33 protein-coding genes (1 of these 33 only partly in view) are annotated in these 50,666 nt (G+C 48.9%); 18 read left to right on the forward strand and 15 right to left on the reverse strand.

Annotated features, from left to right (window positions below; translation table 11 throughout):
* Window positions 1–535, reverse strand: partial view of a murein biosynthesis integral membrane protein MurJ gene (gene murJ, locus B9Y58_RS12440; RefSeq protein WP_073057431.1) — the beginning only. 1,058 nt of this gene lie to the left of the window's left edge; the window shows 535 of its 1,593 coding nt (coding positions 1–535); it begins with the start codon at window positions 533–535; the stop codon falls past the left edge of the window.
* Between the two features lie 138 nt (window positions 536–673).
* Here murJ and B9Y58_RS12445 point away from each other — a divergent pair, with 138 nt between their 5' ends.
* From B9Y58_RS12445 to B9Y58_RS12455, 3 genes are all read left to right on the forward strand, one after another.
* Window positions 674–1,672 (forward strand): hypothetical protein, encoded by a 999-nt coding sequence (locus B9Y58_RS12445; protein ID WP_073057434.1) that lies wholly within the window; start codon window positions 674–676, stop codon window positions 1,670–1,672.
* A 328-nt stretch (window positions 1,673–2,000) separates the two neighbouring features.
* Window positions 2,001–3,101, forward strand: a complete 1,101-nt coding sequence (locus B9Y58_RS12450) for a sialate O-acetylesterase (RefSeq protein ID WP_073057437.1) — start codon at window positions 2,001–2,003, stop codon at window positions 3,099–3,101.
* Window positions 3,102–3,231: 130 nt separating this feature from the next.
* Window positions 3,232–3,717, forward strand: a complete 486-nt coding sequence (locus B9Y58_RS12455; RefSeq protein WP_109639799.1) for a hypothetical protein — start codon at window positions 3,232–3,234, stop codon at window positions 3,715–3,717.
* Between the two features lie 127 nt (window positions 3,718–3,844).
* On the opposite strand, the gene B9Y58_RS12460 is transcribed toward B9Y58_RS12455, so the two are convergent.
* Window positions 3,845–5,161 (reverse strand): hypothetical protein, encoded by a 1,317-nt coding sequence (locus tag B9Y58_RS12460; protein WP_073057443.1) that lies wholly within the window; start codon window positions 5,159–5,161, stop codon window positions 3,845–3,847.
* Between the two features lie 84 nt (window positions 5,162–5,245).
* Between B9Y58_RS12460 and B9Y58_RS12465 the strand changes: the two genes are divergently transcribed.
* From B9Y58_RS12465 to B9Y58_RS12495, 7 genes are all read left to right on the forward strand, one after another.
* On the forward strand, window positions 5,246–8,497 hold the full coding sequence (locus B9Y58_RS12465) for a helicase-related protein (RefSeq protein ID WP_073057446.1): 3,252 nt from the start codon (window positions 5,246–5,248) through the stop codon (window positions 8,495–8,497).
* The gene (locus B9Y58_RS12470; protein ID WP_073057450.1) at window positions 8,497–9,111 is read left to right on the forward strand and encodes a DUF4391 domain-containing protein; all 615 of its coding nucleotides are present in this window, start codon (window positions 8,497–8,499) and stop codon (window positions 9,109–9,111) included. The genes B9Y58_RS12465 and B9Y58_RS12470 overlap by 1 nt, the downstream gene beginning before the upstream one ends.
* A gap of 80 nt (window positions 9,112–9,191) precedes the next feature.
* Window positions 9,192–10,532, forward strand: a complete 1,341-nt coding sequence (locus tag B9Y58_RS12475; protein WP_073057453.1) for an AAA family ATPase — start codon at window positions 9,192–9,194, stop codon at window positions 10,530–10,532.
* Window positions 10,533–10,544: 12 nt separating this feature from the next.
* The gene (locus tag B9Y58_RS12480; RefSeq protein ID WP_073057456.1) at window positions 10,545–11,126 is read left to right on the forward strand and encodes a hypothetical protein; all 582 of its coding nucleotides are present in this window, start codon (window positions 10,545–10,547) and stop codon (window positions 11,124–11,126) included.
* A 22-nt stretch (window positions 11,127–11,148) separates the two neighbouring features.
* Window positions 11,149–13,080, forward strand: coding sequence for a site-specific DNA-methyltransferase (locus B9Y58_RS12485; RefSeq protein WP_199220978.1), 1,932 nt, complete (start codon window positions 11,149–11,151; stop codon window positions 13,078–13,080).
* Window positions 13,080–13,823 (forward strand): hypothetical protein, encoded by a 744-nt coding sequence (locus B9Y58_RS12490; protein ID WP_073057459.1) that lies wholly within the window; start codon window positions 13,080–13,082, stop codon window positions 13,821–13,823. The genes B9Y58_RS12485 and B9Y58_RS12490 overlap by 1 nt, the downstream gene beginning before the upstream one ends.
* 52 nt (window positions 13,824–13,875) lie before the next feature.
* The gene (locus tag B9Y58_RS12495) at window positions 13,876–16,914 is read left to right on the forward strand and encodes a type III restriction-modification system endonuclease (protein ID WP_073057463.1); all 3,039 of its coding nucleotides are present in this window, start codon (window positions 13,876–13,878) and stop codon (window positions 16,912–16,914) included.
* 607 nt (window positions 16,915–17,521) lie between these two features.
* On the opposite strand, the gene ahcY is transcribed toward B9Y58_RS12495, so the two are convergent.
* The 3 genes from ahcY to B9Y58_RS12510 all read right to left on the reverse strand — a co-directional run bounded on the left by ahcY (window position 17,522) and on the right by B9Y58_RS12510 (window position 21,903).
* Complete coding sequence (gene ahcY, locus B9Y58_RS12500) at window positions 17,522–18,982, reverse strand: adenosylhomocysteinase (protein ID WP_073057466.1); 1,461 nt, start codon at window positions 18,980–18,982, stop codon at window positions 17,522–17,524.
* Window positions 18,983–19,123: 141 nt separating this feature from the next.
* The gene (locus tag B9Y58_RS12505) at window positions 19,124–19,420 is read right to left on the reverse strand and encodes an STAS domain-containing protein (protein WP_073057469.1); all 297 of its coding nucleotides are present in this window, start codon (window positions 19,418–19,420) and stop codon (window positions 19,124–19,126) included.
* A gap of 29 nt (window positions 19,421–19,449) precedes the next feature.
* Window positions 19,450–21,903 (reverse strand): SpoIIE family protein phosphatase, encoded by a 2,454-nt coding sequence (locus B9Y58_RS12510; protein ID WP_073057472.1) that lies wholly within the window; start codon window positions 21,901–21,903, stop codon window positions 19,450–19,452.
* 256 nt (window positions 21,904–22,159) lie between these two features.
* Between B9Y58_RS12510 and B9Y58_RS12515 the strand changes: the two genes are divergently transcribed.
* The gene (locus B9Y58_RS12515; protein WP_073057475.1) at window positions 22,160–23,695 is read left to right on the forward strand and encodes an Rne/Rng family ribonuclease; all 1,536 of its coding nucleotides are present in this window, start codon (window positions 22,160–22,162) and stop codon (window positions 23,693–23,695) included.
* Between the two features lie 93 nt (window positions 23,696–23,788).
* The gene (locus B9Y58_RS12520; RefSeq protein ID WP_073057529.1) at window positions 23,789–26,356 is read left to right on the forward strand and encodes a hypothetical protein; all 2,568 of its coding nucleotides are present in this window, start codon (window positions 23,789–23,791) and stop codon (window positions 26,354–26,356) included.
* 174 nt (window positions 26,357–26,530) lie between these two features.
* Here the strand turns inward: B9Y58_RS12520 and pta are convergent, their stop codons facing one another.
* Window positions 26,531–27,919, reverse strand: a complete 1,389-nt coding sequence (gene pta / locus B9Y58_RS12525) for a phosphate acetyltransferase (RefSeq protein WP_073057478.1) — start codon at window positions 27,917–27,919, stop codon at window positions 26,531–26,533.
* Window positions 27,920–28,187: 268 nt separating this feature from the next.
* On the opposite strand from pta, the gene B9Y58_RS12530 reads away from it, so the two are divergent.
* Window positions 28,188–32,057 (forward strand): fibro-slime domain-containing protein, encoded by a 3,870-nt coding sequence (locus tag B9Y58_RS12530; protein ID WP_159450070.1) that lies wholly within the window; start codon window positions 28,188–28,190, stop codon window positions 32,055–32,057.
* 190 nt (window positions 32,058–32,247) lie between these two features.
* Complete coding sequence (locus tag B9Y58_RS12535; RefSeq protein WP_073057485.1) at window positions 32,248–36,018, forward strand: fibro-slime domain-containing protein; 3,771 nt, start codon at window positions 32,248–32,250, stop codon at window positions 36,016–36,018.
* Between the two features lie 99 nt (window positions 36,019–36,117).
* On the opposite strand, the gene B9Y58_RS12540 is transcribed toward B9Y58_RS12535, so the two are convergent.
* The 7 genes from B9Y58_RS12540 to B9Y58_RS12570 all read right to left on the reverse strand — a co-directional run bounded on the left by B9Y58_RS12540 (window position 36,118) and on the right by B9Y58_RS12570 (window position 44,143).
* Window positions 36,118–36,876: a hypothetical protein gene (locus B9Y58_RS12540; protein ID WP_073057488.1), complete on the reverse strand. Its 759-nt coding sequence runs from the start codon at window positions 36,874–36,876 to the stop codon at window positions 36,118–36,120.
* A 244-nt stretch (window positions 36,877–37,120) separates the two neighbouring features.
* The gene (locus B9Y58_RS12545) at window positions 37,121–38,455 is read right to left on the reverse strand and encodes an ATP-dependent 6-phosphofructokinase (protein WP_073057491.1); all 1,335 of its coding nucleotides are present in this window, start codon (window positions 38,453–38,455) and stop codon (window positions 37,121–37,123) included.
* A gap of 172 nt (window positions 38,456–38,627) precedes the next feature.
* Window positions 38,628–40,499: a sensor histidine kinase gene (locus tag B9Y58_RS12550; RefSeq protein WP_073057494.1), complete on the reverse strand. Its 1,872-nt coding sequence runs from the start codon at window positions 40,497–40,499 to the stop codon at window positions 38,628–38,630.
* On the reverse strand, window positions 40,487–41,212 hold the full coding sequence (locus tag B9Y58_RS12555) for a response regulator transcription factor (RefSeq protein ID WP_072801161.1): 726 nt from the start codon (window positions 41,210–41,212) through the stop codon (window positions 40,487–40,489). The genes B9Y58_RS12550 and B9Y58_RS12555 overlap by 13 nt, the downstream gene beginning before the upstream one ends.
* Before the next feature lie 21 nt (window positions 41,213–41,233).
* Window positions 41,234–42,031, reverse strand: coding sequence for a hypothetical protein (locus tag B9Y58_RS12560; RefSeq protein ID WP_073057497.1), 798 nt, complete (start codon window positions 42,029–42,031; stop codon window positions 41,234–41,236).
* A 79-nt stretch (window positions 42,032–42,110) separates the two neighbouring features.
* A complete protein-coding gene (locus B9Y58_RS12565) occupies window positions 42,111–43,508 on the reverse strand; it encodes a COG3014 family protein (protein ID WP_073057500.1) in 1,398 nt (465 codons plus the stop codon).
* 101 nt (window positions 43,509–43,609) lie between these two features.
* Window positions 43,610–44,143 carry a PEGA domain-containing protein gene (locus B9Y58_RS12570; RefSeq protein WP_073057503.1) on the reverse strand — a complete coding sequence of 178 codons (534 nt, stop codon included), beginning with the start codon at window positions 44,141–44,143 and terminating at the stop codon, window positions 43,610–43,612.
* A 120-nt stretch (window positions 44,144–44,263) separates the two neighbouring features.
* Between B9Y58_RS12570 and B9Y58_RS12575 the strand changes: the two genes are divergently transcribed.
* Window positions 44,264–45,949, forward strand: a complete 1,686-nt coding sequence (locus B9Y58_RS12575) for an ABC-ATPase domain-containing protein (RefSeq protein ID WP_073057506.1) — start codon at window positions 44,264–44,266, stop codon at window positions 45,947–45,949.
* A 17-nt stretch (window positions 45,950–45,966) separates the two neighbouring features.
* On the opposite strand, the gene B9Y58_RS12580 is transcribed toward B9Y58_RS12575, so the two are convergent.
* Window positions 45,967–47,208, reverse strand: a complete 1,242-nt coding sequence (locus B9Y58_RS12580; protein ID WP_073057509.1) for a hypothetical protein — start codon at window positions 47,206–47,208, stop codon at window positions 45,967–45,969.
* Window positions 47,201–48,034, reverse strand: a complete 834-nt coding sequence (locus B9Y58_RS12585; RefSeq protein WP_073057513.1) for a TIGR02147 family protein — start codon at window positions 48,032–48,034, stop codon at window positions 47,201–47,203. Before B9Y58_RS12585 ends, B9Y58_RS12580 begins: the two co-directional genes overlap by 8 nt.
* A 203-nt stretch (window positions 48,035–48,237) precedes the next feature.
* Between B9Y58_RS12585 and B9Y58_RS12590 the strand changes: the two genes are divergently transcribed.
* From B9Y58_RS12590 to B9Y58_RS12600, 3 genes are read left to right on the forward strand one after another with little or no spacing between them, the layout of a single operon-like run.
* Window positions 48,238–48,795: a flavin reductase family protein gene (locus B9Y58_RS12590; protein WP_073057516.1), complete on the forward strand. Its 558-nt coding sequence runs from the start codon at window positions 48,238–48,240 to the stop codon at window positions 48,793–48,795.
* A 27-nt stretch (window positions 48,796–48,822) separates the two neighbouring features.
* Window positions 48,823–49,458 (forward strand): hypothetical protein, encoded by a 636-nt coding sequence (locus B9Y58_RS12595; RefSeq protein ID WP_233247961.1) that lies wholly within the window; start codon window positions 48,823–48,825, stop codon window positions 49,456–49,458.
* A 15-nt stretch (window positions 49,459–49,473) separates the two neighbouring features.
* Window positions 49,474–50,313, forward strand: a complete 840-nt coding sequence (locus B9Y58_RS12600) for an MBL fold metallo-hydrolase (protein WP_073057518.1) — start codon at window positions 49,474–49,476, stop codon at window positions 50,311–50,313.
* The last annotated feature ends 353 nt before the right edge of the window (window positions 50,314–50,666 follow it).

Here is a 50,666-nt window from a genome sequence, read left to right on the forward strand (position 1 = left end):
CGAGCGCAAGCCCTAAAGCGCCACCGCCCACAATCGCCACGTTGTAAATCAGGCCCGTCAGCGACGGAATCAAGAACTGCTTGCGGGTGTGCTGCACCGCGACCAAAATGCTCCCGACAAAAATGAAAACCTGTCCCGGCAAAATGATGCGGCCATAGTAAGCGGCGCGCTCGATCAGTTCCGGCGTGGCTCCCTCGACCGTCAAGAGTTGCAAAAGTTCCTTCATCCAAATGAACGCGGGCACCACCAAAATCAAGAGCGCAATCCCGAAAGTATTCAACACGTTGCTAAAGAACTTCCAACTGCCCTTCTCGTCGCCGGCCACCTTGTAGCCCGTAAAAATCGGGATAAAGATAATCGACAAAAATCCGGTGCTCACCACGTGATTCAAAATGTCCGGAATCATGAACGCAAGGTCAAGAGCGTTCTTTTCAAGCGACACGCCCGCGGCATGCGCCAAAAGCATTTCGCGGAAAATTCCGAGCACGCGGCTCAAAAGCATCGAAACGGCAACGATAATAGCGGCTTTATTCATAAACTAGTACGAAGTAGACAGTAGGAAGTTGGAAGTGGCCTGTGGAATGGAATTTCTCATTCCTCATCGCTAAAAGGTAGTAATAAGCAATGGGGGCGCTTTTTCTTTCGTCTATTTTATTTATCTATATTTAGGGATATGAAGAAGATTATTACGGCCCTTTTCTCTCTGGCAGCAATCTCGTTTGCCGCAAACGTTCAAGTCCTTGCCCCCGAAGGTGCGGAATTTGCGCCCGATGCCCCGAGCATGGTGCAATCTATTGTGCGCGCCTCCGTGAGCCAGACGGGCAATACCCCGGTTGACGGCAGCGCCGAAATCCAGCTGCGCACCAACGTCATGACTATGGGTTCCTCCTTCGTGGTGGTCTGCGAACAGGTCAAGGACGGTTCCGTGGTCGGTAGCGGCAAACAGAAGGCCGGCTCCGTAGACGACCTCGACGTGGCCATTGAAGGTGCCGTAAAGTCCGCCCTTGCCAATGTGGCTGACGATAACAGTGCAAGCGATGATACGTACGCCTCTACGACAAGCCGCTCGGAACCCGATGTCGTCGTGCTCGTGCCCGCCGACCGTAACGACGGCGACCCGAACGACAACTTTGCCCACAAGCGCCCCACCCGCAACTACGTGAGCTACGGTCTGGGTGCTGCGATTTGGCACAACTACAAATTCAAGGATCCCGGCTGCGACAAGTCTCGTAATCCCGATGCATGCCATGAACTTTATGACACCGACCGTGCTTGGGAGCAGGCCTTTGTGTTCCATTACGCTCGTATTTTCGAAGTGATTCCGAAGGCTGCCATTACCATCGTGAACAACATGAACATGTCTTTTGGCGATGCATGGCAGTGGCACGAATCCTTCTTGCTGGGCGGCCGTTTCTTCCCCAGCACCGGGACAATCACCCCGTTTTTAGGAGCAGGCTTTGGTCTTGGCATTCAGGTGGACGACCATTACAGCGAAGACTCAGAAGGTTTTGCCTTGGGTCTTGCCGGTGGTGCAGAACTGGGTGTCATCTTCTTCCGCAATTCGGCAACGCAACTTGAAATTGGTCTTGCATGGGATGCATTGTGGGATGGCTTTGAAAGCTTTGACCGTCGCTTTGGTGCCGGCAGCTTCTATATTGCAATCAACTACTAATTGCTAGTTGGCTGCTCTATAATTTTGGCCATTAGAGGATCTCTAATGGCCGTTTTTTTGTGAAAAGGATTGACGAACTAGCCGTAAATAAAGCCCAGCATCACCGCTGCGACGACTAGCAGGACAATCTGTTTGACAATTTGCATTTCGTTCGAGTTCATACCCATAAAATACAATTATCGGGGGTGCAAAAAAAGCCATGTAAGCAATGTTTAATGTTACATATGTAAACAGTGTGACGAAGATTACAGGACTTTTTCCTTTGAAAAGGGGGTTGGGGATGTTTTTGCGGGTTAAATTAGAGTATATTTCTTGTTGAGAGGGAGCGATGAAGATAAGAAGGACTTTAATTGCTCAAGTGCTAAGTATCGTACTGTGGCTGTCGGTCACAGTGTGTTTTGCGCAAAATCCGAATCTTCATATCTATTTGGCCTTCGGTCAATCTAACATGTCCGGAGTCGCTCCTATTACAAAAGAGGACTTCATTCACAATCCTCGTTTCCTTGTCTTGCGGTCTGTAAACCTTTCTTCTCAAAAGATGGGTAAGTTTTATATGGCGACACCGCCCTTGGGAAATTCCGGAGCCGGAATAGGACCTCTTGATTTCTTCGGACGTGCGATGGCTGAATCTTTGCCGGACAGCATTAGGGTGGCTGTGGTCAATGTTTCTATTGGTGGGCAAAGCATAGACTTGTTTGACAAGGACCGTTATCAGGAATACCTCAAGAGGTCTCTTAAGGAAGGCGACTCTTGGTGGGAACCGTACTTGAAGGAATATGGCGGAAACCTGTATCAGCGATTGGTGGATTTGGGAAAGATTGCAAAGCGTCAAGGCGTCATCAAGGGAATCCTTTTTCACCAAGGTGAAGCCGACGCCCTTAGGGAAGACTGGCCGACCCGAGTCCGGAAGGTGTACCGCGATCTTATGGCGGACCTGAAACTCGATTCGACAAAGGTGCCTTTTCTCATGGGTGAATTCGTGACATCAGAAATGGGCGGTCAAATGGGTTGGCGAAACCCGACGGTGGAACGTACGGTAGAAATGATTCCGAATGCGCACTTGATTTCGGCTAAAGGTTGCCCCGGCCTGAACGAAAACGGAATCTATCTGCACTTTACGCGCGAAGGTTACGAAATGTTGGGAAGGCGTTATGCAGACACGATGCTCAAGCTGCTAGGCGAGTATAGCGAACCCCGCAAAGGTTTGTCCTTCAACGAGTATATATCCATGCAACAGACCGGTAGGCATTTCTCCATTTTTGGTGCACCTGCCAATGCTCGAATCAAGCTATTCGATCTGCAAGGAAACGTACTTGGCGTACTAGTCGGCAAAGGCGGGGAACTCCCGCCCAACGCCTGTGGCCGCACCATAGCCGTGGTGGAATCTCGCAGGCGTATATTAGCTCGCTTTGTCTTTGACGTGGATTAAGCCTGGATTTTTTTGTATATTTGAGATAGCTGGTTAAGTACTAGCCCGTGTTTTTAGATCGTTAATTCGCATTATGTGCGAAAGCGGTCTTTTTTTTTATGCGGTAAAAACAAACCGAACAGGAGTACAGATGAAGGAATTTGAAATTGTCGGAATGAAGACGATGGGCAATATGGAACTGTTGCAGAAACCCCGAGCCCGTATAGGTGTTTATGCATCGCGGCAGCTGGATGGTGCTGAAGGCATTATTAGGGAACAATGGGCCATAGCGAAGGGGCGGCAGCGCAAGTGCATTGTCGGCACGTTTCATTCGCGCTCGGAATGCGAAATTCTTTATTACGTATTGAAGTACGGCGGTTCTGCCGTGTGGTTCATGGGCTGCAAGCTGCCGGATACCCTGCCCGATTTCTGCAAGAAGGCCGTGAAGAGCGGGCGCCTGCTGATGGTGTCGTGCTTCAACCGCGAAAGGCACAACCTCGCGACTGCCAGGTACTGCATGCACATGGTCGATCTCGCGTCGAGCTACCTCGTGTTTTGGGCGCTGGAAGGCAGCCGTATGCTCGGCCCCATTCACGCCCGCGCCGTCGCCCGCGGCAAGTGGGTGGAATGCTTTTGAGTAAAATATAAAACTTGACTTTTGTAATGCGAAACCAAAATAGTTCACTTCGACGAAATACAGTGAACCATATCTTCATTTTCCCAAAATACATTATGAATCTGAGATTCAGAAGAACTTTGTTTAGCTACAGCTTTCCTGCTACTTTTTCGGCAAATTCATCTAGGGGCTCAAAGTAGGCATTTTCGCGGATAGTGCGATAGTTGTTGTATAGATCCGTCAAGTCTATGCGCAAAGAATCATCCGTGTATTGTTCTTCATAGGCGCTACGTTTTGCCATGGTCCATAATTTCACGACAACCTGGTTCAAATAGGGTTGACGTTGGACCATAGCGTAATTTTCCATACGCTGGATTGCGGAAAGTAGAGCCGCATTGGGTGCTGGACTAAAAATAGCCTCGGTCACATGCGCCGAAAACTCGGCGTCCAAATTCAGGGTCAACTCCGGGTGTTCAATTTGGTCAACAATGTGTTTTGTCTCGTGGATGGCGGTGTTCAATTCTTCGACCCGTTTGATGTAGGCGAAAATTTTCCCGCCGAGGTCTTTTTTCAAAAGGCGATTGTAGATTTCGCTCGCCTTCTGCAAACTCAAATCTAGGCCCAAGTAACGCCAAAAATGTTCAAAGCGTTTATCGCCATATTTCCTGTAGAATTCCCCCTGCTCCAGTTCCAGCGAATCGGATTCTGCGCGGGCCGCAATCATGTCGTCAAGGACGACGACATAATTCATCCCTATGGTATAGTAGCCCGCTTTCGAGGGCATCAATCCAGGAATAAAACGTTTAAGGTTTATTGCCGCCAAGGAATCACCCTTGTACGCCGTCATTGGCAAAAGCGTATCTTGGACTTTTAGGATACTTGCCATACTCTGCAGTTCAAAATCCAGGAACAATCCGTATTTTAGCAGGTTCCTGTTGACCGTATTTTTGAGATCTACATTGAAAGATTCTCCGCTAAAGTAAACCTTTGCCGCATTCATAAATGCAAATAATGATTGGGCGGCTCCATCATCCGGGAAAAACTTTCCATAGAGGTTGCTTACAATGCGTTCAAAAGATTCATTGTCCGGTCCAGACATGTAAATCTCATTACGGCTCAAGGCATCCAGATACGGGGCAAGGACATTGACCACAAAATCCTTTCGTGCAGACTCTCCGTTCTGTTGCTCAAGCTTGACTGCCTTTTCATAAATGGCTTTCTCATAATCGGACTTCATTTTATCGGTCGTCTTTTTTGACAGGATATGCTTTTGGACGGCAATAATCGCGCCCTCGTTCATTCCAAATGACTTTGCCAACATCGCCACATATTCCTTATTCGAGCTACCAAGTTCAATCGGATTCTGCGAATAGATGTGCTGAGCCAAAATATCCGGTTCCATATCCGGATACTCGGAACAAGCCGCGAAGAATAGCGCAAGAAGCAGGAAAAGGAACTTCATCATATGGCAAATATAATCATTCGAATAAGTTGGATGGTTCAAGTGAGAAAAACTGTTTCATTTAAATTATTACTACATTAAAACCAAATGCCGACCTTTATTGACAATGTAACCGTCACCCTCAATGACGAACTGAAGTCGACCCTGAGGACCGGGGGCCGCTTATCTATCGCTGCAGCAAGTTTTTCCATTTACGCCTATGAAGCCCTGAAAAAAGAACTGGAAAACATCGAAGAACTCCATTTCTTATTTACCAAGCCGACTTTTACTAAAACGGATGCTGCCAAGAATAGCAAGGAACAACGCGAATTCTACATACCCAAGTTGAACCGCGAACGTTCTTTATACGGCACGGAATTCGAAATAAAGTTACGCAACCAGCTTTCGCAAAAAGCAATCGCCAAGGAATGCGCCGATTGGATTCGTCGCAAGGTCAAGTTCAAGACGAATGTTTCAGACCAGGTGGTCCACGCAGGTTCCATAGTCGTGTCTGACCCTGCCGGTGAAAAAACGGCATTCACACCGATTAACGATTTTAGCAAGACGGAACTCGGCCTTGAAAAAGGCAACTATATGGGTTTTGGCATAAATAAAATCGAAGCGCCCATATCGAACAATTTTCTCGCGTCATTCAACAGAATTTGGAACGACGACGAAAAGTTGCAAGACATCACCGATACGATTCTTGAAAGCATTGAGAATGTCTATCGCGAAAATTCACCGGACTACATTTACTTCGTTACGCTCTATAACATTTTCCACGAGTTCCTCGATAACATTTCCGAAGATGATTTGGCAAACGAGGCGACAGGTTTCAAGAACAGCGCCATCTGGAATAAACTTTACGATTTCCAAAAAGAGGCAAGCCTTGCTATTATCAACAAGCTGGAAAAATTCAACGGTTGCATTCTTGCCGATAGCGTCGGTCTAGGTAAAACATTTACGGCCCTTTCGGTCATCAAGTACTACGAGAACAAGAACCGCAACGTGCTTGTGCTTTGCCCCAAAAAGTTGCGCGACAACTGGCTCACTTATCGCGAAAACTACAAGAACAATCCTGTTGCAAGCGATCGTTTTGCTTACAGGGTCATGAACCACTCCGACCTTTCCCGCACTTCGGGCTATTCGGGCGACATTGATATCGCACGATTCAACTGGAGCAATTACGAACTTATCGTCATCGACGAAAGCCATAATTTCCGCAACGGTGGCAAGACCACCGACATGGGCAACGATGAAGACCCGAAAGAAAATCGCTACTTGCAGTTGATGAACAAAGTCATTCGTCAAGGCGTTCGCACTAAGGTTCTGATGCTGTCGGCAACCCCGGTAAACAACCGCTTTAACGATCTCAAGAACCAGCTGGAACTTGCCTATGAAGGCGACTCAAGCCAATTGGAACAGGCAATCGGAACTGGAGACAGAACCATCGCCGATATTTTCAAGCAGGCACAATCTGCTTATAGCAAGTGGTCAGAGTTGGAAGAAAGCGAACGCACTACCCAGCGACTGCTCGGAATGCTCAGTTTTGACTTTTTCAAGATTCTTGATTCTGTTACCATCGCACGCAGCCGTAAGCACATCGAGAAATTCTACGACACGAGCAAAATCGGAGCGTTCCCTGAACGTCTCAAGCCCATTGCCCGCCGCCCGGGCATTACCGACATTGACTCTTCTGTAACTTTCCGTGCAATAATAAGCCTGTTGCAAAAGCTGAAACTTGTCGTGTATTCACCTTCGGCGTACATTCTACCGAGCAGACTCTATAAGTACGAGGACGACGCCCCGACAAAAACAGGCGGCAAAGGACTTTCTCTAATTGACCGAGAACGTGGTATCCGCGTTCTCATGCAAGTGCAACTTTTGAAGCGGCTTGAAAGTTCTATCTATTCTTTCAATACATCGCTTGGTCACATAAAGACCTTGATGGGGGACACCCTTGTCAAGCTTCGCAACCATGTTGCTGATTTGGAAATCAACGATATCGATGGGCTCGGTCTTGACGAAGACGAAATCACCGTCGGTCGCGAAAACAACCGCATCCACCTAGACGATTTGGACTACAAGTCCTGGGAACGTGATCTCAATGCCGATTGCGAAACCATTACGAAACTTATCGAGATGATTTCCGTCGTGACGCCGGAACATGATTCCAAATTGCAGCAGCTGCTTGCCGATATCGACAACAAAATCGAGCATCCGTTCAACAACGACAACCGTAAAGTTATCGTGTTCTCAGCTTTCAGCGATACAGCCGAATACCTTTACAACAATGTTGCAGAACACGTCCTCAAGAAATATGGCTTGCATTCAGCACTGGTCACAGGAGATGTAAACGGCCGCACGACGCTCAAGACCAAGAGAAAAATGGATTTCAACATGGCCTTGACCCTGTTTTCTCCCATCTCCAAAGAAAAACAGGCTATTTATCCGGAAATCAAGGAAAACATCGACATCCTGATTGCGACGGACTGCATTTCTGAAGGCCAGAACTTGCAGGATTGCGATTACCTCGTAAATTACGATATTCACTGGAACCCCGTTCGCATTATCCAGCGTTTCGGCCGTATTGACCGCATTGGTTCCAAAAACAAGAGCATCCAGCTGGTGAATTTCTGGCCGGATATTGAACTGGATGAATACATCAACTTGAAAGGCCGTGTAGAATCAAAGATGAAGGCCGTCGTGATGACCTCTACTGGCGACGACAACCCGATTGCTCCCGAAGAACCCGGCGACCTTGACTACCGACGTGACCAGCTGAAACGATTGCACGACGAAGTTGTTGACCTTGAAGAGATGAACAAGGGTGTATCCATCATGGATTTGGGTTTGAATGAATTCCGTCAAGACCTGATTGAATACATGAAGGACAATCCCGATATCGACCACACTCCGCATGGCCTCCACGCTGTCGTAGCAAAGACCGCCAACCTCCCCGAAGGCGTCATTTTCGTGCTCAAGAACAAGACTGGCGAAATTAACATCGGCAAGAGAAACCGTCTGCATCCGTTCTACATGGTTTATTTGGACAACGATGGCAACGTGATTACAAACCACCTTGCACCAAAGGATTTGCTAGATAACGTACGCGCACTGAGTAAAGGCAAAGTGGAACCTTTGAAAGACCTGTGCAAAGCGTTCAACAAAGAGACCGCCGACGGCAAGCGAATGGACCGCTACTCCAAGCTGCTTGACAAGGCCGTAGAATCTATCGTAGATGTCCGCAAGGAAAGCGCTATAGACAGTTTCCTCGGCGGCGACCAGGGTGAACTTTTTGACAAGGTCCCCGCCGGCCTTGACGACTTTGAACTCATCAGCTTCTTCGTGGTGAAATAATGTACGGCCTGCCTGCAAATACGGAACTTTCGCGGCAACTCTCCAAAGAGCGAGTGTTTACCCAGTTCAAGGTGAACCGCTCCGCGCAAGACGCGTTCAATGCGGACATCTCGACGATGTTCATCTCGAACCATATTTCAGAAGCGACCGTGCCCGGATTAAAACCCGGGAAAAAAGTTCTGGGCATCTACGTGCTGACGCTGAACCTCAAGCACCCCAGCTGCGGCAAGAAAAATCTGGAACTGCTCGCCAAGGCAATACCGCAAAACATGGTATTTGCGCTGGTCCTTGACGGAACGGTGCAATTTGCAGTATATTACGAGAACCTGTATGCAACAAAGCCAGTAAAAGCAGAAAACGCAAAACTGGAATTGCAGGGGACGGATCTTGACGAAGTCTGGGAAGGACTAATCAAGAGTATCGGGAACATTGTCGTCGAAGGCGAAAACACCCTTGTAGAGCAGATTGCGGCAGATGACGCCCGCGAAGCCCTGCAAAAGAAAATCGAGGACCTGAAGGCAAAAGCCTACAAGGAAAAACAGCCCCGACGCAAAATGGAGCTCATAAACCAAGTCAAGGAATTGGAATTACAATTGGAAAATGATGTAAAATAAACAAAAAAACTGTTCATCTTGTTGCTTTTTGCCGCATTTTTTTTAAATTGAGTAAAAATAACCCATAAAAAAGGCTTTTTATGTTCATTTCCATGAAAATAAGGAATTTCCGATCCATCATTGAAACCATGGTTTCAATGACATATGAGGAAGGAAAAGCCCCAAATGGCTATAAGGATTTGCCAAGATGGGCATTCTTGGAAGACAAGGCGGAACGTCTGGTGCCATGTCTTGCCATCTACGGAGCGAATGCCGGTGGAAAAAGTAACATTATAAAGGCATTTTTTGCATTCGACCATCTATTAAAGTTTGGTACTGGCGATGCGTTTGAACCATTTTTGAAGAATGGTGCAGTTCCTGTATTTGATCCGAACTTATTGATTTCTGATAACGAAACCACGTATTTCGAATCAAAAATTGTTCTGAACGGTTCGATCTTTACATATGGTGTCGAATATTCCGAAAAAAAGATTGTTCATGAATTTTTAAATGAAGGTCGGGATGACGACAATCGGCCTATATTTGAAATAAAGGATTCCGAACTGGTTCATTTTTCCAAAGTTTCTTCGGCAACTTACAAAGAAAAGGACCTGAAAGAATTCTTGAGAGTGGAATGTTCCGACAAGGATGGATTGCAGAACAGAACGTTCCTTTATTTGATGGGAACGAAGTACCCTGCTTTGAATAAGAACATTGCAGATGTATTGGAATTTTTCCTTAAATCGGTTTTTATTTCATTAAACAACCAGATTCCGGCCGGTCTTGGAATGAAAATGCTTGAAGACGCACTCAAGAACCAAGGGCAAAAGGAAACCGCTTTCGATAAATTGCAGAAAATAACGACAAAGCTGGATTTTGGTATCGAACGATTGGAAATAGACCGAACCAAACTAGAACAAGACGCTGCAGGCGAGTACCAATTACAAATAAATCCTTTGGAAGGAGGCCCCATAGGGGTGCGACGGGAAGGGCCGGAAGCATTTGCAGAATACCTGTATTCGTATCATAAGAATGACGAGCAAAAAGAGGTCAGATTCAACTTTAATCGAGAATCCATGGGAACGCAAATTGCTTTCGGTGTTCTAGGAAGCATTTTAGCAGCCTTAGAAAAAGGCGGACTCGTGCTCATCGATGAATTGGATCGTTCTTTGCATTCGCTTGTATTTCAGCAAATTGTCCAGATGTTTACGAATAAACGATACAACACCCAAAATGCCCAACTAATCTTTACGGCACATAATACGGATTTGCTGGATGCGGATATCTTAAGAATTTCAGAAATTGATTTCGTAAACAAGACAAAGAAAAAAGGTACGACAATACAGCGGCTTGTAGAATTCTCGGATGTCCGAAACGTCACGAATTTTAGAAAGCGCTATCTCTCCGGTGAATTCGATGGCATTCCGTTTCCTTATTTGTAACAGGTCCCTGGCATGGCGAATAATGAAATGATAATTCTATTGTGCGAGGGGCCATCTGAATACGCCTACATTCAGGAACTCAATCGATATTTACGGGAAAACGAATATAATTTTAAATTCATTCCCAAGCCTGTAGGTACGGGTTTTTACTCTGAGGTTCAAAAAAAGCGCAAGGAAGTACGCAAGGACAATCCAAGAACGCCTATAAAAATAATTTTGGACGACGATATCTACGTCCGCAACGAAGGTAGTCGCGAGCAAGATAACAGTACAAAGTTTGCGGGATCAGGTTTCAAAGATGAATTCTTGTTTAACGTCCATAACTTCGAAGATTTTTTGATGCTTCATTATGATGACGAAACGTTGAACCAGTGGTTAGCAAAGTGTTCTGAGACAAACCATGAGAACGTTCCAATGCATTCAGAGCAATATATGCCACTGGTTAAAGGGATGTTCCCTGATTACGAAAAGGGGGAACTCCTTTTTAGCCCAATTAATCATGAAAAACTTGATAATTTATTTAGGCACAACGAAGACAATTCCATTTTTATAAAGAGCGATTTTGCTACATATTTGAAAAGCCGGCTAACATAATTTTTATACGACTGGAGCGTACATGACCGAGAAATTGAAGATGAAGACTGTGGATATGGCAAGCGAGAACTTTGAGAAGCTCAAGGCGCTGTTCCCGAACTGCGTCACGGAATCGCTCGACAAGGACGGAAACCCGGTCCGTGCCATCGACAAGGACCTGCTCATGCAGGAAATCAACAGCGAAGTGGTCGAAGGGCAGAAGGAACGCTACCAGTTCAACTGGCCCGGCAAACGCGACGCCATCCGCAAGGCGAATGCACCCACCACGATGACGCTCCGCCCCTGCAAGGATGAATCCGTCGATTTTGACAACACGCAGAACCTCTACATCGAGGGCGACAACCTCGAAGTACTCAAGTTGCTCCAGAACAACTACCTGGGCAAAGTCAAGATGATTTACATCGACCCGCCCTACAACACGGGCAGTGACTTTGTCTATAACGACAACTTCAAGCAGGATTCCGAAACCTTCCTCGAAACGAGCGGTATGTTCGATGAAGACGGAAATATGACATTGCAGAACTTCGAGAAGAATACCGAAAGCAATGGACGTTTCCATACCGACTGGCTCAACATGATGTACCCGCGCCTGAAAGTCGCCAGAAATTTGCTTAGCGATGACGGCGTGATATTTATTTCTATTGATGATAATGAACAGGAAAACTTAAAAAAATTATGTAGCGAGATTTTTGGGGAAAATAATTTTGTCGGACAATGGAATTGGTTTAAATCAGCAACACCACCAGCACTGTCAAAAAAAATAAAGAAAAACATTGAATACATCTTTGCATATCAAAAAGGAAAAAATGAAGATGTTTTCCGTGGTGTAAAAAAAGAAAGCCCTAGTAATGATCCAATAACAAAACCACAAAACTCTTATAAGGAGTTAACGTTCAAATCAGGAACTGTTCATGCGAAATTTCCTGATGGTACTTATAAAAAAGGCATTTACGGAACAGATAAATTTCCTAATGAATTGCTAAATGATCTAATTGTAGAAAACGGCGTAAATAAAAACGATGTAACATTTAAAAACAGATTTATTTGGGTTCAAGAAACACTCAATGAACAAATCAAATCTGGAACAAAAATCGAACTTTCAAAACAGCTCGTTATTTCTTACAAAAAAGCAGAATATAATAGAGAGGTGCCTCCGAATTTAATTGATTCTCAAGTAGGTGTTGATACAACAGAAAATGCAGGAAGATCAATATCTCAAATTTTTGATGGAAAGAAAATTTTTGATTATCCCAAACCTACATCTCTATTAACATATTTAATCAATTTCTTTATACAAAATAATGAAAATGCCCTTATTCTTGATTTCTTCTCTGGCTCTGCAACAACAGCCCACGCTGTAATGCAACTTAACGCAGAAGATAATGGCAATCGTAAATTCATCTGCGTTCAGTTACCTGAAGTGACTGCAGAGGACTCCGAAGCTTACAAGGCTGGCTACAAGACCATCTGTGAAATCGGCAAGGAACGTATCCGCCGTGCCGGCAAGAAAATCAAGGAAGAAACGGGTCTTACCGCCCAAAATCTTGACATCGGCTTCCGCGTATTGAAACTTGCCGAAAGCAACATGAACGACGTGTATTACAAACCCGCCGACATCGACCAGGGTTTCCTCGATAAACTCGACACCAACATCAAACGCGACCGCACCCCGATGGATTTGCTGTTCCAGGTCATGCTAGAATGTGACCTTGAACTCTCTAGCAAAATCGAAGAACGCGAAATCAACGGCAAGAAAGTATTCTTCGTAAACGACAAGGAACTCGTCGCCTGCTTCGACGAAAAAATTGACGAAGCCACCATCACCGAAATCGCAAAACTCAAGCCTTACTACTTCGTCATGCGCGACAGCTCCCTCGCCACCGACAACGTCGCCGACAACTTCGAACAACTCTGGAACGCCTACAGCAAAGACACCATCCGGAAGGTACTGTAATGGAAGATGTATATATGAGTATTGAATTAGGACAATTAAAAAGTATTCTTGAAACAGCTAAAAAACTTCAAAATGGCGAAATAAAAACTCCTACGACATTAAAGGGACTGATTGATAATTATAATTTAATTTCTTATAATAATGGTAACCCTACGGATTTGCCTACAATTTTACCATTTGATGAAAAAAATGATATTAGTTGGGACTATATAAGTCTTGCCGGAAATGGCCCATCCAAGCTAGCAAATCTCATTGTATATACAGAAGGCTATATAAATGCTCATACGCCTATTCCTCCAACAATAAAAAAAGTTGAAGGTTGGAGTAAAGGACATGTTATAACCATTGTTGGAATTATCATTGCTCCAGTAATAGGTTTAAGTTACAATCAAGGGGCGAACTCAAAAGAAAAAGAACTATATGATGAACGCGAGTCCTTAAAGACAGAAAAAAATGAATTACAAAAAAACAACTCGGACCTAAATGACAGTATAATATCTTTAAATAGATCTCTAGACGCTTTGCAAAATGTAAAACAGTTAAAAGAAACATTAAACGATTCAATCCTTTCACTGTCAAAAAAGAATGAATTATATGTTGATAGTATAAAACGACAAAATCAAAAATTAGATTCATTACAGCATAAGTTAAGCGAGAAGACGACACAATCAGATGGATTATACATGATATATAAACAAGCAAGTGATTCTTTAGCAAAAGGATTAAAACGTCGAAAAAAATGAGGTTCTCTTAAATTCAATTTAAAGTGGAATTTAAGAGAACTCGGGGTAAAACATGAAGTTTAAGTTCAAGATTCAACAGTACCAGACCGACGCGGTGGAATGCATTGCCCGCGTGTTCGATGGCGAACCCTGTATTGACAAAACCTTGTACCGTCGCGATATCGGCAAGGTCAATTCACCCATGCTCAGGCTCGAAAACGAGGAAGGCTACAGTAACCACGAACTGGTGCAATCCGAAGGCAATCTTCTTGAAAATATCCGCCAACTCCAGCTCGAAAACGACATCAAAAAGTCTGAAAAGCTGAACAAGAATCTTGGACTTGTGAATCTTGACATTGAAATGGAGACTGGCACCGGCAAGACGTATGTCTATATCAAGTCGATGTTCGAGCTGAACAAGCGATATGGTTGGAGCAAGTTCGTCGTGGTGGTGCCGAGTATCGCCATCCGCGAAGGTGTCGCAAAAAGTTTCGAAATGCTGGAGACGCATTTCTTTGAACACTACGGCAAAAAGGCCAAGTGGTTCGTCTATGACAGTTCTAACCTGCAAAAGATTGATTCCTATTCGAGCGATGCCGGAATCAACGTGATGATTATTAACACGCAAGCGTTCGCCAGTTCCATGAAAGAGGGCGCGAACAATAAAGAAAGCAAGATTATCTATTCCGAGCGCGATGAATTTGCAAGCCGTAAACCTATTGATGTGCTAGCCGCGAACCGCCCGATTATCATTATGGACGAACCGCAAAAGATGGAAGGCGCTGCTACGCAAGCAGGCCTCAAGCGATTCAATCCGCTGTTCACCCTATATTTCTCGGCAACTCACAAGACCGACCATAACCTGATTTACGCCTTGGACGCACTGGATGCATACAACAAGAAACTTGTCAAGAAAATCCAGGTCAAGGGTTTTGAAATCAGCAATATCCCGGGCATCAAGGATTACATGTATCTTGATGACATCGTCAAAAGCAAGAACAAGGCTCCCATCGCAAAGATAGAAGTCAATGTCAAGTTGAAAAGCGGAGTCATCACCCGCAAAATTTTGAGTTTCGTGGCGGGCGACAAGCTTGAAACAGCGACAGGCCTCCAGGTCTATAAGGGGCTCGAAGTCCTGAATATCGACCCTGAACGTAGTTCAGTTACTTTTGTCAATGATGTTGTTCTAAGCAAGGGACAAGTTGTCGGCGATATTTCCGAAGACGCCATGAAGCGCGCCCAAATTCGCGAAACCATCAAGTCACACTTCGAAAAAGAAAAGTTTAATTTTGAACGCGGCATCAAGACGCTTTCGCTGTTCTTCATTGACGAAGTTTCCAAATACAAGTCTTACGATGACGAAGGCAACGAAGTCAAAGGCGAATACCAGAAAATTTTCGAAGAAGAATACGATTACTACCGTAACGAAAACAGCAACCTGTTCAACGGGAAATATCAGGAGTATCTGGACCGCTTTGATGCCGCACAAGTCCATAACGGATATTTTTCCATCGACAAGAAGGGTCATGCCATCAATAGCGCCCTTAAACGTGGTTCCGACATCGCGGACGATATTTCTGCATACGACTTGATTCTCAAAAACAAGGAACAGTTGCTCAGTTTTGATGAACCGACGCGATTCATCTTCTCGCATTCGGCACTCCGTGAAGGCTGGGACAATCCGAACGTTTTCCAAATCTGCACATTGCGCCACGCAAGTTCCGCTACGGCAAAACGCCAAGAAGTAGGCCGCGGCCTTCGCTTGTGTGTAGATATCAACGGCAACCGCATGGACCTTGATTCACTCGGCGAAAACATTCACGAAGTCAACAAGCTGACCGTCATTGCAAACGAAAGCTACAAAGATTTCGTTTCGGGCCTTCAAGCCGAAACCAAGGAAGTCCTGCGTACTCGCCCGACAAAGGCCGACGAAGAATTCTTTATCGGCAAGAACGTCACTGTCGATGGAGTCAAACGCCCGATTACAAAGGCCGAAGCGGATGCCATTCACGCCTACTTGCTCATTAACGATTACATTGACGACAAGGGCAACGTTACCGAGGTTTACAAGATCGCCCTCAAGAACGGAACGCTGGAGCCTATCAAGAAGGCTTCCATCGCCCCCATGGAAGCAGATGTCCACAAGCTTGTGCAATCTATCTTTGACGAATCAATCGCCCTTGACGGAATGGTCGAAGACGGCAACCAGACAGAAATCAAGGATAACGGACTCAACAAGGCGAACTTCGAAAAGAAGGAATTCCAGGAACTGTGGAATCAAATCAACCACAAGTACGCCTATACCGTGCACTACGACAGCGACGAACTTATCAAGAAAGTCGTGGACGATATCAATGCAAACTTGATTGTGAAGAAGTTGTCTTATACAGTGCAGTCTGGCGAGCAGAAAGACGTAAACGATTTTGGCGACAACCAAAAAACCGCTTCGGAAGTAGTCGATATCGCCGCCATGTCGCAAACCAAGTATGATCTGGTCGGTGAAATTGCCAAGGGCGCGACCCTCACCCGCAAAACCGTCGTCGCCATATTGAAGCGGATTGACGCAAGCAAGTTTGCATTATTCAAGAGCAATCCTGAAGAATTTATCAGCAAAGTCATCAAGACCATCAAGGAACAGAAAGCGACCATGATTGTGGAGTGCATTCGCTACAACACAATCGACGACACTTACGACAGTACCATTTTCACTAACGAAAAGCATTCTTCAACATACGAACGCGCAATCCCCGCCAACAAGAGCATCATGGAATATGTGTTCCCCGACAGCAATGGCGAAAAAGAATTTGCCGAAGCTCTAGAAAAGGCAACCGAAGTCTGCGTGTACGCCAAACTACCGAGAAGCTTCCAGATTCCGACCCCTGTAGGCAACTACGCTCCCGACTGGGCTATCGCCTTTGAAAAGGACAAAGTAAAACACGTATTCTTTGTTGCCGAAACAAAAGGTTCAATGGATACAATGATGCTTCGCCCTGTCGAAAAGGCAAAAATCGAATGCGCCAAGAAGCTGTTCAATGAAGCCTCGACCGGGAATGTCCACTACGCACACGTAGCGAGCTACCAGGATTTGCTGAATGCAGTGAGGGCTGGGTAAGGATGTAAAGACATACTTCCTGCCGGAACTTTGTTGCTAAGTTCCGGTTTAGGAAGTTTTTTTGCTAGTTGTTTATGAATTGGTTAATCAATGCGTGAATTATAGGCCAATATTCGCTGATTAGCTTTGCCAACTTGAAAATATTAATTAGTTGGCCAATCGCTTTCCGAATTTTAGCTGTTTCATTCAACCATTTTTTGACGCAAACAATACAACTCTTAAGCTTTTTTTCCATAAAAGCTCCTTATGACATTAACTGCCACCAGTTTATAAGTTTACTTGTGGATTTAGCGATCGAGATGGTGTAATATCTTGGTCGCCGTGAATTGGAACCGTCCAGTAAGGAATCAGCCTACTCGGTTCTCAATTTAGGGGCTTAAAATTCTTCCCTTTGATATAATTCTGATTGGGTATCCTCTGTTTTATCCACAACCTAAATTATATCAAAGTTGTTTCTTGGTATGGATTTTCAGCTATTTTTTATAAAAAAACTCCCCGCGCATTTTAATTGCACGGGGAAATTTTTAGATCCTTCGCGACCTATGGTCGCTCAGGATGACGCTTCTCTCGTCTTTAGTAGTTATTCTTAACCACCAACCACTAATCACTAGTACCTGTAATGATCAGCCTTGTACGGGCCTTCCACAGGCACGCCGATGTAGTCGGCCTGGGCCTTGGTGAGGGTCGTCAGGTGAACGCCGAGCTTTTCGAGGTGGAGGCGTGCGACCTTTTCGTCGAGGATCTTCGGGAGCGTATAGACGACACCGCTTTCGTACTTGATGCCGGCGACAGTCTGCTTGCCCTGGGCGTTGAGCCAAAGGTCGATCTGCGCGATGGTCTGGTTCGTGAAGCTTGCGCTCATCACGAAGCTCGGGTGACCGGTAGCGCAGCCGAGGTTCAGCAGGCGGCCTTCGGCGAGCACGAGGATGCTGTGGCCGTCGGGGAAAATCCATTCGTCGTACTGCGGCTTGATTTCGTTCCTCTTGATGCCCGGAATCTTCTTGAGGCCAGCCATGTCGATTTCGTTGTCGAAGTGGCCGATGTTACCGACGATGGCGCGGTGCTTCATCTTGCTCATCTGTGCTGCGCTAATGATGCCGGTGTTGCCGGTGGTGGTCACGAAGATGTCGGCGTAGCTCACGACTTCGTCGAGGGTCTTGACTTCGTAGCCTTCCATGGCGGCCTGGAGTGCGCAAATCGGGTCGATTTCGGTGATGATCACGCGGGCACCCTGACCGCGCAGCGACTGTGCGCAGCCCTTACCCACGTCGCCGTAGCCGCACACTACGGCAATCTTGCCAGCCATCATCACGTCGGTGGCGCGGTTGATGCCGTCGATGAGGGAGTGGCGGCAGCCGTAGAGGTTGTCGAACTTGGACTTGGTCACGGAATCGTTCACGTTGATGGCCGGGAACTTGAGGCGGCCGGCCTGGGCCATCTGGTACAGGCGATGCACGCCGGTGGTGGTTTCTTCAGAAACGCCGCGGAGAGCCTCGCGGGCGCGGGTCCACTGCTTCGGGTCCTTCTCGAAAATCTTTTTGCAGGTGGCGAGGAACACGCCCCATTCTTCGCTGTCGGTAGCGGGGTTGAATTCGGGCACCTTGCCGGCGTCTTCGAATTCGGCGCCGCAGGTCACGAGCATGGTGGCGTCGCCGCCGTCATCCACGATGAGGTCTGCGGTCTTGCCGTCGGGCCACACGAGGGCGCGGGCGGTGTTTTCCCAGTATTCTTCCAAGGATTCACCCTTCCAGGCGAACACGGGCACGCCCTGCGGATTTTCTACGGTGCCCTTCTTGCCCACCACGACGGCGGCGGCAGCGTTGTCCTGCGTGCTGAAGATGTTGCAGCTCACCCAGCGCACGTCGGCACCGAGGTCCACGAGCGTTTCAATCAAAATAGCGGTCTGCACGGTCATGTGGAGGCTACCCATGATGCGGGCGCCAGCGAGCGGCTTCTTGCCGGCGTATTCCTTGCGCAGCGCCATCAGGCCCGGCATTTCGGTTTCGGCGAGGTCGAGTTCCTTGCGGCCTTCCACTGCAAGGTTGATATCCTTAATTTTGTATTCCATGTTAATATATCCTTTTTAAAAATCCTTGTTTATGCATAAATATAGTTATATGCATAAAACGTGTCAACGGCCCCGGTAATAAAAAATCCCCGACCGGGGTCGGGGGTAAGTCTTGCGGACCAATCTTATTAAATAGGCTGGTTATTCGATAGTCAGAATGTCGCAGAACCCGGTCACTTCGAAAATTTCCTTGATGGCCGAACTTGCGTTCTTTACGACCATGGAACCCTGTTTGTTCATGATCTTCTGCGCGGCAAGGAAAATACGGAGACCGGCAGAAGAAATGTATTCCACGTTCTTCAGGTCGATGACGAGGGACTTGATTCCGTCCAGCTTGCCCTGGATTTCGGCGTCCAGTTGCGGAGCGGTCAGGGTATCGATACGTCCTGTAATAGCGATAGTCAGTGCATCTCCGTTAAGTGTTTTGTTGATTTGCATAATTAACCTCTCTCTTTAATTTAATTTTTTTATAAAGTCTTGGTGATTGCCAGTTCATTCTTGTCGCCATTTCTGCGGTAACATACGCTGTCCATGGTCTTCTTCACGATAAAGATTCCAAGCCCGCCGATTTCACGTTCTTCGGCCGGGAGCGAAATGTCGGGGTCGGCTTGCTTAATGGGATCGTAGGGCTTGCCGTTGTCGATAAAGGTGAGTCTTGCCATCATCGTCGCCTTGCGAATTTCCACAATCAGGGTCACCTCGGTCGCACCCGAGAACTTGACTATGTTGCTATAGATTTCGTCGATAGCGATGTTGATCTGCATTTGCGACTTCATGGAACCGTCCATGGGCGCAAGGATTCCTTCCACGAAGGCCGTCAGGATGTCCTGATTTTCGGGAATAACATCCACTATTTTTTCATAACGCTCCCAAGCGTCTTGCATTTGCATTTTCTTTGCTCCATCCATTGGTGTCAAGATGTCTTCTACAAACGATTTGAGTTCACCCTTGTTGTTGCCCGAAACGTCAATCGTTTTTTCGTAGCGTTCCCACACGGGTTCGTCGCTTCCGTTGAATTTGATGGCGAGCATGGTGATGTCGTCAAACTGCGGAGCATCCTTCACAAAAGAATCGATTTCTTTCTTTACAAAAGAGCATGTGTCTGCGGTGTTCATGTTGCCGCTCTTCTTGAGCGCTTCAATAAGTCTATCGTTATTGAACAGCTGGTTATTGCTGTCGGTCGCTTCGGTGACACCGTCGGTGTAAAGGAATAGCGTGTCGCCTTTTTTCATTTCGCAAGTCTGCAACTTGTAAACAGTGCCTTCCATGGCGGCCATCACGAGGCCTGCCTTACTGGGAATAAATTCCACGGAGCCGTCCTTGTGTCGGATTGCAGGCGGGTTGTGGCCCGCCGAGGCAAAGTCAATATGTCCTGTACGCAGGTCGATAATGCCTGCCCAGACCGTTACGAACATGTTCAGCCGGTTGCGCTTGGCGAGAGCGTAGTTGGTTTTATTGAAAGCGTCAACGACAGACTTCAAGTTCTTGGTCATGGTGCGGAGGATTATTCGTGCAACCATCATGAACAGGGCTGCGGCAACGCCCTTGCCGGACACGTCGCCAATCACTACACACAAATGATCGTTATCAATTTTAAAGAAGTCGTAGAAATCGCCGCCCACTTCCTTGGCGGGGAGCAGGAACGGTGCAAGTTCGTGGCGGTCATCATCGGAGTTTTCGTCACGTTCTTCGCCGGGCAACATCGAAAGTTGAATGTTCCGTGCAAGGTCAAGTTCGCGCTCGATGCGCTTCATGTCCTTTTGCTTTTCAATGTTGTCCTTGAGTTCGGTGAGCATATTCGAGAATGCCCATGCAAATTCTGCAACCTCGTCACGGCCTTTCATTTTCGGAATGGCGACATCGAAGTTTCCGCGTCCCAGTTTTCTGGCCGCCATGGCCAGCTCCTTGAGCGGCTTTGCCACGCGGAAAGAAATCAGCAAGATAATCACGAGTATGATGCCGTAGCCGCCGAGAGCCATCAGCAGGAATAGCTTGCGCATGGCCTTCTGGTCTTCCAGGTACTTTTGAATAGGCCAGACAACCATGAATGTCCAATTGGTAGAATTAATGGTGGTGTAGTAAATGGCCGATTCTTCGCCGTCGGCAACCGTACCGATAAACAGCCCGCTGCTGTCGCGGCCTTTGCGGTCAAAATCGATTAGCTTCTGTCCGCGCTTTTCCCTTACAATAATGTCGCGGTTTCTTTTTCCTTGGGCAAGTTCCTTGGGGTACGCCACAGCCAAGTTCTTGGCGGTGGTAACCAAGGCGTATCCGGAGTTCGAAACAGGAATCGATCCGATTTCTTCTTTCAGGAATTCGATGGACATGTCAACGGCAAGCACGCCGACTAGCACGTCTTCGCCATTCTTGTCTTTCTTGAAAAGGGGAACGGTATAGACTGCAATCGGTTCCGGGACGAATTCGCCAATGAAGGGTTCTTGCCAGCGGCTCGTTTTGCCGTCTCTTACGCTGTAGTACCATTCCTTGTCCTGGTAGTTCGCACCAGATACAAGCTTGGTATCAACGTGGTCAAAGCGGGCGAGTCGCATGTATTCGCCTTCTGTGTTTTCGGGGCCCATTCCCGGTTCGTAGGCGACTACCACAGCGACCACTTGGGGCACCAGGTTGCGGGCGTTAAAGAGCGACTGCAGCAAAAAGTCGTCCATGTCGCTTTTGGTCATGGGGTGATCGGTCAGTTTGTGCGACAAGTCCTCGCCAATGAGCTTGCTTGCGTTAAAGAGCTTGTCGATGTAGTTCACGTTGGCGCGGCTTGTTTCTTCGCCGTTCTCGACGGTCATCTTGTTTAGCATGTTCTGAGTCTTGTAACTCATGATGCCAAAAATCAAGCCGAACACGACTGTAATAGCCGCGAGAATCATCAAGGACTGCTTAAAAGCGAGCCCGCGGAAATTAAATCCCATATATTCCTCTCTTCTTATTGTTTAAAATATATGTAATTTTCTGTCTTTTTTGCCTTTTTTTCTTGAAATTCCGCCTATTTTCATTTTTTGAAATCCGGAATATGAATACGGACTTATTATATTTATGTTCCCTAGACTTTACGCTGTGGAAATGCGGTACTTTCCGTAAGAGAAACACGTGGGTTCGGAAGCGTCCATACTTTTGGAAAGCTTCTTAGGGACGTCCAACAAGTTTTGCTTACTTTTAGGAGCTTTAATGGCAAATAAGTGCAAGCGCGGAATTTTGATTAGTAAGACCCCTTACGAAAAACGTATCGCCATCATGGAAGACGGCGAACTCGTTGAACTTGTCGTTGAGGGTGTATCTTCTAATCGAGTTCTGGGCAATATTTATAAGGGCGTGGTCCAGAAGGTGCTTCCGGCACTCAAGGCTGCGTTCATTGATATTGGCCTTGAAAAGGCAGGCTTTTTGCATCAAGAAGACGCCATGGACAGAAACGAACTCCTCCGCCGCGAATATGGCGACGATGACGACGAGGACGGTTCTTCCAAGGAAGTCTCGATTGACGAAATTCTGCAAGAAGGTCAAGAAATCATGGTTCAGGTGGTCAAGGAACCGATTAGCACCAAGGGTGCCCGTCTGACCACGCACCTGAGCTTTGCAGGTCGTTTCCTCGTGTGCATGCCAGGCACCAACTTCATTGGGGTGTCCAAGCGTGAACGCGACCCGGCCAAGCGCCGCGAATTCAAGAAGGTGGTCCGCCGCCTCAAGGGTCGCGACGTGGGCTACATCGTTCGTACCAACGGTCTGAACGAATCCGAATTCGAAATCAACAAGCAGATGCGCGAACTCGAAAGCAAGTGGGAACAGACGAAGTACAACTTCGAAAATCAGCCTGCCGAAACCTGCATCTACGAAGAATCCGATTCTATTGAACAGACCGTTCGCGAATACTTCAGCGATAACACCGACTACGTGTATATCGACAACCGCGACGAATACTTCGCCCTGCGTGAATACCTCAAGGTACTCTCGCCGGACAAGCTCGACAAGGTGAAGCTCTGGAGTTCCAACGAAAGCTTGTTCGAATACTTCAAGATCGAAAACGACTACGCCCGTTCCCTGCAGCGTCAGGTACCGCTCCCGCGTGGCGGCAACCTCGTCATCGAACAGACCGAAGCACTCGTCTCTATCGACGTGAACACCGGACCGAAGGTGCACGGCAAGGACCAGGGCAAGATCATCCTCGAAACCAACATCGACGCCTGCTACGAAATCGCAAAGCAGCTTAGGCTCCGCGATGTGGGTGGCCTGATTATTATCGACTTTATCGATATGGAATCCGAAGAAGACAACGAAAAGGTCTACCAGGAATTCCGCAAGGCAATCCGCCGCGACAAGGCCCCGATCAGCCCCGCTCCCATCAGCCAGTTTGGCCTCATGGAAGTCACCCGTAAGCGCGTCCGCGTGAACCTGATGACTGAAAAGACCGAACGCTGCCCGGTTTGCGACGGCGATGGCCGTATTGCAACGCTCGAATCCACGCTCGGCATGATCGACCGCTGGATGGCTCGCGCCAAGGCCAAGGGCAAGCTCCGCGAAGTGACCCTCGTGGTAAGCGCCCAGGTGATCGACGTGCTCTGCAAGGACCACAACCGCATGTTCAACTACTTGGAATACAAGCATGGCATGAGCATCAGCCTGGTGGAAGACGAACACGCTCACATCAACCAGTTCTGGTTCTACGACAAGAACAACGAAGACATTACCGACCTCTACAAGTTCGTGTAATTTGTTCGTCATGTAATTAAACAAGGCCGCTCAACCGAGCGGCCTTGTTTTTTTGTAAATGGGATTTTATATTTGAGAGAAAAGGAGGAAATGATGTTTAAGTGGTTATTCTTCACTATTGCTACGCTTGTAACGCTAGCCAATGCATATACCATCACATACAATTATACAGGAGCCGAAGGCGGTTCTTGCACCGCGTCTGGAGTTAAGGATTCTGTTAGCGTCAAGTGTTCTGCGCCTAGCGGATACACTTGGGCGAGCGCCTCTTTAAAAGGTGAAGGTTCTTCAATCAGGTATTGCGTTCCTGACAGTTGCGTGGCAGACATCAAGGGCGACGTAACATTCAATGCCGAATATGCAAAATCCGAAAACGTCCGCAAGATTTCATGGCTTGAAACGGGATTCGGACTTCAGAATATTGTTCATGGTTATGCCATTGTAACCGATCCGGAGCAGACCAAGTTCCTGCTTGCGGCTGCCGTTGGCGATTCCGTTAAAATGACGCCTATGCCGGTAGAACGTTACCATTGGAAAAAATGGTACGACCGCAGCGGTTCTTCAAGAACTGAAATTAAAACAGAAGACAGCGTGTACGTGTTTGAAATGCCCGACATGAACCTTTCATTGGAAGCGGAATTCGATTATAACACTTACCGTGTTGTTGCAGACATGAATGGTGGCCCCGGTGTATACTTCGACAGAGTCTGTTCAACTTTCGATTTCTGTTATCTTTGGAAAGATTCGACACATTGGGACGGCCATATTTTCCAGGGCTGGATGTTGGAAAAAGACGCTCAAGACACCTTCTTTATTCCGTTTGCCATGTTTACGGAGCCGCTTACGATACTACAATGGGACAGTGTCACGATGTATGCAAAATGGTTCGAGGCGAAGGTTCCCCAAAAGGTCAACGGATGCTATCAGATTGGCAGTGCAAACGAACTCTACGGATTCTCCTACCTTGTTAGCGGCAAGGACGGCTATGAAATAGAACAGGATGCCTGTGGCGAACTCACTGCCGACATTGTCGTGAACAAAAACGTGTTGACAGCAACCGATTCACTCCGTAAGGATGCCGACCATTTGCTGTACTGGGTACCGATTGGAACGGCTGCCAAGCCCTTCATGGGAAAGTTCAACGGCAAGGGACATACGATTAGCGGACTTTACCTGAAGAATTCTGCTGGAAACGACGTCGGTTTGTTTGGCAAAGTACAAAGCGCAGAAAATAAGGTTGTTTCTATTGACAGTGTGGGCGTTATTGATTCTTACATTGAAGGAAAGGAACGTGTAGGAGGCTTTGTTGGTGCAGTCGTAGAAAAGACGAATTTGTCTATAACTCACTCGTATGTTAACATGACCATTGTTGGACGCGAAATTGGCGGGCTTGTAGGCGGAAATAATGATTCCGTGAAAATCTCTATTGACCATTCTTATCATTCAGGGAAAATGTATCCTAACTCATCAATTCGTGACAAAGCCATTATGGGTGGCTTGATGGCACGTGCCGGAAGCGAATCATCCATTGCCATATCCAATTCCAATAACAAGGGAACTATAGATATCGCGGATTATATATTGGTCGATGCAGGCGGGTTGATAGGAACTGCGGAAAAAATGACTGCGTTTACTATAGACAAAAGCTACAATGCGGCAAGAATAACTGGAAACAAATATAACGAATATTCCGCCGGAAGAGAGGTCGGAGGATTAATTGGTCGAATAGCTTCCAGGCATGTAGTAATATCGAATTCGTACAACGCGGGAGATATCGACTTGAGCTCTGGGGGATATTGCAATAATATGGCTGGAGGTTTATTAGGTCTCTCTTTTGTCGATTCACTGGAAGTATCTGGTTCTTATAACCGTGCTTCAATTACCGCCGACATTGCATCGGGCCTTATTGCTGAAGCAAGTGGCTACAAACTGACTATATCGACTTCTCATAATGATGGAAAAATTCAAACTCAGTCTGATTCACACAGTATGGCATCTAGGTGCAATGCTAGTGGTTTAATTGGTATTAATGAAAATACTTCGATAATCAATTCGTACAATATAGGCCAGATTGAAATCTACGACTCATACAATAAGAAAACCATACAGGGTGGTGGATTCTCAACAAAAACGGAAAGTCTTTCCATCATCAATTCTTACAATATGAGCGAAAATGCTTTCGACGTTTGCCAAGCGCTTCCCAAAGTGATGGCTAATGTCTTTTTCCGCAACCAATCGACTTGCGAAGGTTCAGTTAGCAAGAATTCGCCCGAAGAATTCGCTGACGGTTCTATTGCCTGGGCGTTGTACAATTATAGCGCCGAAGGCGTAGACGGCCACGTATGGGGCCAGAAGGTCGGCACCGATCCGTATCCGCTCCTGAATGGTGCCGGTGTTGAAGGCTACGATGGCGGACGTACCTCGGTTGCGTTCAAGCCGAGCGTCAATTCCTTTACGATTGCAACTCAGGGTAGAAAGGTTCAGATCACGGGCGCTGCCGTAGGTGCGCCGTTCCACGTATTCGATATTCAGGGCAGAAATATTCCTGTCGCAGGATTTGCAAATCCGCGAATCAATGCGCCCGATTTTGAAATAAGCTTGCCTAACAAGGGCCGCTACCTGATATCTATCGGCGGAATCACAAGAACCATTTCCGTAAAGTAAAAACTGTTTGAAAAAAGAAAAGGCGCCTCGTTAGACGAGGCGCTTCTTGTATATAGTTTCGAATTTAGACTCGAGCGGTTTTACCGTGAGCAACAAACGCCTCGTATTAACGAGGCGTGGTTGCGAGAGCGAGCGCTCTGGGTACGTACTTAGTACGATTGGGCGCGAGCGGTCTTAGTTAGCTTGAACTGCTGTAAGGGCAATCGTGTAGACGATGTCTTCCACGAGGGCGCCGCGGCTGAGGTCGTTCACCGGCTTGGCGAGGCCCTGCAACATCGGGCCGATGGCAATCGTGCCATGGGCACTGCGCTGCACGGCCTTGTAGCCGATGTTACCGGCAGAGAGGCTCGGGAACACGAACACGGTCGCCTTGCCGGCGACGGTGCTGCCCGGGGCCTTCAGGGAACCGACGCTCGGCACGGTCGCGGCGTCATACTGCAGCGGGCCATCCACGAGCATTTCGGGGCGGGCTTCCTTCACGATCTTGGTGGCTTCGCGCACGAGGTCTGCATCCGGGCCCTTGCCGCTGTTCATGGTGCTGTAGCTGAGCAAGGCGACACGGCTCGGGAGGCCGAAGGCCTTGGCGGTGTCGTCGCACTGTTGGGCAATGCCGGCGAGTTCTTCGGCAGTCGGGTTCAGGTTAATAGCGCAGTCGCCGTAAATGTAAGTCTTGTCCGGCATGCACATAAAGAACACGGAGCTCACGGACTTCACGCCCGGAGCGCACTTGATCACCTGCAAAGCGGGGCGCAATGTGTCAGCGGTGGAGTGGATGGCGCCAGAAACAAGGCCATCGACTTCGCCCATCTTGAGCATCATGGTGCCGAGCATCACGTTGTCGGCGAGTGCTGCGCGGGCCTGGTCTTCGGTCATGCCCTTGGACTTGCGGAGTTCCACGAGAGTCGGCACATACTTTTCGGCAAGTTCTGCAGACGGTTCAATAATTTCGATATCAGCCGGGAGCGTTACACCCTGTTCCTTGGCAACAGCAAAGATTTCGTCCTTCTTGCCGATGAGCACCGGCACTGCAATCTTGCGGTCAATCACGAGCTTCGCGGCCTGCACGGTACGCGGTTCAGAACCTTCGGGGAGCACGATGCGCTTCTTAGCCTTGGAAGCCTTGAGGAGAAGGCCTGCACGGAACATGGCCTGGCTGGTCTTGCGTTCGGCCGGTTCGGCGGCAAGGTCTGCAGCGAGGCACTTGCAGCAAGCGAGCAGGCGCTTGGGGCAGAACAAGTCGGCGTCTTCGCCGTCAGAATAAATCTTTGCATCGAGGGCGGTTGCCAAGGAATCATTGTACTTCTGGGCCATCACGTCGCTCATGCCCTGTGCACCTTCGACCACCACGGCGTCTACGGAATCAAAGTCCTGCGAAAGAAAGTCGGCCGCGATCTTTTCCATAAGCACGGCGGAATTGTGGGCCTTCAGTTCCTTGACGGCGTCGGCACCGTTCACGCAGGGCTTGTAGGCGGCTGCAATTAGGCCGGCACCTGCGACTGCATCCATGACTTCCTTGACTTTGGCTTCCATATTGGCGGAGGCGACCAAATACACTCGATTCATAAAAAACTCCTGTTGATTTGTAAATTCCTCCTAAAAATTAGGATTTTGATACCCCGCAGGCCTCGCTTTTTGTATTTAATTAGTGGATTTTATTGAACTTCTCTCCATAAACCTTATAAAATCCGCAAAAAGACCACCTGGTAAAGGTTTATTTTCAGATAGGTATTGTAAAATAACCTATTTTTATGCTGGTTGTGTCTTGTGTGTGGGACATTCATGGAGAGAACGGATGAAGTGCAAAAACTTTTTCCGGGGTTTAGCATTGTGCTTGACCCTTTTAGTTGTTAACACATTTGCGCAGGACTGTGTTGCCATAGCCCATGTTATTTACGATGGCAATAACCTTTTCTACGCCGATAACGAAGCCAATTTCAAGTACAAGCAGTTGAGCAAAGAAGACGACGGTACGTTTAAAGTCTGCTTCACTCAGGAACGCCTTGAAGGTTCCGACCGAAAGGGTAGAGAAGACGTGCGCCAGTTGCGTTTCGGCTCTTTCTGCGCCGAGGGCAAGGATTCCTGCGCCTCTTACTTGAACGAAGGCCACGAACCCTTCCTCGCCGAACTGTTCCCTGAGTACAAGAACGGCGTCGACAGTCAGCAGGTGTTCCAGGTCTGGCTCCAGATTAACCCCGACGGCACGTTGACAAAGTCAACGACCAAACCGGTCATTGTGGAACCTGCCAAGAAGACGATCCGCTTCCTCGCTCCGTGGAGCAATACGGGTGTGGTCATCATGCTGAACGGCAAGGCCGACTACACGACTCCGGTGGGTAGTCCCTACTGCGGCTGGTTCGAATACCGCGCCGTACTGACCCCCAAAGACGCCTACGTGTCTTTCAAGCAGACCATCGGTGACCTGCATATCGGTGCCGAAGGCGCCTCCAAGGAAGAAATCCCCGTGGAACAGGAAATCAAGCTGGATTCCCTGCTGCAAATTTCCGATACCGTCTGGATTGTGGGTTCCAAGTACAGCGAACCCGAACTCTATACGGAATTCCCCGGCGAACTCGGCGACTGCCCCATCAAGAAGCTCCCGGTCATGATGTTCGACTGGCTGCATGGCGATGGCAGCGACGAAGAAAACACCAAGGCCCAGGCCGGCACCACAAGCCAGGACTTCGGTACCGGTGGATGCAAGAACGACAATGGTCACCAGATTATGAAGGGCATGGTCGAACGAGAACTGGGCCCCAACGGCGTTCCTGTTCCTGCTGCAAACTTCCCGAGCAACTGCAAAGTTACAGAACACCTCGGCAACTGGTTCTTGCCCGAAGTTGTCGCAACCGATGCCGCCGGCAATAGCTACACCAACGCCACCTGTCGTGACCTTGAACTTTCGCTCACCGACGATGGCTTCTGGTTCGGCCAGAAAAATACCGAAAGCCCTGAAAGAGGTCTTTTCTTCTTGGACGACTTCCAGTTCCTCGATTCGGCAGGCACTGTGCCGAACCCCATGTACGACAACATTTCCTCTGACTACGGGACGCACAACTACGGCTTTACCATGAAGATCCAGGCCACCTTCGAATACGTGCCTGGCCAGTACTTTGAATTCCTGGGCGACGACGATGTGTGGGTGTTCATCAACAACAAGTTGGTGGTGGATATCGGCGGCCAGCATACGCAGATCGAGGGCAAGGTCAAACTCGACACCATCGGCAAGAATAATCCTGCAGACAAGCTAATTCCTGGCGAAACATACCCCTTCCACATCTTCTACGCCGAACGTCACCGCAACGAATCGAACTTCAAGATGCGCACCTCCATGGACTTGAAGGCCGAAGCGAGTATGTTCCTGACTGACCTTTCGGATGACCCGAAGTTGATTGTCAAGGAAGTATGGCAGATTGTGCGCGAAACGGTTCTCGCTTGCGACTTTTCCACTAGCCCCGAAAAGCAGCACACCGAACGTGGCCCGTCTAACTTTACCCTTTACGGCAAGAGCCTCGACAAGAATGGCGTCGCTCTCAAGACACTCGATTCCGCTTACTACGGCGGCATTACCGTGACAAACGACTTCACCATGATTACCATCGATACCAAGGCGATCACGAAGGCTCAGGCGCTCCCGCCGGGAAACTACTATGTCCGCGTGCGTCTCAAGACCAATCCGGATGACTACAAGGATATTCCCTTCACTATTGAACCTTATGAATTGCCCAACATTGCCTTTGCAAACGTGAAGGATTCCATCTACTCCATCGTGGATTTCGATACCCAGGATACCCTGAACTTCACGGAATACTGGAGCCCCTTTGGTGATGAACTGAGCCGCAGCATTTCTAGCGACACCTTGCCCATCAACTTGAGTAGGGACAAATCCGAAAAACTCTGGGCCGGACAGTCTTACCCCGTCAGCATCATGTATGCCGAAGAATGGGCTATCATTTATAACGGCATCGCCGTGAACATCAAGACTTCAACTCCGAACCTCATCGTTTGCGACGCCATGGGTAACCCCATCAACCAGGTGCTGCTGATGGGTGGCCGAGCAAGGTTCTTTGTGAAGGCTACCGACGAGGTGATTGACGGGGTGCTCACCATCTCGACCGAAGGCTCCAAGAACAAGGAAATTCAATGGACCAAGATCAACATCGCGGTGCCGCCGGTTCCGCAAATTGAGAACGCCTATATTTACGACCGTACAGGTGACGGCCGCGCCGACAGCATCTGGATTAAGCTCACTAAGCCGATCGACGCACGCACCAGTATCGATTCGATCAAGTTCCTGTTCCAGGAAGACTACGAAGAATACAAGGCGACCAAGGTCGCATATAAGGTCGACAATTACAACATCGGTGATATTTCTATTTCGATTACCGCTCCGGGAACGGGCTTCGAATCGAATATCTTTACCGGTGGCAAGACCAGTCCTTATGCCGGCTTGATCAACATCTGGTACACCTACATTGACGAAGACAACAAGATTGCTCATTTCCCTGTTGACGGTTCCTTGACGGATATGGTAGGCCCAGTGATTACCGCCGCCGAAGTCAAGTACCTGAAAGACGGCAATACGCAGGTGACATTGACCTTCAGTGAAGGCATTGACGGCACCGACGCCCACACCGAATTGTTTAGGTTCCATTGCTGGAAGAACAACGTCCAGGATTCCATCATCAAGAGTGCAAGTGACATTCTGACCTCTCCTGAAGATCAGTGGAAACTGATTTTCCCGAAGGGTCTCGACACCGATATTGTTCCTGCCGTAGGCGACTCCGTACGCTTTATGCCGCCGTCACAGTTGGGTATGGCTCTCGACCTTGTCGGAGTCGGTCCTCACGAAATGAACCCCTGGATTCGCATTACCGGCGAACAGAAGGTGACCGTGACCAGCCCGAAGGTGGTAAGCCTTTCTACCGAATCGGAAACCTTCGACAGCGCCCGCGTGATTATCCAGAGCCCCGAAGCGACCGTGCCCAAGCTGGTTTCTGCCGAGACATCCATGTCGGCGGACCAGGTGGCTGCACAGTACGGTACGCAGGGACATTACCTGGGCGACTTGGACATGGCAGAACTTGTAGAAAACGAAATCGCCGAAATCGTGAAGGCTGTGCAGAACAAGTCCGACGGTTACAAGCGCAAGGAAGACGTAGAGCTTGAAGAAGAAACGGGCGTTCCGGCCAAGAGCTATTCGCTTAAGGAAATCATTGCCGCAGTAGACGCCGGTACCATGACGATCAACGAAGCCAAAAAGCAATACGGCTTGAGCGAAGTCATCGTGGATGCTTACAAGAACAATCTGCTGAATAGTGAAAACCTGGGTAACTACGAACGTGGAACCAAGGCTGACGTTCAGAAAATCGTGAGTGCCGTCGCTGACAAGACCGAGTTGCGTTACGAGGCAATCTACTATTCGAGCCTGGGCCATTACGTGAATAGTCATTCGGGTACTATTACCTGTAACGACGACATCTTTAAGGAAGGTGGCAAGCAGAACTGTCTCGAAAATGGCGGCCGACTCTTCTTGGCTTGGAACATGCGTTCCGATAACGGACGGTTGGCCGCAACTGGCGTCTATATCGCCCGACTCATTTTCCGTGTGAAGGTGAACACCAAGGTCATCGTCAACCGTACGCAGGACTTCCTGTGGGGCGTGCGTCGCGGCCAGGTAAATGCCATCGACTTTGGCCTCTAGCCCGATTTTTTGGGAGAAATTGCCCCGTACACGGGGGGATTTCCCTAAAATACACTTGTTTTACACAATTGTTAAGCATAATTAACGGCATTTTCAGGGTGCCGTGTTGATTTTTTTACTAAAAAAATTTATTTCTACTATAAAGATTATAAATATACGTACAGTTGGGCCAAAAACCCAGGAGATGTGGATGAGGTGTAATTTGTTCAAGAGAGCAACTAGTTTGCTCGCTTTGTTTGCGACCGCGGCGTTGGCTGCGGACTTTTCTGTTGACGTAAGCTACGAAGGCCAAAACCTCTACTATACGATCTATACAGGTCGTACTCAGAACAAGTCCTGTACTTCCACCAGAAATGGAATTTCATTTAGTACGAACACTCTTGAAAATCGTACGATCAGGTTCTACACGGATCGATCCTGTCGTAGTCCGCAACCCTTGACGACAATCAATGCCGAAGAGTTGTTCGCAAGCGACTATTCTGTCTATATCAAGATAGAGCGCTCCGGTGAATGGTCTTTTACTTCGGCTCCGATTCCTGGTGAAAACCCCGGAGGTCCCGGTCAGGAACCGGGTGAAAATCCCGGTGATGGGCCCGGCAGGGACAATCCCCCGCCGACAAGGGGCGGAAAGTACGTCACCTTCTTTACTCCTTGGTCCAACACCAACGCCATTTTGTATGTGAACGGCGATTCTGTTTCTACGATGTCCGCAATGGATAAGTATTGCGGCTGGTTTGTTACATCGGCAAAGGCATCTGAAAATCTGAACGTCTACTTTAAGCAGACTATTGGCGGTAACTATGTCGGCGCCGAAGGCCTTACTAAAATAGAACCTACTACCGCAACAGAAATTAGCCTCGATTCTGTGGCAGCCTTGAGCGATACGATTTGGGTCAAGGGCAACCAGGAAGGCGCCCCCGAAGTCTATTCCCAGCGTCCCGCAGGCATTCTGGGCGATTGCCCCTTGAAAAAGCTCCCGGTCATGATGTTCGACTGGCTGCACGGTAGTGAGGGTGATGGCGTACGTGGCAATGGTAATCCTGAATATGGTATCAGTGCGGACTTCGGTTCTGGCGGATGTAGCGGTAGCCCCATGCTTGGCATGGTTGCAACAGAACTCGGCCCGTACGGTGTTCCGGTTCCTGCAACTCCGTTCCCTGAGAAATGCCAGATTACCGAACATTTGGCTAACTGGTTCTTGCCCGAAGTTCTCGCCACAGACGATCAAGGCAATCAATACACCAATATGACTTGCCGCGACCTCTACATCTCCATGGACGATGAAGGTTTCTGGCTTGCCGAAATTTCGAAGGACGCTATTTCGAAGGGTAACGAAGCCAATCGCGGCGGTATGTTCCTTCTGGACGACTTCAAGTACCTGGACGAAGGTGAATCGATTCCTAACCCCTATTACGACCAGCTGAGAGGGGGTAGCGATAACAGGAACCATAACTTCGGATTCACCATGAAGATCCAGGCAACGTTCGAATACGTGCCGGGCCAGTATTTCGACTTCTTGGGTGATGACGACGTGTGGGTGTTCATCAATAACAAGCTGGTGGTGGATATCGGTGGTCAGCACGCCCAAGTTCGCGGCGCCGTCAATCTCGATACCTTGGGACTTACGGAAGGCGAAACTTATCCGTTCCATATCTTCTACGCCGAACGTCATACGAGCTCTTCGAACTTCCGTATGCATACTTCGATTGACCTGAAGACTGAAGCAAGCATCATGCTCAAGAACGCTTCGGACGACCCGAACGTGATTGGCAAGGAAATCTACCAGAGAGTCCGCAAGAGCAAACTCGCCTGCGACTTCGGCGGTGGCGAAACGGAACTCTCCTTGGAACGCGGCCCCTCTGTCTTTACGCTCTTTGGCGGCAACCTGCCCGACGAAGGCGTGGAACTGGATTCCGCTGGTCTGTGGTTTGGCGGTATTGTCATCAGCAAGGATTTCGATGCGTTTGATGTGAACAAGGAAGACATCAAGAAGAATCATGGTCTTGCTCCGGGAACCTACTTTATCCGCGTCGCACTGCGGTCTGACAACAGCCAGTACAGAGACGTGTACTTCGTTGTTGGCGCCTACGATCTGCCGAAACTGGTATATGTCGATTCTGTCGGAAACGTCCTGGGCGAAACAGTTCGCAGCGATGTCTATCAGCTCAGCATGCGCAAAGACACCATGTGGGTGGGCCAGACCTACAAGGTCTATGTGCAGTACGCTGACGAATGGGCAAATCCCAACGAAATCGTTTATCCTTCCACCAACGACAACGCTTTGATTCCTTGCGACTCTTTGGGTAACCCCATCACTGAAATCCAGCTCAGGAATTACCAGGGTTCGTTCTATGTGAAGGCGGTGGGTGAAGTCTGGGGCGGCGCCCTCTACGTTAAGGGGCAGGCCTCTGCAAACACCGCGACCTGGACCGGTATCAATTTCGCTTTGCCTCCTGTACCGCAGATTGAACTTGCCTACATGTACGATAACGACGGCGATGGCCGTGGCGATAGCATCTGGATCAAGTTTAACGGAAAACTGGGCGGAAAGAATATTCTGGATTCCGCCAGGTTCACCTTCGGTTCGAATTTCAATACCTCCTACAAGCCCAAGTATGTTGATGGCTCTAACGAAGCGATTGTAGTTGCAAAGGGTAGCGGTTTTGGAACAGCTCCCTTTACCGGCGACACCTTGGCAAAAGTCTATACTGGGCAGATCAGGGTTTGGTACACCTATATTGACAATAACAATAGGTCTATATTCCCGGCAGAAGGACAGCTTCAGGATCAGGTCGGACCGATCGTGAACAAGGCCGAAGTTTCTTATATGAAGGATGGCAACACGCAGTTGATCTTGACCTTCAGCGAAAGCATTCTCAATCTTGATGTAAGTTCCGATGTGTTCCGCTTCCATGTCTGGAAAAACGGAATCCTGGATTCCTTGGTCAAGACGGCAAGTGACATTTCTGTATCGGCTCCGCACCGCTGGAAATTGATTTTCCCGAAGGGTGCAGATACCGATGTCATTCCGGCTGTGGGTGACTCCGTACGCTTCACTCCGCCTCCGTCCCTCACGCTCGCCTACGACATGATGAATGTGACTCCGCATATGAACAACCCCTGGGTTCGCATTACGGGTGAACAGAAGGTGAATGTGACAAGTCCGGGCGTCGTGACGCTGAATCCGGAATCCCCGGCATACGAAAATGCCAGAGAAATTATCAGAAGCCAAGAATCCACTGTTCCAAGAATCATTCAGGATCCGTCGATTCTTACTGCAGAACAGGCTGCTGCCGCTTACGGTACCCAGGGGCACTTCTTGGGCGACCTGAACATGGCGGAACTTGTTGAAAATGAAATTACGGAAGTCTCCAGGGCCGTGCAGGCGGTGCCCTCTTATGTAAGTAAGGACGAAGCGAAGGCCGCCGAAAAGGCTGGCACACAGCCCAGGAGCTACACCATCGAAGAAATCATCGCTGTCGTTGACGCTGGCGGAATGACAATCAACGAAGCCAAGAAACAATTCGGTTTGAGCGATGTCATCGTGGATGCCTACAAGAACGGGATCCTCAATTCGGGAAACATCGACCATTACCAGCGTGGCACTAAGGAAGATATCAAGCAGATCGTCGAGGCGGTTGCCGAAAACACGGAACTCTACTACAAGGCTACCTACTACTCTAGCCTGGGTGAATTCGTGAACAGCTACTCCAACGTGATTACCTGCAACGGCGATATCTTCAAGGAAGGCGGCAGGGGTACTTGCCTCGACAATAACGGCAAGCTGTTCCTCGCTTGGAACATGCGCGCCGAAAATGGCAGACTAGTATCTACCGGCGTGTACATCGCCCGACTGGAATACCGCATCAGGGTGGGGACCAAGACCGTCGTGAACCGTACGCAGGACTTCCTGTGGGGTGTACGCCGCGGCAAGGCAAACGCGCTTGACTTGGGCCTCTAGGTCCCTGTATTAGAACAAAGAAACTCTCTCGGCAAAAAGAAGACCGCGCCTTTGGGGGCGCGGCCTTCTTGCGTTATATATTTCGCTAAAGGATTTAGGTTATTTCTTGTCGAGCTTTGCGTTGATTTGTTTCTGGAGTTCTTTCAGGTGCCAGCGGCCACGCTTGTCTTCAAGGAAAAAATTGGTGCGGATTCCGCGCGAAAGACCGCGGTCAATAATGTTCAGCGCGTCGGCGTAACGCTTCTGGTCAAAGCGCAGTTCTGCCAAAAAGTAATAGTTGTATAAGTCGCGCGGGTTTTTCTCGAGTGCGAGGCTCAAGTACTTGTCGGCAAGTTTCTTGTCGGGCCACGAAAGCACCAGCGGCACGTAGGGCAGCACGAAGTGGGCACGTCCCAGCACCTGGTAGTCTTCGGCCATAATGGCGACGTCTCGAACCCTTGTGGCAACACCTTCTTTAACCGAGGTGAGGGCGCCGCGTTCGTTGCCCCACATCGAAAGGGCGCTTGCGTACACGTGGGCGATTTCCCTGTTCTTCGGGAACTTCTGGTAGGCAGCTTCGCTGATAGTCTTTAGGCTGTCGAGCTTTGCCTTGCGCTGGTGCTTTTCGAAGTGCACAAATCGGAATGCAAAGAACAGACTCCTGACATAACCTTCGGTGGCGCGTTCTTCTACGGAGGCGTCGTTCATGGCCTTGCGGTAGCTGTCGATCATGAGCCTTGCGTTCTTGGGATTCGCCTTGTCGCCAATGGCATGTTCTGCACGGGCGTTAAAGCAGGAATCGGCAATGCGCAGGTCTTCGTTTGCAAGGCATACGACGCTTGCAACGGACATCAGCAATGTGACCAAGAGTTTTTTCATTTTCCCCTTAACAGAAACTACACTCGCCAATTTTGCAGTACTTTATTCAATTGGGCAATTCGCGACTTTTCGTCGTTGGTGCCGTGATAGGTCTTGAATAAAAGATAGCGATATTCCATAAGTGCAGTGCGAATTAACACCTTATCTTCTTGTTTAAGCATTGCTTTTTGTTTCCTCTTTTTTGATCCAAACATCTCATTCGTGGTTTCGGCGCGTTGCGCCGGGTCCAGAATGCCGCTAGGGATTACTTCCCCTTCCCCTTACCGGAGAAGTAGTCCTGCTGGCGTGTGATGCCGAGAACGGCGTGCCAAAGCGCTCCGTTCGGGTTAATCTTCTTGCGTTCGCTGACGGCGTATTCGATAGGCACGTGCGAGAAGGCGTTGTTCATGCTGCCGACGACCATGTCGGTCTTGCCTGCCATGCCGGCGTGTACGGCGGCTTCGGCGAGCTGGAAGCAGAAAATGGCATCGGTGCCTTGAGCCGGAATGCTACGAACCATGTAGCTCGGGTCAAAGTACTTGATGTTTATTTCCTTGCCGACCTTGTCGAAGTGTTCCTTGATTTTACGCGTCAGGAATTCGCCAATATCGTTCTTCAAAATATTGCCGCTCGCGTCCTTGCGCTCTGGCTGATCCTTGAACAGTTCCTGCCCGGCGCCTTCGGCAACAACGATCACGGCATGAGTCTTGCCGCTGCTGTAGCGGCTCTCTAGAGCCTTGAAGAGACCGTCAAGCGTAAAGGGTACTTCGGGTACCAGACAAATGTTCACGACCGTTGTAGCGAGCGCTGCGTAAGCGGCAATAAAGCCGGAATCGCGGCCCATGAGCTTCACGAGGCCAAGGCCGTTAAAGGCGCCGTTGGCTTCGTTGTGGGCGCTGGTAATCACGTCGGTTGCACTGAGCACTGCGGTTTCGAAACCGAAGGTGCGGTCAATTAGATTCAAGTCGTTGTCGATCGTCTTCGGAATGCCAATCACCGAAATGGGCTGGTGACGCTTCTTGACTTCTTCAGCAATATCGTGGGCGCCGCGGAGCGTACCGTCACCGCCAATGCAGAACAGCACGTTAATGTTGAGGCGCATCAAGGTGTCGACCATGACCTTGGCGTCCTGGTTTCCGCGGGAACTTCCGAGAATGGTACCGCCGTCTTCCTGAATGGCGTCCACCACGTCGGGATTCAGGATCATCGGGGAATATCCGTAGGCCGGGTTCAAACCGCGGTAGCCGTACGGAATGCCGAAAATGTTCCTTACGCCGTAGTCGAACCACAGTACCTGAACAAGACCCTTGATTACGTTGTTCAAGCCTGGGCAGAGTCCGCCGCAAGTCACGATGCCTGCGCGAGTCCAGGCGGGGTCGTGGAAAATCGTTTCGCGAGGGCCGGCCGCTTCGAGCGACGGAATCGCCTTTCCGCTTTCGTGGAATTGCTGGATTCGGCCAATGTCGGCCGTAAGGCTTACTCGGTCAGACTCCGACACAAACGGAACGCCCTTCATGGGCGATTTTAAAGTTCCCTTGCCAACAGTTTCAATGGAAAGGTCGTACTTCTCCGGATTATTTAGAATGTCTTCCTGAGTCATGACATGCTCCTCGTTTTGCCTTTAGAATACATCTAGGCATCTTAAAAAATACTAAAAAATAGAGGGGTTAGTAGTACAATTTAGTTTAGATAATTGTTACTTAAAACGCCCCGGGTTAAATCCGAGGCGTTTTTTACAATGCTTGTTAAATAAAGTTCAAATTATGAAATGACTAAATGTCGAGCGGCGGGAAGTGTATCTTGGTTCTGAGACCCGGGCCAGCATTTTCGATTTCGATTTTCATGTTGGTGAGCGTGCAGAGCTTTTTCACCATGGAAAGACCGATACCGGTTCCGCTTGTAGAACGCGTCATTTCGTTTTCGACACGGTAGAATTCCTGGAACACCTTCTTCATTTCAGAGGCCGGAATGCCCGGGCCGTAGTCACGTACGGCAAGGTACATGTCACCGTTGTTCACGCGGAGCTCGATGCTGATCATCTTGTAGCTTGCATTCTTCGAGAACTTGAGCGAGTTGTCCACCAGGTTCATCAGAATCTGCATCACGGCGTCGCGGTCGATCAAGAGTGCTACGTTGTCTGCATCGGTGTCGGTCGAAACGGTGAGTTCAAAGCCTTGCTTTTCGATGTTCTTGCTGTAGGTTGCCACGAAGTCGTCAAGGACAGCCTTCGGACGTTCCTTACGGAGCTGCACGTTCCAGCGGTTGCCATCGAGCTTAGACAAATTAAGCACGTTCTGAATCAGGCGCGAAAGTCGGTCGGCTTCGCTTGCGATCTGACCGTAATAACGTTGTTTCTTTTCTTCGCTTGCAACCCAGGAATTCTGTAGTAGCTCGGCGTACATCTTGATAGCGGTAAGCGGAGTTTTGAGTTCATGGGTAATCGCTGAAACAAAGTCCTGACGCTTGGCGGCAAGGGCCACCTTGCTTTGGGTAAAACGGTAAATGGTAATCAGGCAGACTGCCACCACGATTAGAAGAATCAGACCGCTAAACAGAATCGTCATGTCGGCAGAGCCGCTCACTTCGCTGGAATACATCTTGAAGACGATCTTGTCGTAGGGCGGCGGTAGCGGACGCTTGGTTCTCAGTTCGTATTCGGCGTTGTTCTTGCCGATGGTCAGGAGTACGGTGTCTTCGTAGACCAGTTCAATGGCGTAAGGCAGCTTGGCATAGGCCAGCTGTTCTTCCTGGGTCATGTAGTTCAGGTAAATCGCCTTGTCTACAACGAATCCCTGCACAATCGGAAGCATGCCTATATAGATCGTGCGGAAGAATACGATATAGTCCGACGTCATCCGGATTTTCAGGTCGGTAATGTTGACGTTGGTATTGCTACCGGTGAATACGGGAATATCGGGAGCGATAGTCGTGTCGTTCTTGGCCGTTTCTGCCATGTAGGTCAGTGCTTCTTCTTCAGAAGTGAGTTCTACACGGGTCGGAATCTGCAAGTCCGGGATTTCGTCGTAAAGTTGGTCAATGGCTTCGGTGGAGTCCACGGTCTGTACCGTGCGCTTCGGAAGCCCGTTCCGAATATCAAGCTTGATTAGCAGGTACTGAATCAAGTCGCGAGTTTTCTTGCGCTGTTCCTGGTCGTCGAACGAGAAGTTGTCCCACATGGATTTTCCGATACCGGTACTGGTGTCGGGGTAGAACGGCGTCAGGAGTTCGCCGCTGTGCGAAATCTGGAAATGCCCGAGCAATCCCTTGCGGCACTGGCGGTACAGCGAGTCGAAGTCGCAGTACGGTCCGCTGGAATCCGGGAACGAGAAGAACTCCGAGAAAAGTCGGCTGTTACCGCCAATCACCGTAATGGAATTCAAGATACCGTAGTCTTTGTAGGAACGGCTGTTTTCAATATTAAAGTCCGACGAGAGGCGCAGGCGCAGGCTTTCGTAGGCGGCGTCGATCCGTTCTTCTATTTTCTTTTCTTCCAGGGCAGCGGACTGCTCGTAAGTCTTGATGAACAAGATGGTCAGGGGAATTGCAATGACCAAGAAAATGGAAATAAACACCAGGCGTTCGGTGATGATTGCCTGGTGCTTTTTGATATACGAAAGAGCTGCTTTAATCTTTACTTGTCGCATTCAGGAGCGGAACGCATCTGGTAGCCTTCACCGCGGAAGGTCACCAAGAGTTTCGGATGCGAAGGATCGTCTTCGATTTTCTTGCGGAGCTTGGTAATGTGGATGTCCACGGTACGGGTGTCCACAGAATCAGCATTTTCGTAACCCCAGACCTTGCGGAGCAGTTCGGAACGGGGAACGGCGTGGTCGCGGTTGCGCCACAGGTATTCAAGAATTTCGATTTCCTTACGGGTGAAGGCGAGTTCTTCGGTGCCACGGGTACCCGTGTATTCACGGAAGTTCACGCGCAGACTACCGGCAATGAGCTTGCCTTCGTTTTCCATGGTCTGACGGCTGCGACGGAGCACTGCGTCAATACGGGCCAGGAGCATCGGAACGGAGAACGGCTTCGGAATGTAGTCGTCTGCGCCGTACTTGAGGCCGTTGATGATGTCGTCATCGGCGTTCTTAGCAGAAAGGATGATAATCGGGAGGCTCTTGTCTTGTTCGCGGATCTTGTCGCAAACGGTGAAGCCGTCCATGCCCGGGAGCATGAGGTCCAGAAGAACGAGGTTGTACTGCTTGGTGAGGGCTTCGGCGAGACCGCTTTCGCCGTCGGCGCAATGCTTGACATTGTAACCGTTCAACTTGCAAAGGTCGATCAGGCCTTCAGCAATGGCGATTTCATCTTCGATGATAAGAATTTTGGTGGTGCTTGTATTTTCAGTCGTCATTTATTTTACCTGGGATTATGATTAAATTGCAAGGCCGATACCGACTTCTGCGGTCATGTTGCCGGCGTCGATTTCTTCCGGATAGTCACCGCCAATGTAGTATTTGAAGTTGGCGTAAGCGGCAATCGGGATAATCGGGAGCTTGGCGCGGGTACCGATAAGAATGTGACCGCCGATGCTGGTCTTAAGACCTTCGTCAAGAGCCTTGTCCTGAATCTGGACCTTCATTTCCTGACCTTTGGCCTGGAGAGCCTGGGACTTGGCTGCATCGTCCATAGTCGGGTCTAGAGCGATAGCCGCAACTTCTTCGAAGGTGTTCGGCTGAATGAAACTTGACGCGAATTTCTGGTTCAAGACAAAGGTGTTCAGGTGGTAAGAAAGACCGCCGCCGATATAGGGGCGAATAATCGGCAAGAACGTAATCGGGTAGGTGATAGAAAGGTCTCCGGTCATAGCGACAAACTTCGGATTTGCCTTGCCGAACGGGGTGCCGCCCAGTTCAATTTCGAGCGGAATCTCGGTCTTGGCCGAGGTCGGGTCTTCGACCCAAAGAGATGCGTCGTAGGAGCCGAACTGGATGTTCAAGGTGGCTTCGATATCGATCACGGGGAGAATATCGACCCATGCCTTGAAACCGAAACCTTGCATTACGCCGTCAAAGCCTTCGTGGCTGAGTTCAATCTTGTCGGCGATGGTAGCCGGTTCAGCGGCTTTCATCTTGGTGCCAAAACCGGGGGCATAGTGGAAGCCGACGCCGACAATGGCGAAGGACTGGGTGGCGAGCAATGCGCCAGCTGCGACTAAAGCTTTTAAGTTCATATTTGCTCCTTAAACTTTGCCTTTGAAATTACATTAATATTTCAAAAAGCGGATGTTATTTTTTCATAAAATACTAAAATCAGTCAATCGAGGGAACGACGACAATTTTTTTCTGCCCTTTACCGACCTTAATTTTGCCCAACTTGTAGTCCCCGATGACTCTTCCCTGACCGTCCAGAGCAGAAATGGTCACGTCGTGGTCCCCGGCATCGACCGGAATGCGGGTCACGTTGATGGTGTTGGGCATGAATAGACCGATACGTAGGTCTGCCTGTTCCAACTGGCTCTGGCCCACGTCTACGGCGATGTTTTTCACGAGGTCGAAGATCCCGTTGCCCGTGTTGGTCGCCTTCTTGGCCTTTTGGGCGGCGATTGTGCGGAGCACTACGCGGGTAATGGTACGGACCGCGGTGGTCGCGTTCTCGTCTTTCATGTTCTGCTCGAGTTCGGAATCAATATTGGCCACTTTTTCGGGCGTGACGCGCATGGTTCCGTCCAGATTTACGCTGAACATGCTTGTGCGCTGGGGCAATTCCTTCTTTTCGGGAAGGGCGAACCCGACATGGAATGTATTGCTGCCGGCACCTGCAACAGGGGGTGCGAAAACGGTAAACGTATTGATTTTTCCGGTCTTGCCGTCTTTATAGGTGAGGTTCATGGCGGTGCCGCTCACATAGGTGCCTGACAGGTACATTTCGCCCAAAATGGGGCTGTGGCCAGCGTAACCCACCACGATGATTTCTTGGCCCTTGGTGCGGGCGGCCGTTGCCTTGGGCGTGCTCGCGAGCGCTTCGGTCTTGAGACTCTTCAGGTCGTCTGCGCGGTCCATTTTGGTGAGGCTTTCATTGATGTATTCCCAGACTTCCTTGGGCATCTTCACATTGCCCTCTTCAAATGCCTTGGCAGCCTTCAGGTAGGCGATGGCGGCATCGTCTTCTTCGCCGGCCATATCGTAAACGATGGCGCTCAGGTAACGCAGCCAGCCGTTGTCGTTCACCTTTTCCTTGTCTTTCTGGTAAAGGGCTTCGGAGGCGATTTGAGCCCTACGGACTTCTACCAGAGCTCCGTCCAGATCGCCGATGGCGAGGTAGTTCAAAATCTGGTACTGGTACATCATCAGCACTTCAAAGGGGCGTGCCCTGTAGGGGCGAATATTATCGTTGGTGACAATAGCTGCGGCTTCGTTCGTGACAGACTTGGTGTACAGGTCTTCGTAAATCTGTTCGGCCTGTGCAAAGTGCTTGATGCTTTCTTGGTTCTTGCCGGCGTAATGGTAGAGCATTCCCTCGTCAAAATGGTAAAGGAAGGCACTCTTCTCGCCGTAAAGGTCTTCTTTTTTCTTTTCGATTTTTGCAATCGTGCCTTCGAAACCTTCTTTTTTAAGGACGGGGGCGAGCGTTTCGTAACGAGTCATGGACTTGTTTGCGCAAGAACAAAGAATCAAGGAAAGTATTGCGAAAAGAACTAGGCGTTTCATGTTTTCTCCAAAAAAGACGCTGCGTTAAATATAAATAAAACGCCCCTCCGGTTTTGCCGAGGAGCGTTGCTAAGCCTTCGAGAGAGAACGCTTTCGCTAAATTATTTCTTCTTTTTGCCAGAAGCGTCGAGAGTAATTTCGACGGTTTCTTCACCCTTCACGGTCACGAGGGCTTCGGCAGACTTGCGGTTGGAACATTCGGCGCGAACCACGTGGTCGCCGGCATCGAGGTTGTTGATGGTGAGTGCGGCACCGTCGGTCTTGTCGGCGTTGTCGCCGTCGATGTAGATGAGGCACTTGCCCGGAATGGTGGTCACCTTGATAGCACCCTTAGGAATCTTGGTGCCGAAGTCAAATACGTTGCGCTTGTCGTTACCCGGCCAAATGTTCACGCGCTGGTTCACCAGTTCGTAACCCTGGTCAATCACCACGAGAGTCTGGCGGCCAGACTTGACACTTGCATTTTCGATCGGGCTCTTGCCGAGAGGTTCGCCACCGAGGAACACGTCGCTGTTAGGCGGGTTGGTGATGATAGTGATGGTGGCTGCCTTACCGCGAGGAGGTGGGTCGTCGTCAGCGACGGCGACGGTAAAGAGGAATGCGACCAAAAGCGCAAAAACGTAAAGCTTTTTCATGGATTTCTCCTGTTTGTTTGTTCTAAAAATATAAAGTTTTTATGGAATTTAAATTTTTTTTATGAAAAAGTTTGGATACCTTATTTATTAATCTGGATTAAAAACTACTTTTCAGTACATATGAAAGCCCTTTACCAGAAAATTCGCACTTTAAACGGCAAAAATTACGGTCTGTACAAGTCTCTGGCAGATAAACCCTGGGATTTTGGCGACTTTGCGCTGGAATTCCTGCATGTGCAGGGCGACCCGTATGCACCGGCCTCTAGAGTCATGATCAGGGCGAATCTTTCGATGCTCGGTTACGCGGGCGAATGGGGCGGCTCTTTTGAACGTCGCTTGGCGTTGAGCGATTTCTTGCACCGCAAGCTTTCGCGACTGGTTAAAGAAAAGTATCCCGATAAGGACGGCGCAATCGTATTCGATACGGCTGGACCCGAGATGCTGGTGCGAAATTCACTGTGGATCGATAACGGCGAACTCCGGGCGTGTCTGCAGGTAAGGCTCCCGGGCGAGGGCCGCAAGATTCAGGCCGAAGCCGCTGCCGAAATTTTGACGATGGTTTTGCCGGACTTGGTGTCGGCGGGGCTTTATTACAGCAAGTCCGATGAATCGGTTTTGCAAGATTATTACCGCGTGCTCGCTGAACGCAAGGCGATTCTTGCCGAACTTGAAACCCGTGGGTTGTGTGCTTTTGTGCCCGACGGTGCCATGCTTCCGCGAGCATCGGGCTTGAGCGAATTGCCACTCGAAGGCGCGGTGCCGTTTACCGCTCCCGAACAAATGGCGGTGACTTTGAACGTGTGCGGTCGCGAAATTCGCGGCATGGGAATCCCGAAGGGAATCACCGTGATAACAGGTGGTGCCTTCCATGGAAAGTCGACGTTGTTGCAGGCCTTGACCCGCGCGGTCTACCCGCATATTCCGGGCGACGGCCGCGAAGGAATCGTGATTGATGAATCTGCACTCCGTGTGGGCGTCGAAGACGGCCGCAGCGTGCGCGGTACAGACTTGTCGATGTTCGTACGTGACTTGCCGGGCGGCGTTTCCACTAAGAATTTCAATACGCTTTCGGCGTCGGGCTCAACAAGCGAAGCCGCGAACTTGCTCGAGGCTATGGAAGCGGGGGCTGGCACTTTCTTGATCGACGAAGATTCCTCGGCGGTGAACTTCTTGATTCGCGACATTCGCGTGCGCAAGCTCTTGGGCGATGACCGCGAACCGCTGATTCCCTTGACTGACCGCATTCGTGAAATTTCGGCGCAGGGCTACAGCTTTATTCTGGTGGCAGGTGCCTGCGGCGACTACCTCGACCTTGCCGACAATATCGTCATCATGGCAAACTACAAGGCCGAATGCGCAAAGTCTTCGCAGTCGCCGGAATCGCAACAGTCTACAGTCGCGGTCTCAAGCGCGCGCCCGTTTGTAGGCTACATACAACCTTTGCAAAAATCTGTGCGCCCCACCTCTGCGGTCGAGCGCCAAGTCAAGGTAAAACTTTCGGGCGATACTTTGTTGCAAATTGGGTTCCTGGTGTCCGACACTTCGCGCCTCAACACGCTTGTCGACAAGCAACAGCGCTTGGGTGCGGGCTTTGTGCTTTTGAACCTGCTGCAGAACGCCGCCAGCAATTCGGAATCGTCCGATGCTAGCGCTGATTCTGTCGCCGCGACTATCCGGAAACTTTACGAAAAAATCCAGAACGTGGGCTTCCGCAATCTGCCGCAGGGCATGAGCCGCGAAATGAGCCTCCCGCGTGTGGTCGATATTGCCTGCGTGGCGTTCAGACTGAGGGAAGGCTCTAGGTAACTAAAGGATTTTTAGCTTTAAAAGTTTTTGTAATCGTTATCGCACAGGCTTTGCTGTTCGCTGACAATTGTCTCGAAAGGAATGCCTGTAAAATTCTTTACCGCACATGCTACAGCGACCTTTTCCGCATAAGGATAGTAGTCATAGAAAGATCCATTATTCGCTTCGCATTCTGCCTGGAATAAATTCTTGACCGTTTCTACGGAAGAGCCGATTTCGCCATACGCCAAATAAGCGATAGAATTGTCAGAGGTGAGAAGCATAGTCGTTTGAAGAGTTCTAAATGAACTGGTGATTACTGAACGAATCAAACCAGTTTCCTCTTTATACTCCTCAATTGTGCAGAAATTGGGATCGTCTTCTTCGGGGATAGTGTATCTTTCTTTTGGCGTTGTGAAATTATATTGCGCGTCGTAATTGATGAAACGCGTCATTCCATCAATTGGGTCTGTCGTGGATTTTTGCGGAAAAGCTTTTGCAAGGCTGTCCAAGATTGTTCGCTCTTCATCGGAGACCTCTAGGTTTTCGGTGTTGGGCGCAATGATGAATTTTCTGTCTGAATTTGCCTTGATGTTGGAGTCGGGTTCCGATACCGGCAGGTCATATTCTGTTGAGTCTACGCCGTCGGCTATACTGCCGCAAATTTCGTTGGATTGTTTTGTAAAATCCTCTATGATGACATTAAAATCACCTATACTATCTGTATTCGTTGCGAAACAGAATACCTTTAAATTGCCGTTGTCGTTGCATGCGGCATCCTGTGAGACAACAGTCTTTCCAATAGAGCATGATTCCTTAAATGATTTTAAAATATCCTTGCATGCATCACCAAAGTTTCTTAGCCACAGAGTTCTTTCTGTAGTTTTGCCATCTGCAATGCTGATTTTGGCGTCGTATTCTTTTGTGCTAGCGTATTTACCGGCAGAACAGGATGCGTGCGCTCCATTTTCATCACCGTAAACAACGACTTCGCCTTGGGCGATTTTCTTTCTTGCCGTAACCGATGTGGTGAAAACGATGTCCTGTTTTGCAATTGCTTCGTTATTCGAAGAACTGCTGTTGATTTCTTCGTCTGCCGAACTAGTAATTGCGTTGTCCGAGGAACTTGTTGTCACCTTGTTCGAAGAACTGCTGTTTTCGGCGGTCGCATTCGGAATAGTCGTGGAGCCCGCAGTGGTAGGGCTGTCCGAGGAGCAGGCTGCCAGCGCAATAAGGGCAATTGCTCCCGCCATGTAGAAATTTTGTTTAATGTTAAGCATGGCTTTCTCCTTCAATCTTATTTGTGAAAGGGAAAAGTTGAAAATTCAATCCGTAGACTTGATTTAGGTTGTCGCTTTCGTTTGCGATGGCGGCAATCTTCTTGGCGCAAATGTTGATTTCGTCAACAATTCGTGAATAGGTTTCTTCGTTAACACCGATCGTCATTCCAGTAAAGTAGCGCTCGCTTGCGTTGTATCGGTCTACTGCACGCACGGCCATGCTGCCCATTTCCTTGTGCATTTCGCGAATGGCGATCGGGAGGGCTTCTGGCGAACCGACGACTGCTTTTTCAGTTTGCGAATAGACTTTATCGCCGTCTTTCTTGAGGAATCCTGCTTTCACTAAGAAAGCGAGAATGTCGCGGATCTCTTCAGCCGAAACATACTCTTTGCATTCGTCGGCGATTTTTCGTGGCTGAGCGTCGGGCATCATGGGGGCAAGTTCACGAATGACGGGGTATTTCCAGGATTCGTAGTACTGGAATGCATCGCTATCGATAACGCGAACCTTGTGCTCTTGGGCAATCCTTGACATTTCCAAGAAAGCTGTTTTTTTGACGCTATCCTTTATGGCATTTCCGAAAATAACGAGTTGCTCAAAGTATTCGGCTTCGTGACCAATCAACCCCATGGCTTTGGCAACTTGGGCTGTTTTGACCTTGCTCAGTTTGCTTTTGCCCATGCAAACCAGTTTCAGGTAGTTTGAAGACGAAAAACCGGCATTCTTGCTGAATTCACGCCACGAAAATGCTCCGCTTTTTTTGCGGGAATCGTAGTAATCCTGCATAAATGCGTGGTAATCTCTGTATTCGAGGACCGACTTCATATTTATAAAACTAGATTCTGCAATTACAAAAGTCAATGTTCTTATAACACAAAAATCGCTGAATTTTACGAAAATCGCCGATTTTTAGCCGGTTAATTCAAGTTTTTGATTCTAAATAACACACTTTGTGTTATAGAGAAAAATAGCGATGAAATCAGAAAATTTTTATATCTTGTAAATCAAGAACTTAAAAGGAGTAAACAATGCGTAAAGATCTCGGTGTTAAAGCTTACTTGTACCCGCAGCCTACCTTGGTGATTGCGACGTATAACGAAGACGGTTCTACGAATGCCATGGTGGCCGCTTGGGGCTCCATTAGCGATACAAACCAGGTGGCTATTTACGTGGCGCACAGCCATAAGACCATGCCGAATATTTTGGCCCGCAAGGCGTTTACCGTGAGCATGGCGACGGCAAAGAACATCAAGGCAATCGATTACTTGGGAATTACGTCGGGCAATAAGGTCGCCGACAAGTTTGCTCATTCGGGCCTGACCTCTGTCAAGAGCGCTCATGTGGATGCCCCGCTGATTGCGGAACTTCCGCTCGCATTGGAATGCAAGTTCGTAAGCTACAACGAAGATTCGGAACTTTTGCTCGGGGAAATCGTGAATGTGTCTGTCGACGATTCCGTACTCGATGAATCCGGCAAGCTCTCAGTTGAAAAGCTCGCGCCGGTGTGCTACGATTCTGCAGGCCATGGATACTACGTGATGGAACGCCGCGTAGGCAACGCCTTTAGCGACGGAAAACTACTTTAAAGAGCGCTTGGGCAAAAAGGAGGCTCAATGAAATTTTATTTAGGAAGTGCAATTCTTGCGCTTGCTTTGCTCGCCGCATGCAGTGACGATAATTCTAGTTCGCCAGCACCGGAAAGTTCTTCTGCCCAGGAACTCGGCGGTTCCGAAGTTGTTTCTAGCAGTTCTGGAGAAGCCGTTTCGAGTAGCTCCGAAGCTGTTCCGGAATCAAGTAGCACAGAAATGGCGCCGGAATCAAGCTCCGAAATCGAATCTAGCGAATCTTCTGCGGATACTGTATGGAATAGGGCGGCCCTTACATGGTATACATCTTGGCCGGAACCCGGCAGCGAAGAATGTGAAGACTATAATGGCTGCACCTGGGCGGGTTGGTTTGCAGGTCTCGAAGATCAGCAGACCGAAGAATGGGTTAGCGAACATAACATTATCGCCATTCATGAAAAAGACTGGGATACGTACAAATTAAAGACCTTTAGACTTCGCAAGGGTGGCTACACGATTGATGCCGTAGTTTACGACAAGTGCGCCGATAGCGACTGCGATGGTTGCTGCACCAAGAATGCAGGCAAAATCGGATTCTTGATAGATATCGAAAGCTACACTCGCGCTCGTTTTAATAACTACGGTTCTGGTGTTGTTGAATGGACCTGTCTTGACTGCGAATAATCCGGTTTTTGTAATATGAAGATTCAGGTCCTGATAGATAACATTGCTAGTTGTTGTGGCTTCCGCAAGCTCTTTGGCGAATGGGGTTTGTCGGTGTATGTGGAATTCGAGGGCAAACGTTACCTGCTTGATACGGGAGCGTCGCATTTGTTCGCGAAAAACGCGGGCGTGATGGGCGTGGACCTTTCGAAGATTGATATAGGTATTTTGAGTCACGCACATTTTGACCATAGCGATGGCATGGCTAAGTTCTTTCATGCGAACAAGACTGCTCCTTTTTATTTGCGCAAGGGTGCGGGCGAAAATTGCTACCATACACACAAATTGCTGGGCCGATTTACTTACCACGAATACATTGGAATTCACAAGGGCTTTTTAAAGCGCTTTGCCGACCGCATCTGCTTTGCTGAAGGCGATATGCAGATTGCGCCTAATGTTTACCTGGTGCCGCATAAGACACCGGGCCTCTCTGCGATTGGCGAGCGAGCGCATCTTTCTGTTAAAGAAAACGGCAAGTATCGCTATGATAGTTTTGATCACGAACAAAGTCTCGTATTCGATACGCCTAAGGGCTTATTTGTCATGAACAGTTGCAGCCACGGTGGCGCAGATAATATCGTAAAAGAGATTGAGGCTACGTTCCCCGGCCAAAAGATTTATGCGATTCTCGGCGGATTCCATTTGTTCCGCTATAAAGATGAAGTCGTGCGCGCCTTTGCCGAGCGCCTGCGCGAATTGGATGTCCAAAAGATTTATACCGGGCACTGCACCGGAAATCGTGCGTTTGAAATCCTGCACGAAGTTCTGGGCGACCGCGCCGAACAGATGCGCTGCGGTATGACTATCGAGCTTTAGTGTTCTTTAAATGCCTTTTATGAAGGGCAAAACGGTTTTTTGCTAGCGGCGTTTCCATAATTATGTTTATAGTGTGTTGATAGATTGTGTCGCGCATGGGCGGAATACCGTTATTTCAAAAAAATCGAAAAAAAAGTGAAATTTTTTGCCTTAACCCCTTGACGGACACGGCGTAAAGTTCTATAATTGGCCTCACCCGCGAACGAAAGGGTTCAAGCCCAAACGAACGCGAGACGGAGGCCCGCGAGGCCGCCGGGAAGATTGAAGGAATCGGAGATGTGCTTAGTGACGGGTCCAAGAGATTTCTTGGAATAGTCAATAATACGAACGTGATTAACGGGACCAAGACTTTA

The organism is Fibrobacter sp. UWB15, assembly GCF_900177705.1.
GTDB lineage: Bacteria > Fibrobacterota > Fibrobacteria > Fibrobacterales > Fibrobacteraceae > Fibrobacter.

What these genes read in the sequence shown, in the direction of transcription:
- B9Y58_RS12460 (WP_073057443.1), bottom strand. Translation starts at nt 5,161, where the DNA reads ATGATGAAGTTCCTTTTCCTGCTTCTTGCGCTATTCTTCGCGGCTTGT.
- B9Y58_RS12490 (WP_073057459.1), top strand. Translation starts at nt 13,080, where the DNA reads ATGGAAGATGTATATATGAGTATTGAATTAGGACAATTAAAAAGTATT.
- B9Y58_RS12545 (WP_073057491.1), bottom strand. Translation starts at nt 38,455, where the DNA reads ATGACTCAGGAAGACATTCTAAATAATCCGGAGAAGTACGACCTTTCC.
- B9Y58_RS12480 (WP_073057456.1), top strand. Translation starts at nt 10,545, where the DNA reads ATGGCGAATAATGAAATGATAATTCTATTGTGCGAGGGGCCATCTGAA.
- B9Y58_RS12465 (WP_073057446.1), top strand. Translation starts at nt 5,246, where the DNA reads ATGCCGACCTTTATTGACAATGTAACCGTCACCCTCAATGACGAACTG.
- B9Y58_RS12575 (WP_073057506.1), top strand. Translation starts at nt 44,264, where the DNA reads ATGAAAGCCCTTTACCAGAAAATTCGCACTTTAAACGGCAAAAATTAC.
- B9Y58_RS12535 (WP_073057485.1), top strand. Translation starts at nt 32,248, where the DNA reads ATGAGGTGTAATTTGTTCAAGAGAGCAACTAGTTTGCTCGCTTTGTTT.
- B9Y58_RS12585 (WP_073057513.1), bottom strand. Translation starts at nt 48,034, where the DNA reads ATGAAGTCGGTCCTCGAATACAGAGATTACCACGCATTTATGCAGGAT.
- B9Y58_RS12445 (WP_073057434.1), top strand. Translation starts at nt 674, where the DNA reads ATGAAGAAGATTATTACGGCCCTTTTCTCTCTGGCAGCAATCTCGTTT.
- B9Y58_RS12590 (WP_073057516.1), top strand. Translation starts at nt 48,238, where the DNA reads ATGCGTAAAGATCTCGGTGTTAAAGCTTACTTGTACCCGCAGCCTACC.
- B9Y58_RS12510 (WP_073057472.1), bottom strand. Translation starts at nt 21,903, where the DNA reads ATGGGATTTAATTTCCGCGGGCTCGCTTTTAAGCAGTCCTTGATGATT.
- B9Y58_RS12470 (WP_073057450.1), top strand. Translation starts at nt 8,497, where the DNA reads ATGTACGGCCTGCCTGCAAATACGGAACTTTCGCGGCAACTCTCCAAA.
- B9Y58_RS12560 (WP_073057497.1), bottom strand. Translation starts at nt 42,031, where the DNA reads ATGAACTTAAAAGCTTTAGTCGCAGCTGGCGCATTGCTCGCCACCCAG.
- B9Y58_RS12475 (WP_073057453.1), top strand. Translation starts at nt 9,192, where the DNA reads ATGTTCATTTCCATGAAAATAAGGAATTTCCGATCCATCATTGAAACC.
- B9Y58_RS12505 (WP_073057469.1), bottom strand. Translation starts at nt 19,420, where the DNA reads ATGCAAATCAACAAAACACTTAACGGAGATGCACTGACTATCGCTATT.
- B9Y58_RS12520 (WP_073057529.1), top strand. Translation starts at nt 23,789, where the DNA reads ATGTTTAAGTGGTTATTCTTCACTATTGCTACGCTTGTAACGCTAGCC.
- ahcY (WP_073057466.1), bottom strand. Translation starts at nt 18,982, where the DNA reads ATGGAATACAAAATTAAGGATATCAACCTTGCAGTGGAAGGCCGCAAG.
- B9Y58_RS12580 (WP_073057509.1), bottom strand. Translation starts at nt 47,208, where the DNA reads ATGCTTAACATTAAACAAAATTTCTACATGGCGGGAGCAATTGCCCTT.
- B9Y58_RS12565 (WP_073057500.1), bottom strand. Translation starts at nt 43,508, where the DNA reads ATGAAACGCCTAGTTCTTTTCGCAATACTTTCCTTGATTCTTTGTTCT.
- B9Y58_RS12555 (WP_072801161.1), bottom strand. Translation starts at nt 41,212, where the DNA reads ATGACGACTGAAAATACAAGCACCACCAAAATTCTTATCATCGAAGAT.
- B9Y58_RS12515 (WP_073057475.1), top strand. Translation starts at nt 22,160, where the DNA reads ATGGCAAATAAGTGCAAGCGCGGAATTTTGATTAGTAAGACCCCTTAC.
- B9Y58_RS12455 (WP_109639799.1), top strand. Translation starts at nt 3,232, where the DNA reads ATGAAGGAATTTGAAATTGTCGGAATGAAGACGATGGGCAATATGGAA.
- B9Y58_RS12550 (WP_073057494.1), bottom strand. Translation starts at nt 40,499, where the DNA reads ATGCGACAAGTAAAGATTAAAGCAGCTCTTTCGTATATCAAAAAGCAC.
- B9Y58_RS12495 (WP_073057463.1), top strand. Translation starts at nt 13,876, where the DNA reads ATGAAGTTTAAGTTCAAGATTCAACAGTACCAGACCGACGCGGTGGAA.
- B9Y58_RS12600 (WP_073057518.1), top strand. Translation starts at nt 49,474, where the DNA reads ATGAAGATTCAGGTCCTGATAGATAACATTGCTAGTTGTTGTGGCTTC.
- B9Y58_RS12540 (WP_073057488.1), bottom strand. Translation starts at nt 36,876, where the DNA reads ATGAAAAAACTCTTGGTCACATTGCTGATGTCCGTTGCAAGCGTCGTA.
- pta (WP_073057478.1), bottom strand. Translation starts at nt 27,919, where the DNA reads ATGAATCGAGTGTATTTGGTCGCCTCCGCCAATATGGAAGCCAAAGTC.
- B9Y58_RS12450 (WP_073057437.1), top strand. Translation starts at nt 2,001, where the DNA reads ATGAAGATAAGAAGGACTTTAATTGCTCAAGTGCTAAGTATCGTACTG.
- B9Y58_RS12570 (WP_073057503.1), bottom strand. Translation starts at nt 44,143, where the DNA reads ATGAAAAAGCTTTACGTTTTTGCGCTTTTGGTCGCATTCCTCTTTACC.
- B9Y58_RS12485 (WP_199220978.1), top strand. Translation starts at nt 11,149, where the DNA reads ATGACCGAGAAATTGAAGATGAAGACTGTGGATATGGCAAGCGAGAAC.
- B9Y58_RS12595 (WP_233247961.1), top strand. Translation starts at nt 48,823, where the DNA reads ATGAAATTTTATTTAGGAAGTGCAATTCTTGCGCTTGCTTTGCTCGCC.